Genomic DNA, 57,671 nt, shown 5'->3' on the forward strand with positions numbered 1-57,671 from the left:
CTCAATTATTGGAATTAACGTTGACATATTGTCATTCAGTTTTCAATGTTCATTATAAAATAATTTGGAGCGGGTGATCGGAATCGAACCGACAACATCAGCTTGGAAGGCTGAGGTTTTACCACTAAACTACACCCGCTTAGCTATATTAAAATTGATGAATGGTGCGGCCGAGAGGATTTGAACCTCCACGGGATTTCTCCCACTAGGCCCTCAACCTAGCGCGTCTGCCATTCCGCCACGACCGCGCATGGTATGCAGTACTCAATCAATTTGTTATTTAAGTGACTGTCATTAAGTATATTACATTAAGTTTACAAAGTCAATAAAAATACTTAACTTTTTAATGTAATTTTACATCGAATAACTTGTCTTATTATTTGTTACGTTTCGTTCAAGCAACATTAACTATAATACGCCGGATCAATTATTTCGTCAATGCTTTTTCATTAAAAATTTAAATAAAAAGTACTACACTAGCATATTTTTAGTGTAGTACTTTCCCAATTATTCTTTATGTTATATTTTTTAACTTTCCACCACATGTTCCACATCTATATTTACGTGTATTAACACGTTTAATACGTTTGAATTCTGCCCTACATTGTCCACATTGATATAAATAGTTAGCACGTTCTTCATAACTTTGAACTGCTTTACAAAATCGTGGTGCCCCTACTTCGTTACTTAATTCTTTAAATGCTTTGTCTTTATGCTGATATCCTTTACCTTCTATATGTAAATGATAATGACAAAGTTCATGTTTAATAATATCTATAAGCGCTTCAACACCAAAATTTTCATATTGTTTCGGATTAATTTCTATATCATGACTATTTAATAGATACCTTCCGCCAGTTGTTCTTAACCTTTTGTTAAATACTGCATTATGTTTAAAAGGCTTATTAAAATATTCCATTGATATATTAGAAACAAGTTCTTGAAGTGCCTTATTGTCCATTAGGGTCTATCATAGTTAATGATACTTTTTGTTTTTCTTGGTTTACATCTAATACCCAAACATCAACTATATCTCCTACACTTACAACATTCATAGGATGCTTAACATATCCTTTAGATAATTTAGAAATATGAACAAGACCATCTTGTTTGACACCTATATCTACAAATGCACCAAAGTCTACAACATTTCGTACTGTACCACTTAAAGCCATATTTGGTTTCAAGTCTTCCATAGAAAGAACATCTGATTTTAAAATTGGTGTTTCAAATTCATCTCTTGGGTCTCTTAAAGGTGCTATTAACGAAGCAATAATATCTTCTAGAGTTGGTATACCTATATTTAATGTTTCACTTGTATCTTGTATATCTAATTTATTCAGTTTTTCTTTTAATACATCAGAACCAATATCTTCTTTTTGTAAACCAACATATTGAATCAGCGCATAAGCCGCTTCATAACTTTCAGGGTGAATAGCTGTTTTATCAAGTGGTTCGCTTCCATCTAGTATTCTTAAAAATCCAATACTTTGTTCAAATGTTTTATTACCTAATCTAGGAACTTTAGCTATTTCTGAATGATGTGTAATAACACCTTTTTCTTCTCTAAATTTAATAATGTTATTTGCAACTGTATTGCTAAGACCAGAAACATAACTTAGTAACGATGGAGATGCTGTATTCACATCAACACCAACTTGGTTAACAGCAGTTTCCACGACGAATTTTAAAGTTTCACTTAGTGCTTTTTGATTTACATCATGTTGATATTGTCCTACACCGATTGATTTAGGATCTATTTTAACAAGTTCACTTAATGGATCTTGTACGCGTCTACCTATAGATACAGCACTTCTCTCTTCAACTTTAAAATCAGGAAATTCTTCTCTAGCAATATCTGAAGCTGAATAAACTGAAGCGCCAGCCTCGTTGACGATAACAAATTGGCAAGGTAAGTTATGCTTTTTAATCATTTCAGCTACAAATTGTTCTGATTCTCTACTTGCTGTTCCGTTACCAATCGCAACTAATTCAATGTTATGTTTCTTTATCATATCTACAAATATCTTTTCCGCTTGATCAGTTTTAGAAACTGGTGGATGAGGAAATATCACGTTTTTATCAACAAATGAGCCATATTCATTAATAACTGCTAACTTACAACCTGTTCTGTAAGCTGGATCTAGTCCTAGAATTTTTTTACCTTTTAATGGTGCTTGTAATAAGAGGTTTTTTAAATTCTCAGAGAAAATCTCAATTGCATGTTCTTCAGCTTTTTGTGTTAATTCACTTCTAATCTCTCTTTCAATAGAAGGTAAGATTAATCTTTTTAAACTATCTTGAATGGCTTCTTTAATAACTTCAATATGTTTATGTACTTTTTCAACAAATTGAGCCGTTAAATAACTTTCTAATGATGCTGTATCTATTTCAAATCCTACTTTTAAAATGCCTTCTGATTCTCCCCGGTTAATTGCTAGAACTCTGTGAGGTACTATTTTCTTAATTGGTTCTTCATATGTATAGTACATTTCAAAGATATTTTTCTCATCTTCAGCTTTCTTTTTCTTCTCAGTAACTAATTTACCTTGTCTTTCAACACTGTTTAAAATGTATTTACGGTATTTAGGTTCATCTGAAATCATTTCAGCTATAATATCACGCGCACCTTTGATGGCATCTTCATGAGATTCAACTTCTTCAGTAATATATTTTGAAGCTTCTTCTACTAAATCAATATTAGAAGTACCTTCTAGTATCCATTTAGCTAAAGGTTCTAACCCTTTTCGTTTTGCTTCTGTAGCTCTTGTTTTTTTCTTTTTCTTAAATGGTCGATATAAATCTTCTATTCTTTGTAATTTTGTTTGTTTTAAAATGTCATTTTTTAAGTCTTCTGTTAGTAAACCTTGTTCATCAATTAATCTGATGACTTCTTCTTTTCTATTATGCAAGTTAAGTGCATATGTATATTCATTTTCAATTTGTTTAATTTCAACTTCATCAAGTCCACCAGTTAATTCTTTTCTATATCTTGCTATAAAAGGCACGGTATTCTTATCTTCTAGTAATTCTAGTACAGTTTTAATTTGTTTTTCTGTAAAAGGATGATTTTTCTTTATGATTTCTATTAGTTCTTGATTCATAATTGCCTCCTAAAAATGGTTATATTCTATTTTAACATAAATAGAATATAACCATTTTTGATTTTAAAAAGAGACAGAAACATTTCAAATGTTTCTGTCTCTCCTAATATATGAATTATTTCATTGCAGCTTCTTTTAATTTTTTTATTGCTGTTCTTTGAAGTCTTGAAACATGCATTTGACTGAGACCTATTTTTTCTCCGGTCTCTTTTTGACTTAAGCCCGTAATAAAGGTGTATTGAATTATTTCTCTTTCTCTATCCGTTAAAATAGGCAGAATTTTTTCTAATATCATTCTTTTTTCAGTTAAATCATAACCTTCTTCTGATTCTCCCATAATATCTAGCAATGTAACGGTAGATCCGTCTTTATCCGCTTCGATAGAATGGTCAACACTTAAGGCATTATAACTTTGACCCATTTCCATTGCTTCTAGAACATCTTCTTCGGTTACTTCTAGTCTATTTGCAATTTCAATAATTTTAGGTGACCTTCCTAATTCATTAGTCAATTCTTCATTTGCCTTTTTTATTTTAGGGCCAATTTCTTTAATTCGTCTAGGTACATGTACACTCCAAGTTTTATCTCTTAAATATCTCTTTATCTCACCAATTACAGTTGGAACTAAAAATGCTTCAAACTTTCTTTCAAATGAAACATCAAATCTTTTTATAGCACCTAATAAACCAACCATACCAACTTGAACAAGATCTTCATGATGTGCTTGGCCTTTAGAATATTTATATGCTAAAGATTCTACTAATTTTTGATAATGTAATACTAGCTTTTCTTGAGCTTCGCTATTATCATTTTCTTGGTAATCTGCTATCCAAGCATTAATGTCTTCTGGAGAAACTTCATTATAAACTTTGGACTCTTCCGTCATGTGTTTGCACCTGCTCTTTAGATAAATACTTTGTCATACTTATTGTAACACCAGCATCTTTTTGGACACTTACTTCATCCATTAATGATTCAATAAGAAATAGTCCTAATCCACCTTGTCTCAAGAAATTGATATTATCACTTTCTTGGTATGGTCCAAGCACTTTTTTAGCTTCTTCATAATTAAAGCTTTTACCTGAATCTGATACAATGATTTCTATTTTATCTTCAAACACAAGATAACCTATTAATATTTCGCCTTCAACTTTATCACTATATGCGTGTTTTACTGCATTTGTTACCGCTTCTGACACTGCAATTTTTGAATCTTCAATATCTTCATATGAAGCACCAGCTCTATTAAACACGCCAGATAATGTCAATCTGACTAGACCAACATATTCTGGAGCTGCTGGGAATCTCATCTCTATATAATCATAGTTAGATGTCATCACGTTATACCTCCGTTCCTTTGTTGACATGCATTAATTCTTTAAGACCCGTAATATCAAATAATCTCTCAATTCTATCAGATACACCAAGCACATATAGTGATTTATCATGTTCATTGAGTGATTTTAATGTGCCAACAAATAAACCTAAGCCAGTAGAATCCATATAACTTACGTTCTCCAAATTAACATGTATATCATGCGTTCCTTTTTGTCTAATCGGTTGTAATACGTCTTGAAGTTGAGGCGCAGTGTACACATCCAATTCTCCGCCAACTTTAATTTCATAGTAATTTTCATGTTCTGTAGTTTCAATGTTAAGATTCATTCCTTGTTACACCCCTAAATGTATTAGACTTTCATCATTTATTTTTACCCGTTTTTAAAATATTTAATCTTATTTAACACATCTTAAATATTTTTACCTTACAACTATTTAACACGTTTAACAATTAATATCGTTAAATCATCTCTTTTATTTGGATTCTGTAGTTTGACAAGTTCTTCATATAAAATTTGAACGATGTCTTGCGGATGAAGTTGTTTGTACTCATCAATCATACTTAATAAATCTGTCGTTTTGATAAATTCATTTTGTTGATTACGTAATTCCGTGACACCATCAGTAAAGACGATAATCATATCTTGTAATTCTATTTTTATTTCACTTTGTTTATAACGTGTATGTTTATTAACGCCGAGCACAATACCTCGTTCAGACATTTCTTCAAATTCTCCAGTCTGACTTCTATATATGTATCCAGGCTCATGTCCTGCAGAACTATAATAAAGCATGTTATTAATTTCTTCATATAGTCCATAGAACATTGTCACAAACATATTTTGATTAACGTTCTTTTCCACAACTCGATTCAAACGTTTTAAACCGTCACTCGGCAATTGTGAATGGCCGTATGAATCCATGCCAAATTTAATCATACTCATCGCTAATGCTGCCGGTATCCCTTTACCGATAACATCTGCTACTGCAAAACTCATAGTTCCGTCATTATGATCAATTAAATTAAAATAATCTCCACTTACTTTTTGTGCTGGAACAGAAATTGCCCCAATTTGAATACTATCAAATTGAGGGATTTGAGGCTTTAGCATCGTTTGTTGCAAACTAGACGCAACTTCCATTTCTTTATCATGAATTTTAATCTTATTTAATAACTTCTTATAATCACGGTATGTAAAGCCATAACCTATCATGACTTCTAAAAGAACATCAAATGAACGAATGATTTGTTCTTTAGTCAAGTCTTGTTCCTGATCCATTATATTTACATGTAATTGTACTATCTCCTCTGGTGAAACATTATCTTCTATGGCTTCAGTTGAAAATGTTTGGCATGATGATAAAATTTCATCATCATTTGTTTGAACATAATCAAGTAATAATTGAAGATACTGTTGTTTCTTTTGTTCTGACACGAAGTCACCTCGTTTCAAATATACTAAAAAAGCTTTAGGTTAATCCTAAAGCGGAAGACGTTTTAAAGTAATATTGATTCTTTTAAAACTATTTCATTATGTATTACCTAATGTATCAAATTTTTGTTGCAAAGTTAGATTGAGGCTGATGGCAATAGCGATATCAACCTCTTTCATCTTTGCATCAGATAAATATGTTAATTTTTCTTTTAAGCGTTTTTTATCAATTGTTCTGATTTGTTCAAGCAAAATTACGGAATCTCTGTCTAATTTATATTTCGCTGCCTCAATTTCTACGTGAGTGGGAATTTTGGCTTTATTTATCTTACCAGTAATTGCTGCAACAATCACAGTCGGGCTATATCGATTACCTGTATCATTCTGGATAATGACGACTGGTCTTGTTCCCCCTTGTTCAGAACCTGTAACTGGTGAAAGATCTGCGAGATATACATCTCCTCTTCTCATTTATTCACCTTGCTGAGAGGCTAAATGCGATTCATTTGAATCACAAGCTTCGCATTCGCTATAGTATGCTTCAGATGCAAGGGAGAGATTTAAATCGGCCATTGAACGATAGCCTTCTTTCAGTGTTTGTTCTAAACTTTGTGTACGATTTTGCGTTAAAGATGTCATAACAAATACCTCCAGATAAAATAAATGTAAATTTTGTTGATTAAGTTATTAATATCATAACAAATGTAACTCTATTTGACTATGCTATTTTAATAATTCGTTCGTAATTTCAACATTTTCACCATCATGATATATACGTGGTAATCTTTTTTTCAAGTTACAAAGTACTTCATAATTAATGGTATCTTGCGCTTCAGCAATCTTTTCTGCTGATTGTTCTGAATCAACATCATTATCCATGAGAATGACTTTATCACCTGTTTGAACATCATCTGGCACTTTTATCATTGTTTGATCCATACATACTCTACCTATGACGGGACAATTCACACCATTTACATTCACGAGCGTATCTTGCATCTTTCTTAAATAACCATCTGCATAACCTATTGGCAATGTGGCTACTTTAATACGTTCACCAGCAGTAAATGTAGCACCATAACTCACTGTTTCGCCTGGTTCTAAATACTTTGTTTGAACGACTTCTGTTATTAATTGTGCAGAAGGTTTTAATTTTAAATTAGAAATTTCTTGAATATATTTTGATGGATAATATCCATATAATGAAATACCAAATCTAACAGCTGTGCAAATGGACGCATCATATCTTAAGGCTCCTGCTGAATTTTGAGCATGTATATATTCAGGTGTTTGAGACGACTCTACAAATTCTTCAAATAATTCATATTGCTTTTTAGAGAAATCATTTGGTTCATCTGCAGATGCAAAATGTGTGTACACACCTTCAAATATAAGGCGTTCATGTTGTTGTATTTTATGCACGACATGTTGGTAACTTTCAATATCTTTTAATCCAATTCTACCCATGCCTGTATCAATTTTCACGTGCATCCATAAAGGTTTGTCAGAATCATCATCTATTGATTCTATTGCATCATCTAACCATTGTTCAGATGGAACGGTTAATGCAACTCTATGTTGAACAGCTTTATTAATATCTTTAGTATTAATAACGCCGAGTACTAATATTTTTGCTTTAATACCATGCATTCTTAATTCAATTGCTTCATCTAATGTGGCAACTGCAAAGAAGTCTACACCTTCATTCATTAAGTATGTCGCAATCGGTACACTTCCTAATCCGTACCCATTTGCCTTAACGACTGCCATAATCTTCTTATTTGGGTGAAGTCTTCCTACTGCTTGATAATTTTCTAGTATTGCCTTTAAATCGACGTTGATATAAGTTGGCCTATAATATTTTTCGGACAACAGCAAGGCACCTCCTCTTATAATATTTGTATTTTATCATATAGAAATCAATCTTGCTTAATATTTTCTATAATCACAATGGCTTCTGCATAATGTTTCGTGTGTGTAATGGAAGGATGAACACGATAGCCTTCACAAATGATTTCTGGTTTACCATTTTCATCTGGTAAACAATTAATCGAGTGAAAACCGTACTTTTTACCGATCCCTGTACCCATAGCTTTACTAAATGCTTCCTTCACAGCAAATCTACCGGAAATGAATTCGATTTTTCTTGATTCTAATTTAATTTTGTTGAAAATATTTAATTCGTCTTTTGTTAAAATTTTATTGACCATTTCTGGTCGTTTCGTATACCAATCTTGTACACGTTCTATTTCGACTAAATCTATGCCGACACCTTGAATCATCGTTAACACCTTCATTTTCACTGATTAAAAATCAATTTTCAATTCTATTTTGTATCGCGTATTTAATACGGTTTGCCTTATCTTTATTTAAATATTGAATCATACGATTTCCTCCAGCCGTAGACAACGTAATATTAGCCAAGTTAAACTTTCTCATTATAAATCCTTCATATAAATCAACATTTTGAATTCTACCCATAGGTATCGTTGTTTCTCTAATCATAAAAATACCTGATTTAATGTTTATTTCATCGTCATTTATTTCATATCTGAAATTTCGATACATATAATAAGGCTGGATGATTAAACCATATATAGCTATTACTACGATAAGCGCTACTGGAATAAGAAGAAACCATTTTGAAGCTGTCGTCCACCATAGATTAAAAATAACTGCCATAACGATTAATATGATGATAAGTATTGAAATTGTAATGAGCGATCCAATACGTTCAACGACCATTCCTTTTTTATCCATTCTATATCTAGGAAGCATCTATGTGACCTCCTTTATCTTTATACCATTTATAAATATTTAACGTATCTTGTTTATTGATAAATCTTAATCCTTTAGACAACATACCATTTCCATATGCTATTTGAATTGAGAAATGTGCAATATCTTTACGTTTAATAATTGGATTTTCATGTAATTCAAAAGTTAAAATCTTATTTCTATTCGCCCAAATTGTTGTATATTCAAACGGTGTTGCATTCAATATGACAATTGAGTCGTCATAAATTCTATATCCAGATTTCAACGTAATAATACTTGCGTAAAATAGCATAACTAAGAATATCACTAATCCTATAATCCAAGTATAAGACCATAAATATATTTGGATAGGAACCACAATTAATAATAAAATAATTGTCGGAATCAACACTCTTCTACGAATACCTTGTTTAGGTAATCCTTTCTTTACTGAATGAAACTGAAACTGTGGAATAATGTCTTCAAGCAATTGATAAGCTTCTTTTTTCTTCATAAATGGCAAGATTGTCACAGTACCTACATCAGTATCTTCTCCATTTTCAAAATGTCCATCTGAAGTAATAATCGCTGATATTTTTGTGTATCCGATCACTTTTCTAAATATAGATTCTTCTTCTTTTAACGCTTGTATTCTTCTGATTGGAACGGTACGCTTTTGAACAGTTAACAGACCATATTTAACCGTTAAAAGTTCCCCATCAAATGTTAATTGATATTTATAATTTTTAATAAATACAATGAGTGATCCAATAATATAACTTAATATGATAAATACAAGCACAATTGAAATGATTACAAATGTTAAATTAACAACTTGATTAATTAGTGGGCTAATATAATCTTCGATATCGATTATTTGTGTTACAAATCCAAGTAATGAGCCAAGTGCCGCAAATACAATTAAAATACCACCACTTGTAAAACTCATTTTCAATAAATCTTTAGTTGATAATCTAAAGAACACGACTTCTTCTTTCTCATTAATAATATCTTGATGTTCAGAATCAGTCGACACAACTTGTTCCTCGTTTAAATCATCTTCGCTTTGCTCTTTATTTTTGATAGCAAATTTTCTTTCTTTTAAATATTTCGAAAGACTATCACTTTGTGACTTCGTAATTGTATCTAATTCAATGCCATCACTCGGTGTTTTAATACTTAAACTCACGCCACCTAACAATTGGTGTACTATATTTTGAGAAGTATCAACAGATTGAATCCTTTCAATATTTAACTCTTTACGATTTTTTGAAAAGACACCCCAAGTCATAATTAATTGGTCATTCTCAATCCAATAACGTGTATTGTAAATCTTAATTGCTTTAAAAATGCTACTTATAAGTGAAAAACCTAAAATAACAATAGGAAATGTAAGTTCCCAAATATTATCTAATCCACGTGTCATAACGATAAACGCAGCTATTATTAATGGAAATATATTCTCTTTTAAACTAGCTAAAAACCCACTAACATAAGATATTGGATGTAATCTTTGCGGATCAAACATCATCAGTCACCTCTTTAACCTTAGTCATGATATTTAATCTCGTTTGGTCAGCTATCTCTCGGTTGACCATTGGCAACACTTCTAAATTACCTGCTGTTACAACAACGACAAAATAAATATTAAACAATCTTGAAATTGGTCCGTGCTTTATCGTTACATATTGAATTCTGTCATAAGGCTGTACAAATCTCTTTTGATAATAAAGCCCACTTTGTACTTCAATATACCGTTCTCCAATTTCAAACGATGTTCTTCTAAGTCTTATGATCGGACTAATAAATCCTATCGCTATAATCAACAGCGCAATCGGTGTCACAATATAAATGAGAAATGTCCACCAATCATATTTATGCCATAAAAATACAAATACACTGTACAAAATTAAGATAACTATGACATTTACAATATGATTTACATACTCATATTTTATAGACTGTTTTGGCATTTTATGTTCGAGTATTGGTTTATACATATAATCTCCTCTATCATTCAATTTACGTGTATTATATCATAAAAAAAGTGTGCGTAACCTTAGAGATTACACACACTTTTTGTTTAGTTTCTATTTTGAATGCTCAGCAAATGTTCTACCTGAGAATTGTTTTTTTGAACGTTGTTTGTTTGGTTTATTGTTTTTACCTTTGTTACGGTCAAATTGATTGTTTTTATCATTTCCGCGACGTTTGTTGTTTTTACCATCAAATCTAGTTCTAGATTTACCACGTGAGTTACCACCACGGTTACCTTGTTTGCCTCTATGATTAGATTTTTTAGATAATGGTTTTTCAAATGTTAGTTGAACTTCTGCATCGTTGTTAGAAGTAATTAACTCTTGTAATAATGCAGCAACTAATTTTTGGTCACCATATTCTTTAATTAATGATTCAGCAATTTTTTCAATGCGACCTTCGATTGGACTTTCTACCCAACCTTTAACTTTAGCTTTAACATCTGATTCTTTAGCTTTCATAACTTCACCTGGTGTTGGTGGACGTAAAGCACTCATTTGACGTTTATTAGCTTTTTCTATTTGACGGATATAATCCATTTCAATTGGATTTACAAATGTAACGGCAACACCTTGTTTACCCGCTCTACCTGTACGACCAATACGGTGAGTATAACTTTCAGTATCTTGAGGGATATCAAAGTTATAAACGTGACTTACGCCAGAAATATCTAATCCACGAGCTGCAACATCTGTAGCTACTAAAATATCGATTTGATCATTTTTGAATTTTTTCAATACTTCTAATCGTTTAGCTTGAGTAATATCTCCGTGTAAACCTTCAGCACGGTATCCTTTAGTAATTAACGCACTTGTTAATTCGTCAACACGACGTTTCGTACGACCGAATACAATCGCTAATTCAGGATTTTGAACGTCTAATAAATTCGTAAATGTCTCGAATTTTTCTAATTCTTTAACGATTGTGTAGAATTCATCAATTTGTGGATCTGACAATTCGTTAGACATTGTTTTAACGATTTGTGGACTCTTCATGAATTTTTGAACTAATTCTTGAATAGCTTTAGGCATTGTTGCTGAGAATAGTAATGTTTGACGATTTTCGGATGGAAGTTTAGACATTATAAATCTCATATCATCTATAAAGCCCATGTTCATCATTTCATCTGCTTCATCTAAGATCAATGTAGAAATTGATTCTGTTTTTAATGTTCTTCTATTTAAGTGGTCAATCACACGTCCTGGTGTACCTACTACAATTTGCGGACCTTTTTTAAGTGATTTGATTTGTCTGTCTATTGGCATGCCACCGAATACAGTTACAACACTTACGTTTTGTCCTTTGCTGAAACTACGTAATTGTTCTGCCACTTGGTTTGCTAATTCACGTGTTGGTGCAAGAATCAATGCTTGTACACCTTGTTTATCTGCTACTTTATCAATTAATGGAATACCAAATGCACCAGTTTTTCCTGTTCCAGTTTGTGCTTGTCCCAGCACGTCCGTACCTTTTAATGTATGTGGAATACTTTCGATTTGTATTGGTGTTGGTTCAGTAAATCCCATTTTGTCCAAAGCATTTAAGGTAGCTTCAGAAATACCTAATTCTTTAAATTTTTGCAAAATAATTCTCCTTTTATATAGTTAATTCTTCTCGTCTTTTTTATTCAACTTCTATATACTACCACCCTTTTACCAATAGCGCAATGCGATTAAATCGTCGTTTACATTTAATTTTCATAAACAAAAACACAAAAAAACTGCACTAAAAAGGGATTTAGTACAGTTTTACTTCTTTATTTATTTTTAAATATAAATTTTTCAACTTCATAAAAAACTTTATAATTAACTTTTGATAAACAAATTTCATGTGGTCCTTTATCAATTTCAACTATACGTGCATGCTTAATTCTCTTCACTAACGTTCTAGATTTTTCAATTGGAACAAGACCATCTATTGTGCCATGTATAATTAATGTTTTAGCTGATATTTGTTCTGGAACATATAGCGCACTTTGCTGTAATTTTTTAAAAGCTACAAATGATTTATAGTTAATTTTGACTGTGCGTCTCACCATGAAATCAAGAATTTTCAAATCTGCATATCTCATATTATTGATAAATGTATATGGTGATTTCACCAAGTATTGTATATTGATATTTTCAAAAGCTGGGGCAATTAACACTAATTGATCAGGTTGTTTAATTTTAGCTAACAAACCTGCAATAATGCCACCCATTGAAAATCCTATAACAATGACTTTATCTGATTTCTTCCTTAATGTCTCATATGATTGTTTCGCTCTTTCAAACCACATATCTTCATTTGTATCTTTAATCAATAAATTCAAGCCATGTCCTGGGTATTCCGGTGCTTCAAGTATAAAATCATAGCGACTACTCAAATATTCAATTAATGGTAATAACTCATAACGACCACCTGTATAACCATGTAAAAACAAGATACCTACTTTCATGTAAGTGCGTTAATAATCGTTTCGAGTGACATACCTCTAGAACCTTTAAACAAAGTGATAGAGTCTTCATTTAATTGATTTTTTAAATAGTCTGTGATTTCTTCTTTATCCTCAAAGTGATAAGTTTCAGTTATATATGCTTTCGCAATATTTGATATATGAGCCGCTTCTTCACCATATGTAATTAACGTTTGTATAGCTTTATGTTCTAAATAATAGCCAACTTGCTCATGCATCTCTCGACTCATTTCGCCTAATTCTAATACATCCGCAAGAATAAGTGTCTTATCTGTTTGTTCCATATTATGCAGTGTATCTATTGCTGCTTTCATACTCGTTGGACTTGCATTATATGCATCATTAATGAGTAGACCATATTGTTCTGTTTCAATTCTTTGCATACGCATATCGGTTAATACAAGATCATCTAAGGAGCTTTGAATTATGTCTTCCGTTACACCTAAATGTTTAGCAACTTGTATTGCATATGTTGCATTTTTAACATTGTGTTCACCTAATATATTTAAATGATAAATGAAGTGACTATTATTCAAATGAAAGTTTATACCGTGACTTGATGATTGATTCGTTTTGATGATGACATCATTATCATTCGCTATCCCTACAGATAGTTTGTCATGTTGCAATTTAGATACGAAAGGTTTAAGTAATGGCTCATCTCCATCGTAAATAAATAGTCCATTCTCTTTAAGACCTTCTGTAATTTCAAATTTGGCTTTTGCAATACCTTCTCTAGAACCTAAATCTTGCATATGAGACTCACCAATATTCGTGATAATCGCAACATCAGGTTCTGCTAAATGAGTTAATTCACTAATTTCACCAAATCCACTCATACCCATTTCTAGAATGGATACTTCAGTATCTTCATTTAAGTCTAGTATCGTCAATGGGCAACCAATCTCATTATTATAATTTCCTTGTGTCTTCTTAACTTTAAATGATTTATTCAATACACATTCAACCATATCTTTAGTTGTTGTTTTCCCATTTGAACCGGTAATCGCAACAACTTTAGGGTTTACATATTTTAAATATGCTTTAGCTAAATTTTGTAATGCTGCTAATGTATTATCAACAAAAATAATGGGTCCTTCTGGCGGATTCGGAACATCTTTTTGCCAAAATGATGCACCTGCACCATCATCAAGTGTTTGACGTACAAATTTATGACCATCTACATTTTCACCTTTAAATGGTATAAACAAATTTGATTCAGCAATTTTTCTTGAGTCTATACATGTACCTTGAACAACGACATCAAGATATTCATCTTGAATGTCACAATCAATCCATTCTTTAATTTTACGTAAATTAATATTCATTCTGTTTACCCTCAGTCAATTTTATATTTGATATTCTTCTTGTTATCGTATCGTTCAATAGCAAGTTCAATTAACTTAGTTATAAGTTCTGTATAGCTTAAGTTCATGTTCTCCCATAATAATGGATACATGCTGTATTGAGTAAATCCTGGCATTGCATTTGTTTCGTTAATATAAATTGTATTGTCTTCTGTTAAGAAGAAGTCTGCTCTTACTAATCCAGAACAATCTGTTGCTTTAAAAGCTTCAATAGCCATATTTCTTAAAGTTGTTGCTGTTTCTTCATCTACATCAGCAGGTATTTGAAGTTTAACTTTGCCATCTTTATATTTAGATTTATAATCATAAAATTGTACATCTTTAACAACTTCACCTGGTAAAGTTGTTTCTGGATAATCATTACCTAATACAGCTACTTCAATTTCTCTTGCATCAACACCTTGTTCGATAACAAGTTTACGGTCAAATTGAAATGCTTCTTCAATACCAGAAATTAATTCTTCTTTATTCGTACATTTACTAATACCAACACTTGATCCTAAATTTGCTGGTTTAACGAAAACAGGATATTCAAGTTTATTTTGAATAAGCTCCACTATATTACGTTCATATTTCTCGTATTCACTTTTTAAGAAACTTACATATGGTAATTGAGGTAATCCTCTGTGAGCGAATAAATGTTTCATAACTAATTTATCCATTGAACTTGATGCTGCAAGCACACCATTACCAACATAAGGAATATCCAATACTTCAAATAAGCCTTGAATTGTACCGTCTTCTCCGTTAGGGCCGTGTAATAAAGGAAATACTGCACTATATGCGTTTCCATCATTACTCGCTTCTAATAATTTAGATATTGGTGTTAATGTTTCACTTGTTAATTTTAATTGTTCAACATCTTCGACTTTTCCATCAATAGATTGGTCGCTTTTAATCCAATCCCCATCATTTGTAATATAAATGATATCAATTATGTATTTAGATAGATCAACTGCATTGATCACATTTTGAGCCGTTAAAATTGATACATCGTGCTCTGCACTTTTCCCACCATATATAATGCAAATATTTTTTTTAGACATATATAAGCCTCCAAGTAGATTATTAGCCTATATTTTATCATGTTTTTAGCTATTGTTGCACGTATCAACATGACTATTTTAAAAATAACGCTTTTCTGAATAGCAAAATTGTATCACTTTATGTACAATCAAGTTATAATAAAAATTATGAAATTTAGTGTTAATTAAAGGAGTCTTTTAATGGAAACTTCTACTCGTACATTAAATAAATCGTTTCTAGAAAGAATAGATTGGCGATTAATCACGATTATTCTTATCCTATTTGGAACGAGTTGTTTAATAATCAATTCTGCAATGTCTGGCGGACAATATGAAACAAACTTTTTACTTAAACAAGTCTTGTACTATGTGCTTGGTTTTATTTTAGCCGTTGCCTTAATGTTCATATCTCCAAAGACACTAAGAAAATATGTTTGGATTATATACATAATTGGAAACTTATCATTAGTTGGACTATTAATTCTACCTGAATCTAGCTTTACACCTATTATTAATGGTGCTAAAAGTTGGTACAGACTGGGACCTATCAGTATCCAACCATCTGAGTTTATGAAAATCATTTTAATTATTGCGCTATCTAATGTTATCTATCAACATAATAGATTTACTTACAATAAATCATTATCAAGAGACTTTAATTTATTACTAAAAATTGGTTTAACTTCTTTAGTACCAATGTTATTAATACTTTTGCAAAATGATTTAGGAACAACACTTGTATTAATTGCGATTATACTTGGTATCGTTGTTGTTTCTGGCGTAACATGGAGAATACTCGCACCAGCATTCATCGCATTATTCGGACTTGGTTCAAGTATCATTTTATTAATGATTTTTAAACCAAGTGTTATTGAGAAAGTTTCGGGTATTAAGACGTATCAATTAGGACGTATTAATTCCTGGCTAGATCCTTATGCATACAGCTCAGGCGATGGATACCATTTAACAGAATCTTTAAAAGCAATTGGTTCTGGTCAAATATTTGGTAAAGGCTTAAATAACGGTGAAGTTTATATTCCTGAGAACCATACCGATTTTATATTTTCAATCATTGGTGAAGAATTTGGATTTATCGGAACGATGGCAGTACTAATTATTTTCTTAGCTTTATTCATACACTTAATTAGAATGGCTACTACGACACGTCATCCGTTTAATGTTGTATTTATAATCGGATATTTATCATTCGTACTATTCCACGTTGTACAAAATATCGGTATGACAATTCAACTGCTACCTATCACGGGTATCCCATTACCATTTATAAGTTATGGTGGGTCAGCTTTATGGTCATTAATGGCAGGTGTCGGTATATTACTATCCATCTATTACCACGAAAAAGATAAATTCACAGAATCTGGTCAAAAAGCCGACATATAAAAAAACCGCATCCTCAAATCGAGGATGCGGTTTTTTAGTTCACCTATTTATTTCAACTTGTTAGTTGCGACATTCGGCAAACTACGCATTATTTCTATTCGTGACTTAGTTTCTGTTATGTTTACGCCTAATGATGATAAAAGTTTGACCACATTCTTTACCTTTGACTTAGGTTGATTCATGGGTACCACCTCTTATTCAATTTAATTACCTTAAGTTCATTCTACTCTAAATTAAGTAGTTTGACTATAGTTCATTCGGCCTATATTGTTATTTTTTTGTTTAATTTGTTATTTTTTTATAATAATTATATGAATGATTTCTTAAACAACTTCATATCCAGCATCGAAAATAGCATTTTCGATATTATCGATACTAGCAGGATCTTCATAAACGACACGTACTTGATTATCATCAGGACTAGCTACAACTTCTTTAACACCGATTAATTGACCAACTGATTCCTCAACTGCTTGTTTGCAATGCCCACAAGACATACCTTCAACATTAATAATTTGTTCTTTCATTTATAACACTCCTATATATTTAAATGATATTTTAATTGATGCCTTTTCATAATCATTATATGCATATGTTTTAGAAGGGTCAAATACAACCTTTTCAATTTTAATTTAAATGTATTATACTAGTTTAAAGATAAAGAAACGGAGGCATTGGTATGAACTACTTCTCATATTTTTCATTTGATTTTTCCATCATAGTATCAGTGCTACTTATTACAGCATTTATTCTGAATGTTGTGTTTGGATTTATTATCATATTCTTAGAACCAAGAGAAGCTGGTGCGATTTGGGCTTGGTTGTTAGTGCTTTTATTTGTTCCAATATTAGGATTTATACTTTACCTACTATTTGGGAGACAAATTCAAAGAAAGAGTATTTTCAACTTAGATGAACAAGATAAAATAGGTCTTGAACACATCATTAATGAGCAAATCAAAGCAATTGATGAAAATAATTTCGAAATTGATAAGCCTGAGATATCTAATTATAAGCATCTTATTCATATGTTGCTTTACAATAACTCAGCCTTCTTAACAACTGACAACAAAGTTGAAATGTTTACAGATGGACATGATAAATTCGATGCACTTATTGAAGATATTAGAAAAGCTGAGTCATATATCCATATTCAATATTATATCTTTAAAAAGGATAACTTAGGTAAAAAGATCTTATTTGAACTTGAAAAGAAACTTCAAGAAGGTTTAGAAGTTAAAATGTTATATGATGACATGGGATCTCGTAAATTAAATTTATCTTCATTCAAGAAATTTAGAGCACAAGGTGGAGAAGTTGCAAGTTTCTTCCCTTCTAAACTCCCACTCATTAACTTTAGAATGAACAACCGTAACCATAGAAAGATTGTTGTTATTGATGGAAAAGTTGGTTACGTAGGTGGCTTTAATGTCGGAGATGAATATTTAGGTTTAGATAAAAAATTTGGTTATTGGCGAGATACGCACTTAAGATTAGAAGGTGACTCAGTCAATGCGTTACAGCTTAGGTTTATGTTGGACTGGAACTCTCAATCTACACGTGACAAGATGCGCTATGAATCTAAATACTTCCCTGATGTTGAATCTGGCGGAAAAGTTGGTATTCAAATTGCTTCAAGTGGTCCTGATGAAGATTGGGAACAAATCAAATATGGGTATTTAAAAATGATATCAGAAGCTAAAAAACATATTTACATACAAACACCTTATTTCATTCCAGATTTATCATTTTTAGACGCCATTAAGATAGCTGCCCTTTCCGGAGTAGATGTTAATGTGATGATTCCTAATAAGCCCGATCACCCATTTGTTTATTGGGCAACATTTGCCAATGTCGGCGAATTAATAAAAGCTGGCGTCAATGTTCATATTTATGAAAAAGGCTTTATACACACTAAGATGGTAGCCATAGACGATGAAGTTGTAAGTATTGGTACAGCAAACATGGATAATAGAAGCTTTGTATTAAATTTCGAAGTTAATGCCTTTATTTACGACGGTGAAATCGCTAAAAATTCACGCTTAGCTTATGAGAATGATATGACACATTCATCATTATTAACAGTTGAAAGATATGAAAACAGAAGCACGTGGATTAAATTAAAAGAAGGTATAGCACGATTGCTATCACCATTATTGTAAATACTTAGCGGGTAGAAGAGACGATTGTTCAAACTTTTCTACCTGTTTTTTTAAGGAGAAAGATATGAATAAAGAACAAATTATTAAAGAAGCAGAATCATATGTTAGCACATTACACAAAAACGATACGACCGGACATGACTTTGAGCATATTTTAAGAGTTAGACATCATGCTCTAGATATTGCTCAGTTTGAGGAAGTGGATTTGTTTGTAGTTGAATTAGCAAGTTTACTACACGATGCTGTCGATAAGAAATTATTTAAAGATGGCAACACAGCTTGGCAACAACTTTATCAATGGATGAAAGACATGGAGATAAGCGAATCTATTCAAACAGAGATTATCCATATTCTAAAGTATATTAGTTATAATGGTGGTAAAAATGAAGGTAAACTTACAAGCTTAGCAGGAAAGATCGTCCAAGATGCAGATCGAATTGATGCGATTGGCGCTATAGGAATAGCAAGAACATTTCAATATGCTGGTCATTTTAAAGAGCCTATGCATATCTCCACTCAACAACCACGCAATTTAAATGATTTACAAGAGGATCAATATCATAATGAACCGAATACGGCAATTAATCATTTTTACGAGAAATTATTATTATTAAAGGATTTAATGAATACTAAACGGGGCAAACAAATCGCTGAAGAACGCCACTTATTTATGGAGAACTTTTTAAAACAATTTTATAAAGAATGGGATATAACTAAAAAAACAAACTAATCACGATGATTAGTTTGTTTTTTTGATTTTATTTCTTTTTCTTCTTATTAGATACGAGTTTAGCTGGTTTCTTCTCTTTGTTAGCTTCTTGTTGATTTTTCTCATGTGCTTCAATGATTGGTTTCATTTCTTCTTCTACTTTGTTGTTATAGAAGACGTTACCTAACCATGTTTGAACAACTAAGAATGCACCACCGACTGCCCAGTATAAACCTAATGCAGATGCTGAAATGTATGACATCCAAATAATCATAATTGGAGAAATAAACATCATCATTCTCATCATATTTTTCTGTTCATCTGGAACATTTGCATACTTCATAGAAACAAATGCTTGTAATGCATAAATGATACCTGCAATGATTGTAATAATTAAATCAGGTTCAGTTAAATTAAACCATAAGAAATTCGGATATTCTGTAATTCCGCCTTCAGTAGGATATTTTAATACATAGAATAATCCCATGACGATTGGCATTTGTATAACGATTGGTAAACAACCCATGTTCATTGGATTAATACCATGTTTTTTGTATAATGCCATCATTTCTTGATTGGCTGCCATTTTTTCTTCTTGAGTACGAGCACGCTTAACTTTTTCTTGAATTGCTTCCATTTCAGGTTTAGCAAGTTTCATTTTTTCACGCATTAACTTTTGATTCTTATACGTCTTCATCATAAATGGGAATAACGCAAAACGAACAATTAATGTTATAACGATAATAGCTAGACCATAATCGTGATTCAAATTTGTACCAAGCCAATGAATAACACTATCCATCGGTTTTACGAATGTATTATAAAAGAATCCATCCCTATTCTCAGGTTTAGAATAATCACAACCAGCTAGCACAACCATTACACCAAATAATAATGGCCATAAAGCTTTTTTCTTCATTTTTCCACCTCTATTGATATACTCACATAAAACTCATTCTATCATAGAATAGCGACAACATAAATCAATATATTAATTTTATCAAATATTTTTATACTGTTTATGAAAGCCCTTCACAGTTTGTTCAATATTTTGACTTTTCGCTATAGCAGAAATAACACTTACGCCATTTGCGCCCGCTTTAATGAGCGGTTGCACATCAACTTCAGTTATACCACCGATTGCAACGATAGGAATATCTTGATTGATTTTTCTCACCTTCTCAATCATTTGATATCCACCTTCATCTCCTGCATCAGCTTTAGAATTTGTAGAATGTATAGGTCCCGTTCCAATATAATCGACTTCAGATATATCAGAGTGATCATATTCAATTTTATTTGCAACACTCAAGCCAATTATTTTATCTTTAAACTTATCTTTAAACTCAGATACATTTCGGTCATCTTGTCCAACATGAATACCATCTGCATTTAATTTAATTGCTAAATCTACATCATCATTGACGATAAATGGAACTTGATATTGTTTACACAACTCAAATAATGATTGCGCAAGTGCTTCTTTTTCTGATCCTTTTTTACTCTTCTCACCTTTTTCACGAAACTGAAACATCGTGATGCCTGCTTTTAAAGCTTCTTCAACAACACTTATTAGATTACCATCAGCAATATCTTGACTACCTGCTATAAAATATACTTTCAAAGTTTTTGGATCAAACATTTAGTTCACTACTTTCACGATTTTTTTCTCATTAACAAGTTCTTCAGTTATTACATTAAGTTGATCTATAAATGAAATTTGGAATGTACCAGGTAAATGTGCACCAGGTTGTTGATATGCCAACTCACTTGCTATATTGTATGTTGCTAATGCTTCTTCTAATACATCAATAGTAATTGTTTTTTCATGAGATAAGAATGCAGCTATTACGCCACCTAATAAACAACCTCCACCAGTTACTTTCGTTAACATCTCACTACCATTGTGCAATTCTATAATTTTGTTATTACAAGCAATGACATCAACTTTTCCAGTTATGATAATCGGTAACTTTAATTGCTGATGCGCTTTTTTCGCAATTTTAATTGCATCAAGCGTATCATCACTATCCGTACCTTTCATAATTGTGTCTTCTTCAATAAGTGCTAAAATTTCTGATGCATTACCTCTAATAATATCGACAACTTCATCATTTAATAACGTCGTACAAAAAGTCTTTCTTAATTGTGATGCACCAACTGCTACGGGATCAAGAACTACTGGAACACCATTTCCATGCATAATTTCAGCATATTTCTTCATATCATAAGCTTTATCAGTCGTAATCGTCCCTATATTAAGAAGAAATGCTCCTGCTGCTTTTGAAAATTCTTCTGCTTCTTCAGGTTCTTCACTCATTGCGGGGCTTGCGCCTAATGAAATTAAACCATTAGCTGTAAAGTTTTTAACGACATCATTTGTATAACATACGATTAATGGACTATTTTCTCTAATATTTGTTAATTTACTCATAATCTAATCCCTCTATCTTTTGGTATGCAAAGTGGTTCACTGGACCTCTACCTTTGCCTATTTCAGGTGTATATTGAATAGCTAACGTAATAAATCGTTTAGCTACTTCTACCGCTTCCTCAATTGAATGACCTTTAGCTAACTCTGCTGTTATCACTGCACTAAATGTACAACCTGTTCCATGTGTATGTTTCGTACTAAATCTTTCACTTTTCCAGCTTTTCACGCCATTCTCAGTAAATAAATAGTCGATTGCATCCCCGTCCAGATGTCCACCTTTTATAACAACACCTTTAGATCCAATTTCATTTAAGAAAAATGCACCAGCTTTATTAATTTCTTCTTCAGTTTGAATTTTAAATCCAGTAATATCTTCTGCTTCTGGAATATTAGGTGTAACAACTGTAGCTAATGGTAGTAATATTTCTTTAAGTTTCCCTTTCCCTTCATCATCCATTAGCGCATCACCACTTTTAGCAACCATTACTGGGTCAATAACATACGGCTTTCCAGATTGTTCAATAAATGGTTTAATCGTTTGCATCATTTCTTCTGATGCAATCATGCCTGTTTTTATAGCATGTGGCACTTCATCATCAAAGACACTTTTTAATTGGCTTTCAATAACTTCAACAGGTAAATGGTAAACATCTTGTACACCTAAACTATTTTGTGAAACGATACTTGTAGCAACAGCCATTCCATAAACGCCTGATGCATGAAATGATTTTAAGTCCGCCATAATACCCGCTCCACCACTTGGGTCCGTTCCAGCAATTGTTAATGCTATATTCGGTTTTTTCATTGTAATCCACCTCAAATTTATATTTATAATTCTATTATTCATAACTTCATAAAAAATGACCTCTTTCATAAGAAAGAGGTCAATTAATAGTTGTAAAAACGTTCATCGACCACTTTCCTACGTTGGCATTATCCAAATCAGGTGTTAAGGGACTGAATTTAATCATCTCAGCCAAATGGCGCCCCTAGCAGTCACTCATATATTCAGTTTACTTAAGATTATCAAATAGACGTATTGTGGTCAAATTAAAAAATCGCCTAGGATATTTCCTAGACGATTGGATTAATTAATTTATAACCACTTTAGATTAAAGTGTATGGCTTACCACCATCCGTTAGCTTGACGGAAAGCAATAGCAGCTGATTCTGAACCGTAACGGTTTTTAGCGTAGTTTAACATACCTTGAGTTTGTGTAGCTACTGATCCAGTACCCCAAGATTCTTTAGTTTGACCAAGACCTTGGTAACCATTTGGACTTACTGCATTTGGATTACCACTTGATTCTGGTAATACAATCGCATTCCACATAGCTTCTGAACCACCAGCAGCTAAGAATTGAGCTTTAGTAGATCCACCAGTGCTAGCTGTTGAAGTTTGAGTAGTTCTAACTTTTTGAGCTGGTGCTTGGTATGATTGTTGAGCTGGCGCTTTATATGTTTGTTGAGCTGGCGCTTTGTATGATTGAACAGGCGCTTGGTAGCTTTGTTGTTGAGCTGGAGCTGCAACTTGTTCTTGTGTTTGTTGAACTGGCGCTTGTTGTGCTACAGGCGCTTTAGCTGGCTCAACTGATTGAGCTGGAGCTTGTAATGATAAAGTTTGTCCAACAATGATTAGATCTGAAGATAAGTTGTTCCATGCTTTTAATTGAGATACAGTTACATCGTATTTAGATGCAATTTTACCTAAAGTATCTCCTGATACTACAGTGTATTCTGTAGTTGATTCTGAACTTTTCTCGTTAACCTTGATTACTTGGTTAGGGAAGATTAAGTTAGATTTTAAACCATTTTCTGCTTTGATAGCACTTACTGAAGTACCGTATTGTTGTGAAATACTACCTAAAGTATCACCAGATTTTACTGTATGTGTTGCTGCATCGGCTGTAGCTGTTACCCCTGTAGTAACTGCAACTGCCGCAGTTGAAACTGCTAATAATTTTTTCATGATTGAATGTTTCCTCCTGTAAGGTTTTCACTTTTTATATGATTTTTACTGTTTAAACTATACCACTTATTTTTATGTCATAGGTTACAGGTATATGAAAAAATTACAGCTAATATTACAGTTAGATTACGTTAATTTTCAGACAATATTCTGAATATTAATGAACAAAATACCTAAACAAAGCCATTTATAAAGATTGAACAAAATTAATTATCAGACAATTTGTCATATTCATGTAATTTTTTAAACAATTACTTGTAATTATGTATACTTGCTGCCCTACAGCAAGACAGCAAGTCTCGGAATTTAGAATCAAGAATATTTATTTTCGGAAGTATTTCTATAAACAGTTTTATTGAAGTTTAATGCTATGAGGTTGTTACTTTTGTTGCATTCGGATCAGGGGCTTGTTGTTTAGCTTCATCAATAACGTCAACGACATTATGATAATCTTTATATAACTTATCATCTAAATTGTTTGCACCATTCTCTTTTGCTAATGCTTCAGCTCGTAATTTTTCTTTTGCTACTTTAGATGAAAGGTCACTAGCATAACTTTCAGCACTTTCACTAATTAATTCACTCATTTCATCTTTCGTTTGAGGAATCGTTGATTTACTTGATGCAGGCATATTTAAGAATTTGATCGTTTCACAAATAATTTCTGTTATATAATGTTTCTTATCATCTTTAACATATGCTCTTGATTGAATTTGTCCAGTTAATGCAACAAGTTGTCCTTTCTTTGTATACTCATGAATATTATTTGCAAGTTTACCAAATGCTTTACATACAATAAAATCAACAGCAATCGTGCCATCTTTAGTCTTATATCCACGTTCAACAGCTAAACAAAATGTAGAAATGATGATTTCACCTTTCTTATAATATGCAGGGTCCTTAGTTAAACGTCCAACTAATACAGATTTATTTAACATATTCTCACCTCCTTATACTTATAATATAATGAGTCAATTTTTTCAGTCAAAGTCCGATAAATCATAAAATAAACACTTATTCTTCACTTTATTTTATGATTATTGTTATTTCATGCAAAAGTGCTTTATAATAGATAACAAAGTTAAACATTCGTAGATTTAACGATAAGGGGGATGTTTATGAAAACATTTAAAGCCGTACGCTTTCAAATTGTAGACGATGAACAAATTACAGAATATGAATTATTAGATGGTATCATTATTAATAAAGAAAATAGTGGTACAGGATGGCTACTAGAGATCTTAATTTCAGATATCCATTATGAACAAATGAAAGAATATCACGATAACCAAACCTTACTTGATACACGTGTTGTAATAACTAGACCTTCAAACGACCCAGCATTATTTGATGCAACCATAAAATACATAGAACAACTAGAAGATAAAATATCAGTCGTATTTGAATGTCATATCTATACATTACGACAAGTATATGCAGAACGATTACTAGAGCAACTCATAGATGAAGGCTTATCAGGAGATGAGCTTAAAACTTCATTTAATAGATTGATGCAATCTAAACCGAAATTAAAAGACGAAAAAAGCAATATATAAATAAAATTCTAGGACAGTTTGTGGTCCTAGATTTTTTATTACATGGATATTTAGGTGTTTTACTGCCATTATTCCGAATTCTGGTAGTTAGGTGGGCGCTCATTTACGGACATTTCTAGGAATTCTGTCCCTAACAGCACCTCTTACGGACATTTTCCGGAATTCTGTCCCTAACGACACTTCTTACGGACATTTCTCAGAATTCTGTCCCTAACAATACCTCTTACGGACATTTCTCAGAATTCTGTCCCTAACAATACCTCTTACGGACATTTTCCGGAATTCTGTCCCTAACAACGCCTCTTACGGACATTTCTAGGAATTCTGTCCCTAGCGACACTTCTTACGGACATTTCTCAGAATTCTGTCCCTAACAAAATCAAATTCCATATATAAGCAGAAAAAAGAGAAAACAGCTGCCTGTTTTCTCTTTTTTATTTATTGATCTACAATAGCAAAGCTAATTTCACAACTACATGCAACTTCTCCATCTACTGTTGCTTTTGCTGTTCCTTTTCCGATTGGACCTTTTATTTTGTTTATTTCTACTTCAAGTCTTAAAGTGTCACCTGGTGTAACTTGTTTTTTGAATCGACATTTATCAATTCCTGCAAACATTGCTAGTTTACCTTGGTTTTCTTCTAAGCGTAACATTGCAACTGCACCTGTTTGTGCTAATGCTTCTACGATTAATACGCCTGGCATTACGGCATAATCAGGAAAATGTCCTTGGAAAAATGGTTCGTTACCTGCTACTTGTTTAATACCTACACAACGTTTACCGTCTTCTAATTCTACTATTCTATCTAATAATAAAAATGGGTAACGGTGAGGTATAATTTTTTTAATTTCGTTAAAGTCATAAATAGTTTCCATTATGAGCTCCTTCCAGTTAAATCAAAGATGTGTTGCCAAGTTTCGGGATTAAACACCCCAAATGGATTATGAAGTATACCGTATCCAATCATAGTTCCAACAATAAATAATAAAATCATTAATACTAATAATATAAGTAATTTAATCCATAATGGAATGACACGATGCTCTACTTCCACTCCTTGAATTGTTTCTACTCTATTTCTTTGAAGTTTCTCTTTAACAGATTGATAAGTTGACTTTCTTTTTTTATCGTCAGATCTTGATGATTGTGTTTCAGCCATACTAAACCCTCGCTTTATCGTTTAACTTGCCATTATCATTGATGCGTTCAACGTCTGCACCTAATGCTTTAAGTTTACCATGAAAATCAACATAACCTCTATCTAAATGTTTAAGTTCTGTTACGTTTGTATATCCATCAGACACAAGTCCAGCAAGAATCAATGATGCACCTGCTCTTAAGTCTGTAGCTTTTACATCTGCACCTTGTAATTTACTGTTACCAGTAATCATTGCACTTCTACCGTTAATAAAAATATCTGCATTCATACGTTTGAATTCTTCTACATGCATAAATCTATTTTCAAATACTGTTTCAGTTACTTTACTCGTACCATTTGCTGTTAATAATAAAGCCATTATTTGAGATTGCATGTCTGTAGGGAATCCTGGATGTGGCATTGTTTTAACATCAATTGCTTTAATTTCACCAGGTACTTGAATATTTAATCCATCTTCGATATCAGTAATTTGAACACCAGCTTCTTCTAATTTAGACACTAAGCTTGTCATATGTTCTCTAATTGCACCAATAACATTGACATTTCCTCTAGTAATCGCTGCTGCAATCATAAATGTACCAGCTTCAATTCTATCTGGAATAATAGCATGTTCTGCACCGTGTAATTGATTAACACCAGTAATTCTAATTGTATCTGTGCCAGCACCGTGTACTTGTGCACCCATTTCATTTAGATAGTTAGCTAAATCTACAATTTCTGGTTCTCTTGCAACGTTTTGAATTTCAGTTTTTCCTTCTGCAAGTACTGCTGCCATCATAATATTTTGAGTAGCGCCTACACTTGGGAAATCTAAATAAATTTTAGCTCCTTTTAAGCCATTAGGTGTTGTTGCTTCAATAAATCCGTTATGTAGTTCAATTTCTGCACCTAAAGCTTCAAATCCTTTTAAATGTTGCTCAATCGGTCTTGAACCAATTGCGCAACCACCAGGTAAAGCGACTCTAGCATGACCTTCTCTAGCTAATAAAGGACCCATAACTAAGATACTTGCTCTCATCTTACTTACATATTCATATGGAGCTTCGATTTTTAGTGTATTTGATGCATCTATTTTTACAGTGTTATGATCTGCATCATATTCTATATATGCATTTAAATGCGTAAGTACTGTGTTAATTGTATCTACATCACTTAATTTAGGTACATTCGTCAATACACTTTGACCAACACTTGGTAAAAGTGTAGCTGTTAATATTGGTAATACTGCGTTTTTTGCCCCTTCGACTACAACTGTGCCATTAAGACTTGCTCCGCCTTTCACGACGATTTTATCCATATAATTATCCTCCAAAAAACTTCACTTTTATTTATTTTACAAATGTATATATTTATTTAATACACATTTTTCTTGATTCATAAACATCACCAAAATATTATACTACTTTTTTGTTCTTTTTTCATATATTTATGTAATTTTTTCTTATTATTAGAATAGCAATCTTAATTGTAGCGAATATTGGAGTATATCTAAAATAAAACGACTTACAGCCGTACCTAATAGTATAGATAAAATGATAAGAAATGTTTGTGCTTGCGCAATATGATTTTTCTTAAAAATTTGTTCTAATCGTACGCCTTGGAGTGCCCAGAATGCCAAGCATACACAAATGACATGTAGTAAAAGTCCGATAATACCTAATTGACCATAATATTCCATATTAACAACTCCTTCTAAAAATATAAGGGAGTGGGACAGAAATCTATTTAGATAAAAACATTTCGTCGTCCCGCCCCGGCAAGGATGACTAGAGTTGAAAAAGCTTGGTACAAGCGCATTTTCAATTCAGACATCTACTGCCAAGATATTAAAAGAGTCTGAGACATTACATTATGTCCCAGACTCTTTTATTTTATCTAAATTTAGCCACTTCAATTCGATTAATTGCACGATGAAGTGCACGTTCAGCACGTCTAAAGTCTACTTCATCACGATTCATTTTCAATCGTTCTTCAGCACGTTCTTTAGAATTAATCGCACGGTCTTTATCTATTTCATCGGCAGTTTCAGCCGCTTGAACTAGAACTGTAACTTTATTAGTTCTTACTTCAACAAATCCTTCGGAAACAGCTAAATACTCCGTACCACTTGCTTTGTTTACTTTAACGTATCCTGTTTTCAAAGCTGCAACAGTTGGAATATGTCCAGCCATTACACCCATTTCACCAGTTTCAGTATGTAAAACAACAAGTTCTACTTCTTTTGCTGAGTAAACAGATCCATTAGGAGTGACAACATCTAAGGTAAATGTATTCATTTTCCATTCCTCCTAATTATTATTAGACCTCTACACCCATGTTTTTAGCATTTTCAAGAACTGCTTCAATACCACCGACTAAACGGAAAGCATCTTCTGGGATATGGTCATATTGTCCTTCTAGAATAGCTTTGAAATCTTGTACAGTTTGACTAACTGGTACGTATGAACCTTTTTGACCAGTAAATTGTTCAGCTACATGGAAGTTTTGAGATAAGAAGAATTGAATACGACGAGCACGTTCAACTGTTTTCTTATCTTCATCAGATAATTCATCCATACCAAGTATGGCAATGATATCTTGTAACTCTCTATATTTTTGTAATGTTTGTTGTACACGACGCGCAACATCATAGTGTTCATCTCCAACAATTTCTGGAGTTAAGGCACGTGATGTTGAAGCTAATGGGTCAACGGCTGGATAAATACCCATTTCCGTTAATTTACGTTCCAAGTTAGTAGTAGCATCTAAGTGAGCGAAAGCTGTTGCTGGCGCTGGGTCAGTATAGTCATCGGCAGGTACGAATACTGCTTGGATAGATGTAACTGATCCTTTATTTGTAGATGTAATACGTTCTTGTAATTGTCCCATTTCAGTAGCAAGTGTTGGTTGGTAACCAACGGCAGATGGCATACGGCCTAATAATGCTGATACCTCTGAACCTGCTTGTGTAAAACGGAAGATGTTATCGATGAACAATAACACGTCTTGTCCTTGTTCATCACGGAAATATTCTGCCATTGTTAAACCAGAAAGTGCAACTCTAGCACGCGCACCAGGTGGCTCGTTCATTTGACCGAATACCATCGCTGTTTTCTTAATAACACCTGAATCGCTCATTTCATAGTATAAGTCATTTCCTTCACGTGTACGTTCACCTACACCTGCGAATACTGAAATACCACCATGTTCTTGTGCGATGTTATTGATTAATTCTTGAATAAGTACTGTTTTACCTACTCCGGCACCACCGAATAAACCGATTTTACCACCTTTAATGTAAGGTGCTAATAAGTCTACTACTTTAATACCAGTTTCAAGAATTTCTACTTTAGTAGATAAATCTTCGAATTTAGGTGCTAAACGGTGAATTGGATCACGACGAACGCTATCATCAATTTCTTCACCTAAATCAATTTTTTCGCCTAATACATTGAAAACACGACCTAATGTAGCATCACCAACAGGTACTGAAATAGGTCTTCCTGTATCAGTAACTTCTTGTCCACGTTTAACACCATCAGTTGATGCCATTGCTATAGAACGTACAACATCATCACCAAGGTGTAATGCAACTTCTAATGCTAAATCAAAGCTTGATCCATCTGGACGTTCAACTTTAAGTGTTAAAGCATTATTAAGTTCTGGCAATTCACCGTGTGGGAAGCGTACATCAATAACTGGCCCTGTAATTTGCGTTACTCGGCCTAATCCCATGTAAATTCCTCCTAATCATTATTCGAGTGCAGCTGCTCCGCCTACAATCTCAGTAATTTGTTGAGTAATTGCAGCTTGACGAGCTCTGTTATATTGTAATGATAAATCATCAATTAATTCTGAAGCGTTATCTGTCGCATTCTTCATAGCTGTCATTCTTGAAGCATGTTCACTAGCTTTTCCATCTAGTAATGCACCATATATTAAACTAATCGCATACTGCGGTAAGATAACTTTTAAAATCGTTTCTTTATCTGGTTCAAATTCATAACCAGCCATCATACTTGAACCTTTTCCAGTATCTTCATCAGATAATGGTAAGATTTTTTTAGATTTCACTTGCTGTTCAAGCACACTAACGAAATGACTGTAGTAAATTGTTAACTCATCATAAAATTCTTCATTAAACAAGTCTACAGCTTTTTCAGTTAAAGCTTGTACATTTTTAAATGTTGGTTGGTCAGGTAAACCTACATACTCTTCAATAATGTTATAACCTCTAGCTTTGAAGAAGTCTCGGCCTACACGTCCGACAACAATAATGCCGTATTCGTCACTATTGTTGTTATGTTTTTCTTTAATATCATTAACGACATTTTTCAAAATGTTAGCACTATATGGTCCTGCAAGTCCTTTATCACAAGTAATAACTAAGTAACCAGAACGTTTTACAGGTCTTGTTTTAAGCATTGGATGATTAACATCTGTACTCTTAGACGCAATAGCTGTAACAGCATCTTGAATCTTATCCATATAAGGTTGAAATGCTTTCGTATTCTCCTCTGCTTTACGCAATTTAGAGTTTGAAACCATATTCATCGCTTTTGTAATTTGACTAGTCTTTTGAGTAGAAGTAATTCTACCTTTGATTTCTCTTAGTGAAGCCACAATTTCACCACCTTTTATTTAAAGCTTAATATTACTCTACATGAGATTTATTAAATACTTTTTTGAATGCATCGATTGCTGAAACAAATTTATCATCAGATGGTAATTGTTTTGTTTCACGAATTTCTTTAAATAGATCGCTTGCATTTGCATCAATCCAATTTAAGAATTCATCTTCGAATCGCGTAATATCTTCAACTGGAATATCATCTAAATGACCTTTAGTTAAAGCATATAAAATAACAACTTGACGATCTACAGTCAATGGTTTGTTTTGATCTTGTTTAAGTACTTCTACTGTACGTTTACCACGTTCTAATTTAGCTTTCGTAGCTTGGTCTAAATCTGAACCAAATTGAGCGAATGATTCTAACTCACGGTATGATGCTAAATCTAGACGTAAAGTACCTGCTACTTTTTTCATCGCTTTAATTTGAGCTGAACCACCAACACGTGATACAGATAAACCAGCGTTGATTGCAGGTCTTACACCAGAGAAGAATAAATCTGATTGTAAGAATATTTGTCCGTCAGTAATTGAGATAACGTTTGTTGGAACGTATGCTGAGATATCCCCTGCTTGAGTTTCAACAAATGGTAATGCAGTAATAGAACCGCCACCTAAGTCATCATTTAATTTAGCAGCACGTTCTAATAAACGACTGTGTAAGTAGAATACGTCACCTGGGTAAGCTTCACGACCTGGCGGACGACGAAGTAATAATGATAACTCACGGTAAGCTGCTGCTTGTTTTGTTAAATCATCATAAACGATTAATACATGTTTACCATTAAACATGAATTCTTCTGCCATACTTACACCCGCATAAGGTGCAATGTATAATAATGGCGCTGGTTGAGCTGCTGATGCAGATACAACGATTGTATAATCTAAAGCACCATGTCTACGTAAAGTTTCTACCGCTGTACGAACAGTTGATTCTTTTTGACCAATCGCAACGTAGATACAAATCATATCTTCGTCTTTTTGGTTAAGAATTGTATCAATCGCAACTGTTGTTTTACCAGTTTGACGGTCACCGATGATTAACTCACGTTGTCCACGTCCAATAGGTACTAATGCATCAATCGCTTTAATACCAGTTTGTAATGGTTCATCAACTGATTTACGATCCATAACACCTGTTGCAGGTGATTCTACAGGACGAGTCTTAGATGTATTGATTGGACCTTGTCCATCCAATGGTTGACCTAATGGATTTACAACACGACCAATTAATTCTTCCCCTACAGGTACTTCCATAATGCGACCAGTTCTTTTAACTTCGTCGCCTTCTTTAATACCTTCTGCAGGTCCTAAAATTACGATACCTACATTATTTTCTTCTAAGTTTTGTGCTAACCCTAAAACGCCAGTATGGAACTCTAATAGTTCGCCAGCCATAACGTCATTTAAGCCATGAGCTAATGCAATACCATCGCCGACTTGGATAACTGTACCAACATCGGTAACTGACATTTCTGACTCATAGTTTTCAATTTGAGAGCGTAATAAAGCACTGATTTCTTCAGCTTTAATGGCCATCTATGTCACTCCTTAATATTATTTCATTTGTTGAAATGATTTTGCTAATTGATTTAAGTCATTCTGAATGGAACCATCGTATACTTTTGTACCTATGGAAACACGAATACCACCAATTAATGAATCATTAACTTGATTTTCTAAAATAAGTTTTTTCAAACCTGTTCTTTTGATAAATGCTTTACCAATTTCGTCTAATTCTTCATTAGATAATGGATACACAGATTCAACTTTCATTAAATCTTGGCTATGTACCTGATTGTATATTTTGCTAAAATCTTTATGAATTTCTGGAATTAGTGACAATTTACTGTTATTAGCAAGTAGGTATAATGTGTTTAACAAAGGTTTAGAAGCACCTTTAAATACATTGTCAACAAATTGTTGTCTGTCGTTTTTTGCTAATTTAGGATTGTTATCAATAGCTTTTAAATCACTAATTTGTTCTTTAACACTTTCTGCTACTTGAGTAAGTTCATCTAAGACGCTGTCTGTTAAATCTTGCGCTTCAGCTACATCATATAAGGCTTGGGCATATTTCTGACTAATATTCGCCATTATTTATCCCCTGCCTCTTTAATGTATTTTTCAACAAGGTCTTTTTGATCTTGTTCAGAGATTTCTTTATTGATTACTTTAGAAGCAATTAATACAGAAAGTTCTGATACTCTATTATTAATATCTGCAATAGCTCTTTGTTTCTCTTGTTGAATTTCTGCTTGAGCTGATTGTACTAAGCCATTTGCTTTAACATTTGCATCATTAATAATTTGCTCTTGTTGTACTTTAGCTTGATGTTTAGCATCATCAAGAATTGTTTGTACTTCTTCTTGAGTTTTTCTTAATAGATTTCTATTTTCTTCTTCTAATTTCTTAGCGTTTACTTTTGCTTCATGAGCATCATCTATATCTTTATTAATAGCGTTCTCACGCTCATCCATAATTGATTTTAATGGTCCCCAAGCAAACTTTTTTAATAAGGCAAGCAGGATAATAAATGTGATCAATGTAAATAAGACTGTTCCCCATTCGACACCGCCACCTGCTGCTCCTAAAACTAATACGTTTTGATCCACTGCCAACTACACTCCTTTCACTGCAATTAAAGATGAATAACATCTCATAAATGAATGGCGAAATCCTTTTTAGATAGACTCCGCCTGTTCTAAAAATATTTTAGCTTATCGATTCATTACCATGAATGCTACTACTACTGCAATGATAGGAAGGGCTTCAACTAAACCAACACCGATAAACATTATTGTCATTAATGGACCACGTGCTTCTGGTTGACGTGCAACACCTTCTACTGTTCTTGATACGATAAGACCGTTACCGATACCTGCTCCTAATGCTGCTAAACCAATCGCGATTGCTGCTGCTAATACACCTAAACTCATTATAATTTTCCTCCTAGAAATAAAAATATTAATTGTTTTTTTAAATTATATATTAATGATCGTCTGCCACTTTATGGGACATATAAACCATTGATAACATTACGAATATGTAAGCCTGAATTGAACCAATGAATATTGAGAATCCTTGCCATACTATCGCTGGTAAAACTGCTCCGAACGCGCCTAAAACGCCTCCAGCTGCTAATGTTGCTAATAATCCAAGTAATACTTCACCTGCGAATATATTACCGTATAAACGTAGACCAAGCGTTAATGTTGAAGCAAATTCTTCAACAATTTTGAATGGCACCATAAATGCTACTGGTTGTACAAATGATTTCAAGTACGCGCCAGTACCACGCATTTTAACACCATAGTAATGTGTTAAAAGAACCATCAATGTTGCTAACGTTAATGTAACTGTTGGATCTGCTGTAGGTGATTTCCACCATAATGTATGTCCTACAACAATTGAGAACGGTAAACCTAACATATTTGATACAAATATGAAGAATATAAGTGTAACCGCCAAGAAGTGAAATCTTCCTCCGTCTTTCCATGCCATATTGCTTTGGATAATACCTTTTACAAAGTCAAATACCCATTCAATAAAGTTCTGTTTACCAGTAGGTCTAATTTTTAGATTCCTAGTACAGACAACAGCTATTACAAAGACGATAACTGCAGAAACTAACAACATTAACATACTTGAAAGATTGAAAACTAAATCAAATCCTCCCAAATTGATGGACCACATAGGTGATTCGTGTTCCATATCTTCACCTCTTTTCACAATTTTAATTATTTAATCGAGACTTTTCAGTGATTTAAACATAATTAATACATATGCTATCATCAAACCAAATAAAATCCCGATAATATCAACGATTAGTGGATATTTAAGCCAAAAACAGCAAGCAACGATTGTCACAAGATATCTGACCCAGTTTCCTGTTGATAATTGTAATGATTCAGCATTTTTAGCTCGATTGAGGTAAACTTCCCATGAAAACAAGTTAACAGCTGATGCTATTGTTCCAATAATAAGTCCTAAAACGAACTCATGTTTCAAGAAGAAATACACTACAACTAGAATAATAATAAAGAAAATAAAATACTGTAAATAAGACTTGAAAAAGCCCTTTATATCAAACATTCAGCTGAAACTCCTTAGATAAGTGGCATATCTTTGAAAACCGTTTCATCACACAATTTTCATGATAATATAGTGGACTTATAGTGTCAATGCTATGACAAAAATAGAAAACAAATTTTTGTCATTTTTTTGTCACAGAATTGACACAAACCACCACTTTAATTATTTTGTTCTAAATGGTTCCGGTGCTTCTTTCAGAATATCAAAATAATATTTAATATTTTCACATATTCTCTTAGAAGCGAGACCATCCCCATAAGGGTTTTGAGCGATACTCATTTTTTCATATAATGATTGATCATTTAGTAACGCTCTAGTTTCGTTATAGATATTCTCTTCTTCTACACCTACAAGTTTCAATGTTCCAGCTTCAACGCCTTCAGGTCTCTCAGTCGTATCTCTTAAGACAAGTACTGGTTTACCTAATGAAGGTGCTTCCTCTTGAACACCACCTGAATCTGTTAAGATCAAGTGAGAATTAGCTGCAAAGTTATGGAAATCTATGACTTCTAAAGGTTCGATCAATTCTATACGGTCATGATCACTCAATATTTGGTTAGCAATTTCTCTAACCTTAGGATTTTTGTGCATTGGATATACGACAACAACATCTTCATGCTCCTCAACAATTTGTCTCACAGCTTTAAAAATGTTCTCCATCGGTTTACCAATGTTTTCACGTCTATGCGCAGTTAATAGCACGATGCGTTTACCTTCGTGACGTTTAATAATTTCACTTTCATAATCGTCAGTTACAGTAGTTGATAACGCATCTATAGCTGTATTACCTGTCACAACAATAGATTCGTCTTTTTTATTTTCCTGAAGTAAATTATGTTTAGACTGATCAGTTGGTGAGAAGTGTAAATCAGCAAGGACCCCCGTCATTTGTCGATTCATTTCTTCTGGGAATGGAGAATATTTATTCCAAGTTCTTAACCCTGCTTCTACATGGCCAATTGCAACTTCATTGTAGAATGCTGCTAAACTGCCTGCAAAAGTAGTAGTTGTATCTCCATGTACCAATATCATATCTGGCTTAGCTTCTTGAATAACACTTTCAAGTCCACCTAATACTCTTGATGTTACTTCTGAAAGTGTTTGCCCTTGTTTCATAATATTTAAATCATAATCCGGTGTAATATCAAATGTTTCTAGAACTGAGTCTAGCATTTCTCTATGTTGTGCTGTTACAACAACAATTGGTTGTAACTCCGGATCATTTTTTAATTCTAAAACTAAAGGTGCCATTTTAATAGCTTCAGGTCGCGTACCAAATATCGTCATAATTTTCTTCATTGTAATAAAATCCTCCTATTATCTATTTAGTGCCAAATAATCGATCACCTGCATCACCTAAACCAGGTGTAATGTATGCATGGTCATCTAATTTTTCGTCTAATGCAGCAATATAAATATCTACGTCTTCATGTGCTTCTTGTAATGCTTTAACCCCTTCAGGTGCAGCAATTAAGCCCATAAAACGTATTTTATTTGCTCCACGATTCTTTAATGATTGAATCGCTTCGATTGCTGATGCACCTGTAGCAAGCATAGGATCTACTACAATAATTTCTCTTTCTTCAATATCTTGTGGTAATTTCACAAAATATTCTACCGCTTCTAAAGTTTCTGGATCACGATATAACCCTACATGCCCTACTCTAGCAGCTGGAACGAGTTTCATAATACCATCTGTCATTCCAAGGCCAGCACGTAAAATAGGAATAAGTGCTAATTTCTTACCAGATAATCTTTGAGCGTTCATCTTAGTTACGGGTGTTTCGATTTCAACATCTTGTGTTTCAAAATCTCTCGTAACTTCATACGCCATAAGCATACCGACTTCATCGACAAGCTCTCTAAACTCTTTAGTGCCAGTTTTACGATCACGAATATAACTCAACTTATGCTGAATTAATGGATGATCAAAAACGTGTACTTTACCCATAAGTCTAGCCTCCAATAAATATTTATTTGTTGTAAAGTGGAAACTTAGAAGTTAGTGACAATACGCGTTCATGTGCCTCTTTTAATGTTTGTTCATCTTCTGGATTTTTAAGCACAAGTGCTATAATTCTACCTACTTCTTCAACTGCTTCCTCATCAAATCCGCGAGATGTTACTGCTGGTGTACCTAAACGAATACCACTTGTTACGAAAGGTTTTTCTTGATCAAATGGAATTGTGTTCTTGTTACATGTAATACCAACTTCATCTAAAGCATTCTCAGCTAATTTACCAGTAATGCCTAGAGAACCTTTAACATCTACACAGATAAGATGATTATCAGTACCGCCTGATACAATTCTTAAACCTTCGTCTTCTAGAGTTGCTGCTAATTTCTGAGCATTCTTAATTACTTGTTTTTGATATTCCTTAAATTCTGGTTGTAATGCTTCACCAAATGAAACTGCCTTACCAGCGATAACATGCATTAATGGACCACCTTGAATACCAGGGAAAATTGTTTTATCAATTTCTTTAGCATATTCTTCTTTACAGAAAATCATGCCGCCTCTTGGTCCTCTTAATGTTTTGTGTGTTGTCGTTGTTACAAAGTCAGCATAATCAACAGGGTTCTGATGTAAACCTGCTGCTACTAAACCAGCGATATGAGCCATATCAACCATTAATTTAGCGCCAACTTCATCTGCTATTTCTTTGAATTTCTTAAAATCAATTTGTCTTGGATAAGCTGAAGCACCTGCTACGATTAATTTAGGTTGCGCTTCTTTTGCAACTCTCAAGATTTCTTCATAGTCAATTTGTTCATTTTCTTCAGAAACACCATACTCTACAAAGTTATATAACTTACCACTGAAGTTAACTTTTGCTCCATGAGTTAAATGTCCACCATGACTTAAGTTCATTCCAAGTACAGTATCACCCGGTTCTAAAGCTACAAAATATACAGCCATATTTGCTTGTGATCCTGAATGAGGTTGTACATTTACGTGTTCTCCACCGAAAAGTTGTTTAGCTCTATCGCGTGCTAAATCTTCAACGATATCAACGTATTCACAGCCACCATAATAACGACGACCTGGGTAACCTTCTGCATATTTGTTAGTTAATACAGAACCTTGTGCTTCCATTACTGTTTCAGAAACAAAGTTCTCTGATGCTATAAGTTCGATATTATTATTTTGTCTATCAAACTCTTTTTCCATTGCTTTGAAAAGTTCTTCGTCTTGCTTTTTAATTAATGACATGTACAATCCCTCACTTTTAAGAATTTAATACTTTGCTCTTTCGCCACCTATTAATTTAGGACGACTCTTAGCTATTGTAACAATAGCTTCTCCAATGCGCTTAGTTTCAATTGATACAGGTACTGCGACGTGCTTTAAATGCATACCAATTAGTGTTTGACCAATATCAATACCTTTATCGCATTGAATGTGTTCAACAACTATTGGGTCTTTCATGTGTTGGTATGCATAAGTTGACAAACTACCTCCAGCATTGGCTTGTGGTACAACAGAAACTTCAGTCATTGTATAAGGATCAAATATTTCTCGCTCGATTGTTATTGCACGGTTAATATGTTCGCAACCTTGAAACGCAAAGTGAACACCTGTCTCTTTATGTATAAAATCAAGACTTTCATAAATAACCTTAGCGACATCAATCGAACCATCTGAACCTATCTTTGAACCTTTAACTTCTGATGTAGAACACCCAATGATGCATAGTTCTTGATTGTTAAAGAAATCAATAGACTTAAGTTCATTCAACAATTGTTTTAAATCTTCTTTCATGAACAACCGCCTTCAATCTTGTCTATACGTCTTTGGTGCCTACCGCCTTCGAATTCACTTGTCAACCAAGTCTTGACGATGAGAAGTGCTAAACCTTCACCTATAACACGTTGGCCCATTGCTAATACATTAGAATCGTTATGTTGTCTCGTCACTTCAGCAGTAAAAACATCATGCACAAGTGCACAACGAATCCCCTTTACTTTATTCGAAGCGATAGACATACCAATTCCAGTTCCACAAATCAAAATTCCTTTATCAAACGTTCCATCAGCAACACTTTCAGATACTGGTCTTGCATAATCTGGATAATCTACCGACTCACCTTTATGTGTACCAAAATCTTTATATTCAATGTTCATTTCATCAAGTAATTGTTTGATTGCTTCTTTGTATTCATAGCCACCATGGTCTGCTGCAATAGCTACTTTCATCTTCCCACCTCCCAATTTGTTTATACTATAATATTATAACTTATTTTCTATGTGTGTTATAGCAATTCTGCAAATTATTTGAATTCTTAATTACTTTGTAATAAATCTTCAATCAGTGCTCTCAATTCTTCGTAAGTATTTTGATAAATGATTTGTGACTGACCAAAGGGATCTGAGACATCTCCCTTTTCGCCTCTTACGTATTGCTTTATTGAATGAATGTTGTGATGTTTATATTGTGATTCTAGAATCATTTTATGAGTTTCAGTCATGGTTAAGATAATATCAGCATCTAAATCTTGCTCTGAAAATTGTTTGGCAGTATCAGGTATGGGCAAATCATTTTTAAAGATGATATCCATTGATTGCGGAGATATTGGTGTCCCATCAAAAGCTGAAATGCCTCTAGATTGAATATTATATTCAGGTTTAATATCTTTGGCTATCGCTTCAGCCAATGGACTTCTACAAGTGTTGCCTGTACATACAAAAACTATTTTCACAATTCATCTTCTCCTTTAATATTATGACCACTTGCTTTATCAATTCTATTCATTAGTGCGATCGTATCGTCATTTCTTTCGTAACCACTTATATAAATTTCATCAATATTTGTAAGTTGATCTGCTATTCGCAAAGCATCATACAAATCGTGATGCGCACCTTTAATATCTGAAACATCTCTACCAAGCGGTATAAAAGTCATTTGTTCTGAGATTAATGGCTCAATACTTTTAGGACCTATTACTGCTATCTTTTTAGAAATATCATCAGACAAACTCATTTGTTTTGTAATACCACCTTCTATTAATGTTACAGGTTGCGAAGGTGCATAATGTTTATATTTCATACCTGGCGCAATTGGTTTTTCCAGATCTAACTTTTCGTTAATAATACTGTTTGGCAGCACTTTATTAATCATCTCTATTGTTATTGAACCAGGTCGTGCAATTTTAAATGGATAACTAGTACAATCTATTACAGTACTTTCTATACCTTCATCAATATCTTCTGCTTGAATGATGCCATATATTCTTCCATCCAAATCATGTTTAACATGTTCAAATTTAGTTGGTGAAGGTCGTCCACTTATGTTTGCACTTGGTGCCGCAATAGGTAAATTTGTTAATTGTAGAACTGCTCTACCGACATGATGACTTGGCATGCGTACAGCAACAGATTGTAAACCACCCGTAACACGATCACTTAAAAATCCTGACTTGTAAGGAACAATAAAAGAAATGGGTCCTGGCCAAAAAGCATCCATTAAAATTTCAGTTTCTTTAGATATATTTTGGGTGAAGTCATTTAATTGAGATTTATCATGTATATGTACAATAAGTGGATTATCAGACGGTCTACCTTTTGCTACATATATTTCTTTAACTGCTTCTTCATCTTTTGCATTAGCACCTAATCCATATACCGTTTCAGTTGGTAAAGCAATCAATTTATTTTGATGATATCCTGCAATAATCTCATCGATTTGTGGATAACTTTGTAAGTTATGAACATACTTACGCACATCCCAAACATTTGTTTCCAATGCATTTCTTCCCTTCTTTAAAGCATTTATTGTATTAAAACAAAAGTTATCCACACAACGTGGATAACTCCCGTTAAATGTGCATAACTTCTATTGATTATTCCAATTAAATTGTATCATACGATTGTTTTGATTTATATCTTGAATGATTTTTACATCTTCAACATTCAAATGGATTTGAATAAAGTCTTTTAATATCTCACCTTGCAAATGACCAATTTCAAAAATGACGAGTCCATTATCTGACATAACGTGTTCTAAACTTAGAATAATATCTTTATATATCGCTAAGCCATCATCTTCAGCAAATAAAGCCAAATGTGGTTCATAATTTAAGACAGTATCAGACATTTCTTTTTGTTCTTCATATGAAATGTACGGTGGATTTGAAACGAGCACATCCACTTTAATATTTTCTTTAATCAGCGGTTCTAAAGATTTACCCTTTAGAAATTCTATCGGTGCTTCAAGTGTTGATGCATTTGTTTTGGCAATTGATAGTGCTTCTTCACTAATATCAGTCGCGATAACAGATAAATCAGGTCGCTCTTTTTTCAGCGTGATCGCAATAGCACCTGTACCTGTTCCTATGTCACATACGACTACTTGCTTGTTCTGAATCATTTGTAATGTTTGATAGACAAGTTCTTCTGTTTCTGGTCTAGGTATTAATACATGTTGGTTCACTTTGAACTTTCTACCATAAAATTCTGCGAAACCTGCAATATATTGTACGGGCTCACCTTCATACATACGTTCTCTACTATTTAAATAAGCATCCAAAATATTAGAAGGTACATCTTGATTTAAATTCATGGCAATTTGCGTTCTAGACATACCCGAAATATCCTCTAATAACCAATCAGCACGAGAGGTTTCAAACCCTCGTGCTGATAATCCATCATAAGTTTCATTTAGTAACTGTTGAAAATTATAATTGGCCATTATTCAATTCTTCCAATTTTTCCGTTTGTTCATGCAACGTTAATGCATCGATAATTTCGTCAACTTTACCTTCCATAATTTGATCTAACTTCTGTAAAGTTAATCCTATACGATGGTCAGTTACTCTGTTTTGAGGATAGTTATACGTTCTAATTCTTTCTGAACGATCTCCTGTACCAACAGCTGACTTTCTTTTTTCAGCATATTTAGCATTTTCTTCTTGAACCATCATATCGTAAACTCTGGCTTTCAATACTTTAAATGCTTTTTCACGGTTCTTAATTTGAGATTTTTCAGATGATGTCGCAACAATACCAGTTGGTAAATGTGTAATACGTACAGCTGAGTCTGTCGTATTGACGTGCTGACCACCAGAACCACTAGAACGGTATGTTTCGATTTTTAAATCTTCAGATCTAATATCAATTTCAACATCTTCAGCTTCTGGTAATACTGCAACTGTTGCTGTAGAAGTATGAATACGTCCACCTGATTCAGTTTCTGGTACACGTTGTACACGGTGTGCGCCATTTTCATATTTAAGTTTACTGAATGCACCGTTTCCTTGAATAGAAAAGCTGACTTCTTTATAGCCACCATGGTCACTAATATTCTCTTCAACAACGTCAATTTTGTAGCCATGTGCTTCAGCAAATCTTGAATACATTCTGAATAAGTCGCCTGCGAAAATAGCCGCTTCATCTCCACCTGCTGCGCCACGAATTTCCATAATAACGTTCTTATCATCGTTAGGGTCTTTAGGAATAAGTAGGAATTTTAATTCAGATTCTAATTCAGGTACACGTTTAGTAAGACTATTAATTTCTTCTTTCAACATATCTTGTTCTTCTTTATCTGTTGTTTCGTTTAACATTAATTTAGCATCTTCAATGTCACCTTTAACAGATTTATAAGTTCTATATACATCAACTGTCTTTTGTAAGTCAGATTGTTCTTTTGAATATTTTCTTAGCTTGTCTGTATCCGAAACGACATCCGGATCACTAAGTAATTCATTTAATTGTTCATATCTATTTTCAACAATTTCTAATTGATCAAACATTTATATCACTCCTTATTTCAGTTCTAATTATATGATGATCTCTACATCTTGGTTCATAACTTTCGTCAGCACCTACTAAAATAATCGGATCATCAATATGGGCAGGTTCACCATTAATAAGTCTTTGTGTTCGACTTGATGGAGATCCACATACTGCACATACCGCTTGTAATTTCGTAACAATTTCCGCAACTGCCATCATTTCAGGCATTGGTTCGAATGGCACACCTTTAAAGTCCATATCTAATCCAGCTACAACAACTCGATAGCCTTCTTCTGCTAACTTTTGTGCTACGCTTACGATTTCATTATCAAAAAATTGGACTTCATCTATTCCAATAATATCGATGCCTTGTAAATCATATTTTAATATTTGACTAGAATGTTCTATGCTGATTGCATCAAGTTGATTTCCATTATGAGATACTACAGCTTCTTCACTATATCGATTATCAATAGATGGCTTAAATACTTTTACATTTTGTTTCGCATATAAACCTCTTCTCAGACGTCTTATAAGCTCTTCTGACTTACCACTAAACATACTTCCGCAAATACATTCTATCCATCCGGAATGGTAATTTTCGTACATATTACTTATCCACCTTTTTCAACATAATCGCTTAATTATATCATATTATTTTTACTTATTTATTAATTTTTACAAAAAAAAGCACCCTTTATAAAAGGATGCTTGATTCGCTTCATAATTAGTTGTTTGATTTGAAACCAAATTTTTTGTTGAAGCGTTCCACACGACCATCCGCAGATGCGAATTTTTGACGTCCTGTATAGAATGGATGTGAATCTGAAGAGATATCTAAACGGATAACTGGGTATTCGTTTCCATCTTCCCATTCCATAGTTTCATTTGAAGTACGTGTTGAACCACTTAAGAATTTGAAGTCTGTAGTTGTATCTAAAAAGATAACTTTATTATACTCTGGATGAATTCCTTGTTTCATTTTTTTCAGCTCCTTTGCCCTGAACCATCTGGAACAGAGTTTATTTGTGACTTATTCACTCAATACTTACATATTATATATGTTGAAGAATTAAAATGCAACCTTAAATTTATATAATCGGTTTACCAGTCTTGGCACTATCGACCATAGATTTTCTTAAGACTTCAAAGAATTCTTCGTTAGAATTCGTGCGTTTTAACTTTCTAATAAATCTTTCAGAGAAATCATTTGAATCAGTAAATAAATTACGTAACTGCCAAATCATTTCAAGTTCTTCTTTATCTAATAGCAATTCTTCTTTACGTGTTGAACTTCTTCTAATATCAATTGCAGGGAACACTCTCTTCTCAGACAATTTACGATCTAAGTGAAGTTCCATATTACCTGTACCTTTAAATTCTTCATAAATCATATCGTCCATACGAGAACCTGTTTCAACTAATGCAGTCGCTAAAATTGTTAAACTGCCACCCGCTTCAATATTTCTAGCAGCTCCGAAGAAATGTTTAGGTCTATGAAGGGACGCTGGATCTAAACCACCTGATAATGTTCTACCACTTGGTGGCACGACTAAGTTATATGCTCTTGCTAATCTTGTTAATGAATCCATTAATATAATTACGTCTTCACCGATTTCAACAAGACGTTTAGCTCTTTCAAGTAATAATTCAGCTACTTTAACATGATGTTCTGGCGGCTCATCGAATGTTGAGTTAACGACTTCAGCTTGTTCAACAGAACGTTCAATATCCGTTACTTCTTCTGGACGTTCCCCAATTAATAATACAAATAATTTCGCTTTTGGTTGGTTAATTGCGATAGCATTAGCAATTTCTTTAAGTAATGATGTCTTACCAGCTTTAGGTGGCGCTACAATCATTCCACGTTGTCCTAGACCTATTGGCGTAATTAAATCCATAATTCTAGTTGAATAATTTTTACTTGTAGTTTCTAATTGGATACGTTGTTGTGGGTATAGAGGGGTTAACGCTTGAAAGTGTGGTCTTTTTTTTACTTCTTCTGCATTTTGATCATTTACAAAGTCAACTTGTAACAATCCGTAATACTTTTCGTTTTCTTTAGGTTTTCTAACTTTACCAGTTACTTTGTCACCTTTTTTAATCTCAAAGCGTCTAATTTGGCTAGCAGATATATAAATATCTTTTTCACCTTTAGAATAGTTAACGGTACGTAAAAAGCCATAACCATCAGGTTGAATATCATCTAAGATACCTTCCATATAATAGTTGCCGTCTTTTTCCATTTGAGCTTCCATAATTGCTAAGACAAGTTCTTTTTTATTTAATTTACTATAATTTGTTATTCTCAGTTCTTTTGCCTTTGATGTTAATTCTTTAGTTGTATAGTTCTTGTATAATTCGTGAAACGATTCATACTGAGGACTTGTTCTAACTCTTTCAGCCATTTTTATGACACCCATTTCTTAAAAATCTCATTCATTTTTATCAGATTTATAATCTGCCTTTAAACTATAGCATTTTTTTATGAAGATGACAAAATAAGTTATATATAAATTATGTTAAAATATTTCACTTTTTTAAACAATAATAACCATCATACAAAAAGACTGAAACACCTAAATGTTCCAGTCTCAAAAATATATTATATTTTGTAATTTTACTATTCTTTAAAATAACCTGGAATTGCTTTAATTTCTAAGAATTCTTCAATTCCATAGTCGCCCCATTCTCTACCAATACCTGATTGTTTATAACCACCGAATGGTAAATTAGGTTTTCTACCTGCATCATTAATTTCCACAGTACCTGCTTCTAATGCTTTAGCAACTTCTCTTACACGTTCTAAATCTTTACCATATACATATGCTGCTAAACCATAAATTGTATCATTAGCAATTTCAATTGCTTCATCTAAGTCTTTATAAGTAATAATTGTACCTACTGGACCGAAGATTTCTTCTTGAGCAATTGTCATATCATTTGTTACATCAGTAAATAATGTTGGTTTAACGAAGTAACCTTTTTCAAGGCCGTCTGGTTTACCAACACCACCATGTAATAATGTTGCACCTTCATCGATACCTTTTTGAATATAGCTTTGAACTGTATCAAATTGTTTTTTAGATACAACTGGACCAGCATCTTGGCCAGCTTCTCTAGGATTACCAACTTTAACATTTTCAATTGCTTTTTTAGCTGCTGCGATAAATTCATCTTTAATACTTTCTGGTACTAATGTACGCGTACCTGCTGTACAAACTTGACCAGTATTTTGTACGAATTTAGCAACTGCACCTTTAGCTGCTTCTTCGATATCTACGTCATCTAACACTACTAATGGTGATTTACCACCTAGTTCTAATGATACTTTTTTGAAGTCTTTAGCAGAGTTTTCCATAATTTTTCTACCAGTTGGGCCAGAACCCGTAAATGACATCATACGTACATCAGGATGTGAACTTAATGGATCACCAACACTTTGGCCATCACCATTGACTAAGTTGAACACACCTTTAGGCACGCCAGCTTTTTCAAATATTTCAGCTAAAATAATTGCTGCAAATGGTGTTTCTTCAGATGGTTTTAAGACTACAGGTGAACCTGCAGCAAATGCACCAGCTAATTTTAATGATGTTTGGTTAGTTGGGAAGTTCCATGGTGTTACTAATCCAGAAACACCGATAGCTTCTTTAATAACTAAATCTTCACCACGACGTTCTTCAAATTGAATTGAATCGATCGCTTTACTTGCTTCTCTAAAATGATTTAAGCCCATTTGATAATGAACAGATTCTGATTTTTCAATTGGTGAGCCAAGCTCATCCGTCATAACATCTATTAAATCTTCTTTTCTATTTTCGTATTCATCTGCAATTCTTTCTAGTAAAGCTTTTCTTTCTTCTAAAGAAGTATTTCTAAATTTCACGTACACTTTTTTAGCGGCAGCTACAGCGTCATCAACATCTTGTTTGTTACCTGCAGCAATTTTACCCATTACTTCTTCTGTAGCAGGGTTTATAACATCTAATGTTTTTCCACTATGACTTTCAACCCATTCGCCATTTATATATTGCTTGATATCTTGTCTCATGAATTATCTACTCCTTTATATTTGTTACATTGTTTATTATAGTATGGATGATAGTCATAATTAAAATAATCTGTTTGGGAATTGAATAATTTAAATTTCAAACAAATAAAACACCCGCCAACGAAATGAGTTTCATCGCATTGACGGGTACTTTATAATATTCAATTCGTTTAGGAATGATTTTCTTGCAATTCCACATTTTTTTGTGCCCACTCTTCTAATGGTACAAGCGCTTGTGCTAATTCGTATCCTTTAGTTGTTAAATGATATTCAACTGATAGAGGCGTTGTTGTAACAACTTTCTTCTCAACTAATCCCCAATCACTTAATTCAGTTAATTTAAGAGATAATGCTCTAGGTGTAATACGTCTTAAGTCTCTTTTCATATCAGAAAAATGAGCCGAACGTTCATCACAACGTGACAAATAATTAAGTATTAAACCATTCCAACTGCGTCCTATTACTTTAAAAGTTTCTTCCAAATAAGGACATACTTCCATGTTACTCACCTCTTTAACTTCTATATTGCCATTATACTACACTTTATATACAAAGTATATATTTTATACTTGTTATACGGTTTCAGTCCAAATATCAGCACCGAGTGCTTTTAATTTTTCAACAATACCGCTATATCCTCTATGGATATGCTTCACATTATATACAGTTGTAACACCTTCAGAGATTAAACCAGCAATTAATAAAGATGCACCTGCTCTTAAATCACTTGCTGCTACACTTGCGCCTGTCAATTTAGATGGGTAATAAATAGCTGTGCCGTTTTCTAAATTCACATTAGCACCCATTCTAATCAATTCATCAACATGTTTAAATCTTGCAGGATAAATTGTTTCTGTTATTTTACTTTGACCATTTGCTTTTAATAATAAAGGTGTGAACGGTTGTTGTAAATCTGTCGCAAATCCAGGATAAACAGCAGTTTGTATATCAACTGGTTTATATTCATCTTTACCTTTAATTAAGACCGAATCTTCACCTAAATCGATTTCAGTACCCATCTCTCTTAATTTAGCGATTAATGGTTCTAAATGTAAAGGAATGATATTTTCGATGTACACTTCTTCACCCATGGCTGCTGCTGCACACATGTATGTACCTGCTTCTATTCTATCAGGAATAATTGTATGTTTCGTACCATGCAAGGATTCTACACCTTCAATTTTCAATGTATCTGTACCTGCACCTCTAATTTTAGCGCCCATATTATTTAATAATGTCGCAACATCAACAATTTCCGGTTCTTTCGCTGCATTTTCAATTACTGTTTTACCTTTTGCTAAAGAAGCTGCTAACATAATATTGATCGTTGCACCAACGCTAACAACATCCATAAATATTTTAGCACCAACTAATTCTTCTGCTATTAAATACATCGCACCTTGTTCGTTTGTTACTTTTGCACCTAGTGCTTCAAAACCTTTAATATGTTGGTCAATTGGTCTAGGGCCTAAAGGACAACCACCAGGTAAACCAATTACACATTTTTTAAAACGTCCAAGCATAGCACCCATCATATAATAAGATGCTCTTAAAGATTGTACTTTATTGTTAGGTAAAGGGAGATTCACTGCATCGCTTGAATCAACGACAAGCTGATCACCATTTAATTCTGTTTTTATATTTAAATCACCAAGTAGGCTCATTAAAGTTTTGACATCTGAAATATCTGGTAGTCCATCTAATGTCACAACATCATTCGCCATTAAACTTGCTGGAATAAGTGCAACTGCACTATTTTTAGCACCACTTATTTGCACTTTACCATTTAATTTTTTGCCACCATTTATTTTTATAACTTCTTGAGACATATGTTTACTCCTTTACTTCATCGTCTTAGAGAATGCATACTCTCTCAACATGAATAGATAATTATTTCCATTATATACTATTCAATAAGATAAACGCAAAAACATAAAAAGTAAATAGAAATGACATAATTTACTACGAAAGAAGTATCAAATTTTAAATTTTTGACATTAAAATAAATTGAGTAAACGTATTGAATAAATATTCAATTTTTCTTTAAAAACAGAAAAAACTACTACAAGCACGATGCTTGTAGTAGTTTGAATTTAATTAAAATTAAGCTTGGTTAGAAGTACCAAATTCTTGGATTTTACCTTTAACTGTTGCTTTAATTGCTTCACGAGCAGGTCCTAAGTATTTACGTGGATCGTAAACTTCACTGTCGTTATTTAACACTTCACGAACTGCTTTAGCAGATGCGATTTGGTTTTCAGTGTTAACGTTGATTTTAGCTGTACCGAAAGTGATAGCTTTTTTGATATCGTGAGTTGGGATACCAGTACCACCGTGTAATACTAATGGTAAACCAGTTGAAGCACCGATTTCTTCCATTTCTTTGAAACCTAAGTTTGGTTCACCTTTGTAAGGTCCGTGTACTGAACCTAATGCAGGAGCTAAAGTATCAATACCAGTTCTTTCAACTAATTCTTGACATTCTTTAGGATCAGCATAGATAACGCCTTCTGCAACTACGTCATCTTCTTGTCCACCAACAGTTCCTAATTCAGCTTCAACAGAAACACCGTTAGCATGAGCATATTCAACTACTTTAGAAGTAATTTCGATGTTTTCTTCGAATGGGTGGTGAGATGCATCGATCATTACTGAAGTGAATCCAGCATCGATAGCTTCTTTACATTTTTCGAAACTTGAACCGTGGTCAAGGTGAATAGCAACTGGAATTGTAATGTTGTAATCTTCAATTAAACCTTCAACGATTTTAACGACAGTTTTGAAACCACCGATATAACGTCCAGCTCCTTCAGATACACCAAGGATAACAGGAGCATTTTCTTCTTGTGAAGCTTGAAGAATAGCTTGTGTAAATTCTAAGTTATTGATGTTGTATTGACCAACAGCATAACCATTTTCTTTTGCTTTAATTAACATTTCTTTCATTGAAACTAAAGGCATTGAGTTTCCTCCTAATGTGCAAGGCACGAATTATTTACAAAATTATTATATCAAACTTTGTGAACATATGCACCTTTTGAAAGCCCTATCCTAAATGTTTTCTTACAATTTTCATAACTTCTTCAATTGTAAACGGCTTCATTAGCACGCCTGTAATATTCCCTTTTTTTAAAACTTTTAACTCGGTAGATGATTGAAATGCTGAAATGATATAAACTGGTATATTTTTATCAGATTTTCTAATTTCAGCAAACACTTCTTCTCCAGAAATTCCAGGCATTCTTTTATCTATAAAAATCAGTTTATAAGTATTTTTATGAAATAATTCAATGCCCTCCGCTCCATTTTTAGCAGTATCTACATTAAAATGATTTAATTCCATAATTTCTTTTAATAATTGTCTAATATTCTTTTCATCATCTATAATAAGTACATCCATTGAAGATACCCCACTTTTTCTATAAAATAAATTTAATGACGTTAATAAGGAGAATACAAATTGCTTAAAATATTTAATACACAATTAAACGGCATATTTAGTAAAATAGATGCCCAAATTGAAGAAATTGAAATTGCATCCCAACTGCTTATGCAAGCGGCAAACGGTGAAGGCAAAATACGCATTAAAACTTTCGACGAAATCAATCATTTTCAAGCATTTATGACTGACAGTAACGAAAGCTTACCACATTCAGAAACACTCAATACTTTAGATGAAATCAAAAAGATCGACTCTACTGACCGTGTATTATTAGCCGGAACTTCCTTTACTGAAGAACTCAACGAATGGATTACAAAATTAAACGAATACGATATAGATTTTGTCGTAATAGCTAATAAAGATAAAGACAATAAAACACATGAAGCACTTATGCATTATATTGACTTATCAACACCAAGAGCAATCGTTCCAACCGCTGATTACAGTAAAATTATTACCCCACATCTTATGGCTTTAAATTATATATATTATATCATGTTTGCTGAAATGCACGAGATTACACAAGATTTAAATGAAGAAATCTAGTAATAGTAGATAATGGGGTTGAGTTTTATGAGTTGGTGGATAATGGAGGTTTTAGTTACAATTCATATGAGTTTTGTAATTAAAGACTTTCTTAGTTACATTTCCTCGGACTTTTGTTACTATGGGCCTCCTTAGTTACATTTCCGCCGACTTTTGTTACTATAGGCTGCCTTAGTTACAATTCATATGAGTTTTGTAATTAAAGACTTCCTTAGTTACATTTCCTCGGACTTTTGTTACTATGGGCCTCCTTAGTTACATTTCCGCTGACTTTTGTTACTAACAGCCTCCTTAATTACAATTCCGCTGACTTTTGTTACTATGGGCCTCCTTAGTTACATTTCCTCGGACTTTTGTAATTACCGCACCCGTTATGAACAAGTTTGGCCAGAAGTGTTCACAACACACCCGTTACGAACAAGTTTACCCAAAAGTGTTCACAACGCAGCATACTATAATCTTCAATTATATAATCCCACAAAAAAGTGCCCTCTATCTTAAATACTTGAAAAAGTATTAGGATAAAGGGCGCTTTATATATATTATTTATTTTGAATACTTGCTTCTACAAATCCTCTGAATAATTTTTGTGGACGTGTTGGTCTAGATAAGAATTCTGGATGGAATTGACATGCTACAAACCATGGGTGATTTTCTAATTCTACGATTTCTACTAATCTACCATCTGGGCTTGTTCCTGAGAATTTCATACCTTTTTCTTCTAATCTTTCGCGATATTCATTATTAAATTCATAACGGTGACGGTGTCTTTCGTCTACTTCTAATTCACCATAGACTTTATGTGCAATTGTACCTTCTTCAATTTTACATGGGTAAACGCCTAATCTTAATGTTCCGCCTAAATCTTCGATGTCTTTTTGTTCTGGTAATAAATCGATAATTGGGTATGGTGTGTTTGGATCTAATTCAGCTGAATGTGCATCGTTTAATCCAACTACGTTTCTAGCAAATTCTACTGTTGCTAATTGCATACCTAAACAAATACCTAAGTATGGTACGTTATTTTCACGTGCATATTGAATTGCTAATATCTTACCTTCTACACCTCTATCTCCAAATCCACCAGGTACTAAAATACCATCTACATCTGCAAGTTCTTTTTGATAGTTTGTTTCGTTTAATTTTTCAGAGTCAATCCATTTAATTTCAACGTCTGATTTAAAATCATAACCAGCATGTTTTAATGCTTCAGCAACTGATAAGTATGCATCTTGTAAGCTAACATATTTACCTACTAAACCAATTTTCACTGATCCTTCTAAATTACGAACAGTGTCTAATAATTGGTTCCACTCTGTTAATTCCGCTTCTGGTGCAGCTTCTAAGTCTAATCTTTCAATGACGATATCATCCATATGTTGTTCTTTTAATGCTAATGGAATTTGATATAACGTATCAGCATCTCTACATTCAATGACTGCACGTTTGTTAATGTCACAGAATAATGCAATTTTATCTCTTAAATCTTGAGTCATTTCATACTCAGTACGTACCACAATTAAATCTGGTTGAATACCTAAACCTCTTAACTCTTTTACACTATGTTGTGTTGGTTTTGTCTTCATTTCACCAGCAGCTTTAATATATGGAAGTAACGTACAATGGATGTACATAACATTTTCACGACCAAGATCACTCTTGATTTGTCTAATTGCTTCTATAAATGGTAAAGATTCAATATCACCTGTTGTACCACCAATTTCAGTAATCACAACATCAGCATTTGTACTTTCGCCAGCCATTAATAATCTTGATTTAATTTCATTTGTAATATGCGGGATAACTTGGACTGTACCACCTAAGAAATCGCCACGTCTTTCTTTTTTAAGTACGTGAGAATAAACTTTACCTGCTGTTACATTTGAATATTTATTAAGATTAATATCAATAAATCTTTCATAATGTCCTAAATCTAAGTCTGTTTCTGCTCCATCTTCAGTTACAAAAACTTCACCATGTTGATATGGACTCATTGTACCTGGATCAACATTTAAGTATGGGTCAAACTTTTGAATCGTTACATTTAATCCTCTATTTTTAAGTAATCTCCCTAGTGATGCTGCTGTAATACCTTTACCAAGAGACGATACTACGCCACCTGTTACGAATATGAACTTTGTCATGTTTGTACCTCCATTTATTTTTTAAAAAATAAAAAACGCTCCCACTTACATTGTTAAAAATGTAAGGAGGGAGCGCTATATTTATACGATTGTCCTATTTAAAGGAGCCCAAATAAAATATTACCATCTTTTAAAGAAAAGTCAATTAAAATTCGTCTTCTTCGTCTTCCTCATCTTCGTCTTCTTCATCTACAACAAGACCAGCTTCATCTAATTCATCTTCTACTTCTTCATCTTCAGGGTCTTCAGGATCATTTAAACCTTCTTCATCATCTTGATCAATTGTAATATCAAGTTCTTTAGTTTTGTCTTCTTCCCCTAATAATGAAATTTCTGAATCAGCTTCATCGTCTTCATCTAGAACATTGAATTTTTGAATTGTTGGTGCGATTTTTTCTTCGATATCGTCAACTGAATACCAGTCACGAAGTCCCCAAATATTCTCACCCACACTTAAGAAGCGTCCATCAGTATTTAAGTCCGTATAAAATTGTAAAATACGATTCTCAATTTCTGAATCAGTGTAATTACCTAAGCTTTTGAATTCGTCTATCATATCATATAAGTTTGTTTCTTTACCGTTCTCTGTTAATAAAATATAAGCCATTTCGATAAATGAATGCTCATCTACCATTTCTTTTGTGAAATCTTTTAATTTCATGCTTTACTCTTCCTTTCAACAATCGAACTATTGTCGCACATTAATATTTATAATCATAACAGTTTACGATTATAATTGACAAGATGATTTTTAGCAAATGTTAGTTAATACTTAATATATTTCATGAGTTTAATATAGTCCTCTGATTTTTGTATTTCTACAAATCGTGCTTTCTCACATAACGGTTTCAATTTATTGTTCGAACCGAATAAAGTGATGTGTATTTCTTTCTTATCTTCAAACCTTCTTCTAACAAAAGTACTTAACTGTCTTAAAGCACTCTCTGCGATACCTTCTTTTCTTTCGTCTTCTTCAACTTCTATACTACGAATATCAAAATAGTGATCTTTATCTTCTAATACGATGATACCTACTTTTTGATTATCTTTCATTAAATGTATATCGACAAATTCATTATCTAAATCATCTTCATTTAATACAAGTTTCAATGAAGATACATATTTTGAATCTAAATCTAAATAATATAATCGTTCTTTACCTAATGGTCCTTCTTCTTTTGTAGCTGTATGCATAAAGCCAGCTCTTTCATATAAATTCCATGCTGCCTCATTTTCAGCATCTACTACTAAATATAAATGATCAAAATCAGGGAACACATGTTGAACATACTCAGGTAAATTCATCATTATAGTCGTGCCATACCCATTTCCTTGATACTTTTCATTGATTGATAATGAACGTATATAAACAACATTATGCGGTGTATCATACCCTTCGTGTTGATAATACTTATGCAATACAAAGAAACCAACTATGTCGTCTTGTTCATTTACAACGACATTAGGTCTTCTATCAGGATCTTCGATAGCACCATCCAACACTTCTTTAGGTAATGAAGAATAAATTTGTTGTCGTTCATTTAATTCAAAATCATATAGTGCCGTTCTCATATGTTCTTCAAATGGTTTAATGACGATTTCACCGAATGATTTAGCTTTCATGATTGATATCCCTCCGTTTGTTTATATATATCATAACGAATTTTACATTCAATGCGCAATTAAGAACCTTAGGAAACGTAATTATAATCCACATGTTAGTTTGATTTGGATGAGGGTAATAGAAATAAGACTGCATAATTTAAAGGGGGATATTAATGAAACAGTCAAAAGAAAATACAGACAGGCATAATAATAAGACAACATTAGTATTTTGGGTATCAATGTCTATTATATTATTAGTGACTTTAATTGCTGGAATTTTTCCAAATGGTTTTGGTAAATACGCTAATATATTATATACATTTATATCTAACAGTACAGGATGGTTATTCTTAATCATCGTATTCGTTTTAGATATTTTTTTAATTGGGTTAGCCATAACAAGGTTTGGTCGATTTAAACTCGGTAGAGACGACGAAGAACCAGAATTCTCATTTATATCATGGGTCGGCATGTTATTCTCTGCTGGTCTCGGTGTCGGGATTGTATTCTGGGGTGTAGCTGAACCAATGACACATTACTTAAAATCACCACTTCCAAATGAAGTAGATGGCTCTACATTAGAATCAGCTCGACTTGCAATGGGTTATACATTTTTCCATTGGGGCATTTCACAATGGTCTATCTTTGCAATGGCAGGGCTTATAGTAGCTTACTTCCAATTTAGAAAAAGAAGAGACGGTTTAATATCTACAGCAATGGAACCTGTATTTGGTGAAACTTATAAAAAACCATTCAGAAATATTATCGATATCCTAGCGATAGTCGCAACAGTCATGGGTATTGCGACTTCAATTGGTCTCGGTATAATGCAAATTGGCGGCGGACTTCATCATGTTTTTGATATTCCTAATAATAATTGGACTAAAATTATCATCACCGTCATTATGACCGTACTATTTCTTGGATCAGCAGCATCAGGTCTTAATAAAGGTGTTAAATGGCTAAGTAATGCTAACATATTTATTTGTTTTGCTTTACTTATATTTATACTTATTTTAGGACCGACACAATTTATATTTGAAACATTTACAGTTGCTATAGGTGACTATATTACAAACTTTGTACAATATAGTTTAAGATTAAATCCTTATGAAGGCGACAATTCTTGGATTCAACAATGGACTGTGTTCTATTGGGCATGGGTCATTGCTTGGTCTCCATTTATCGGAGGATTTGTAGCCAGAGTATCAAGAGGCAGAACGATTAGAGAATTTGTAATTGGTGTGTTAATTATTCCACCACTTATTTCATTTAGTTGGATTGCCACTTTCGGTGGAACGGCCATGTATTTAGTTATTAATAAAGGTGCTTCTATTGCGGAAGATGTCAAAGGAGATTATACAGTTGCACTATTCTCTCTATTATCTAACTTCCCATTTTACGAAGCAACAAGTATTCTAGCAATAATATTAATCTTCTTGTTCCTTGTTACAAGTGCGGATTCAACTACTTTTATCTTATCAAGTATGTCTGATAAAGGTTCAATCGTACCGCCATTCAAGTATAAATTAGTTTGGGGAATATTAATTGGTGCAATTTCAGTTGCCATGACATTAGCAGGTGGTTTAGAAAGTTTACAAACCGCTTCTGTCGTTGCCGGTCTACCATTCGCTTTTATACTATTCTTAATGATGTTCTCAATCATGAAAGCATTACGTAGAGAACCATCTAAACATTTCAAAATGACTTATATAGATGATGACACAGATTTCTCTAAGTCATTAGAAGAACGTGAAGAAGAAGAAAAATAATTAAAATAGGCACCATTCATTGTTTAAATTAATGAATGGTGCCTTTTTGATTGTCGTAACTTCATAATTTAAAACGAATGGATCGAAAAATATACCCAATAGACGATTATCCATACGATCAACCATAGTAATATTTTTATATATCGATTAACGTTTTTAAACATAATATGACTGAGTACATATGCTAGATAGCTCGTTAATATAAATCTCAAGAGTCTTGCAATGAAACTTACGAGTATAAATACAATAAATGATATACCTTCGTGATAGCTCATCATTGCATAAAGTTTATATGGAACACCAAATAAAGGTGCTTCTATTAATCCGAGCACACCTTTATATTCTAATGAATGTATCACATGTTCTATCATATAAGGATGAATACCAGGAATCTTAATCATGATTATTTCAACAAAGTGCAAATGTTGAATTGAAATAATGTAAACGATGATACCACCTAGAACTGCACCTATAATTGCAATCAGATTTGCACATAATAATTTAAATTTACTTTTTTGCATGATTGCATAATAAGTTAAAGCAACATCAGGGATAATAAAGAAAACAATTGCTTCAAGAAAAGCCAATATAAATATGATTACCATTCTTTAAAATCACCTTCATTTCTGAGTTCATTCATTCGTTCATTAAGCTCATCCATAAATGCTTTTCTATTCTCATTAAATAAAAATGGACGCCCTACAAAAATATCAACAAAGAATGGTACAAATAGTTTTGAGCCTTTTGGTAATGATTTTCCTAA

65 protein-coding genes, 2 tRNA genes, 1 pseudogene and 1 riboswitch (1 of these 69 running past the window's edge) are annotated in these 57,671 nt (G+C 33.0%); of the genes and pseudogenes, 6 read left to right on the forward strand and 62 right to left on the reverse strand.

What is annotated here, in order from left to right; genetic code table 11:
- Positions 1 to 65 precede the first annotated feature (65 nt).
- The 19 genes from CD035_RS07195 to CD035_RS07285 form a co-directional block, all read right to left on the reverse strand.
- Positions 66 to 139: transfer RNA gene (locus CD035_RS07195), tRNA-Gly, on the reverse strand.
- A 23-nt stretch (positions 140 to 162) separates the two neighbouring features.
- Positions 163 to 248, reverse strand: a tRNA-Leu gene (locus CD035_RS07200).
- Positions 249 to 514: 266 nt separating this feature from the next.
- Positions 515 to 961 carry a SprT family protein gene (locus CD035_RS07205; RefSeq protein ID WP_048540864.1) on the reverse strand — a complete coding sequence of 149 codons (447 nt, stop codon included), beginning with the start codon at positions 959 to 961 and terminating at the stop codon, positions 515 to 517.
- A complete protein-coding gene (locus CD035_RS07210; RefSeq protein ID WP_048540865.1) occupies positions 951 to 3,104 on the reverse strand; it encodes a Tex family protein in 2,154 nt (717 codons plus the stop codon). Before CD035_RS07210 ends, CD035_RS07205 begins: the two co-directional genes overlap by 11 nt.
- Positions 3,105 to 3,219: 115 nt before the next feature.
- A complete protein-coding gene (gene sigB / locus CD035_RS07215; RefSeq protein ID WP_037589755.1) occupies positions 3,220 to 3,990 on the reverse strand; it encodes an RNA polymerase sigma factor SigB in 771 nt (256 codons plus the stop codon).
- A complete protein-coding gene (gene rsbW, locus CD035_RS07220) occupies positions 3,965 to 4,441 on the reverse strand; it encodes an anti-sigma B factor RsbW (protein ID WP_025904514.1) in 477 nt (158 codons plus the stop codon). Before rsbW ends, sigB begins: the two co-directional genes overlap by 26 nt.
- Positions 4,442 to 4,445: 4 nt before the next feature.
- Complete coding sequence (locus CD035_RS07225; RefSeq protein ID WP_025904513.1) at positions 4,446 to 4,769, reverse strand: anti-sigma factor antagonist; 324 nt, start codon at positions 4,767 to 4,769, stop codon at positions 4,446 to 4,448.
- A gap of 104 nt (positions 4,770 to 4,873) precedes the next feature.
- Positions 4,874 to 5,878: a PP2C family protein-serine/threonine phosphatase gene (locus CD035_RS07230; protein ID WP_048540866.1), complete on the reverse strand. Its 1,005-nt coding sequence runs from the start codon at positions 5,876 to 5,878 to the stop codon at positions 4,874 to 4,876.
- A gap of 96 nt (positions 5,879 to 5,974) precedes the next feature.
- Entirely contained in the window at positions 5,975 to 6,346 is a 372-nt protein-coding gene (locus CD035_RS07235) for a type II toxin-antitoxin system PemK/MazF family toxin (protein WP_048540867.1), read from the reverse strand.
- Positions 6,347 to 6,514, reverse strand: coding sequence for a type II toxin-antitoxin system antitoxin MazE (mazE, locus tag CD035_RS07240; RefSeq protein ID WP_048540868.1), 168 nt, complete (start codon positions 6,512 to 6,514; stop codon positions 6,347 to 6,349). It lies immediately after the preceding gene.
- An 84-nt stretch (positions 6,515 to 6,598) separates the two neighbouring features.
- Entirely contained in the window at positions 6,599 to 7,747 is a 1,149-nt protein-coding gene (gene alr, locus CD035_RS07245; protein ID WP_048540869.1) for an alanine racemase, read from the reverse strand.
- Between the two features lie 47 nt (positions 7,748 to 7,794).
- Positions 7,795 to 8,157 carry a holo-ACP synthase gene (gene acpS / locus CD035_RS07250; protein WP_048540871.1) on the reverse strand — a complete coding sequence of 121 codons (363 nt, stop codon included), beginning with the start codon at positions 8,155 to 8,157 and terminating at the stop codon, positions 7,795 to 7,797.
- 31 nt (positions 8,158 to 8,188) lie between these two features.
- Complete coding sequence (locus CD035_RS07255; RefSeq protein WP_048540873.1) at positions 8,189 to 8,653, reverse strand: PH domain-containing protein; 465 nt, start codon at positions 8,651 to 8,653, stop codon at positions 8,189 to 8,191.
- Positions 8,643 to 10,163, reverse strand: coding sequence for a PH domain-containing protein (locus CD035_RS07260; protein WP_048540875.1), 1,521 nt, complete (start codon positions 10,161 to 10,163; stop codon positions 8,643 to 8,645). Before CD035_RS07260 ends, CD035_RS07255 begins: the two co-directional genes overlap by 11 nt.
- Positions 10,153 to 10,632, reverse strand: a complete 480-nt coding sequence (locus CD035_RS07265; protein ID WP_048540877.1) for a PH domain-containing protein — start codon at positions 10,630 to 10,632, stop codon at positions 10,153 to 10,155. Before CD035_RS07265 ends, CD035_RS07260 begins: the two co-directional genes overlap by 11 nt.
- 90 nt (positions 10,633 to 10,722) lie before the next feature.
- Positions 10,723 to 12,252, reverse strand: a complete 1,530-nt coding sequence (locus CD035_RS07270) for a DEAD/DEAH box helicase (protein WP_048540879.1) — start codon at positions 12,250 to 12,252, stop codon at positions 10,723 to 10,725.
- A 173-nt stretch (positions 12,253 to 12,425) separates the two neighbouring features.
- Positions 12,426 to 13,091 (reverse strand): alpha/beta hydrolase, encoded by a 666-nt coding sequence (locus CD035_RS07275; RefSeq protein WP_229412532.1) that lies wholly within the window; start codon positions 13,089 to 13,091, stop codon positions 12,426 to 12,428.
- An 11-nt stretch (positions 13,092 to 13,102) separates the two neighbouring features.
- Positions 13,103 to 14,452 carry a UDP-N-acetylmuramoyl-tripeptide--D-alanyl-D-alanine ligase gene (locus CD035_RS07280; RefSeq protein ID WP_048540882.1) on the reverse strand — a complete coding sequence of 450 codons (1,350 nt, stop codon included), beginning with the start codon at positions 14,450 to 14,452 and terminating at the stop codon, positions 13,103 to 13,105.
- 11 nt (positions 14,453 to 14,463) lie between these two features.
- Positions 14,464 to 15,537: a D-alanine--D-alanine ligase gene (locus tag CD035_RS07285; protein WP_048540884.1), complete on the reverse strand. Its 1,074-nt coding sequence runs from the start codon at positions 15,535 to 15,537 to the stop codon at positions 14,464 to 14,466.
- A gap of 180 nt (positions 15,538 to 15,717) precedes the next feature.
- Here CD035_RS07285 and CD035_RS07290 point away from each other — a divergent pair, with 180 nt between their 5' ends.
- Positions 15,718 to 16,917: an FtsW/RodA/SpoVE family cell cycle protein gene (locus CD035_RS07290; RefSeq protein WP_048540886.1), complete on the forward strand. Its 1,200-nt coding sequence runs from the start codon at positions 15,718 to 15,720 to the stop codon at positions 16,915 to 16,917.
- A gap of 47 nt (positions 16,918 to 16,964) precedes the next feature.
- Here the strand turns inward: CD035_RS07290 and CD035_RS14135 are convergent, their stop codons facing one another.
- Together CD035_RS14135 and CD035_RS07295 are read right to left on the reverse strand one after the other, a co-directional pair.
- On the reverse strand, positions 16,965 to 17,099 hold the full coding sequence (locus CD035_RS14135; protein ID WP_224658879.1) for an Lmo0850 family protein: 135 nt from the start codon (positions 17,097 to 17,099) through the stop codon (positions 16,965 to 16,967).
- Positions 17,100 to 17,240: 141 nt separating this feature from the next.
- Positions 17,241 to 17,444: a copper ion binding protein gene (locus CD035_RS07295; protein ID WP_025904499.1), complete on the reverse strand. Its 204-nt coding sequence runs from the start codon at positions 17,442 to 17,444 to the stop codon at positions 17,241 to 17,243.
- Between the two features lie 152 nt (positions 17,445 to 17,596).
- On the opposite strand from CD035_RS07295, the gene cls reads away from it, so the two are divergent.
- Together cls and CD035_RS07305 are read left to right on the forward strand one after the other, a co-directional pair.
- A complete protein-coding gene (cls, locus tag CD035_RS07300) occupies positions 17,597 to 19,078 on the forward strand; it encodes a cardiolipin synthase (RefSeq protein ID WP_048540888.1) in 1,482 nt (493 codons plus the stop codon).
- A 64-nt stretch (positions 19,079 to 19,142) separates the two neighbouring features.
- Entirely contained in the window at positions 19,143 to 19,808 is a 666-nt protein-coding gene (locus tag CD035_RS07305) for an HD domain-containing protein (RefSeq protein WP_048540891.1), read from the forward strand.
- 28 nt (positions 19,809 to 19,836) lie between these two features.
- On the opposite strand, the gene yidC is transcribed toward CD035_RS07305, so the two are convergent.
- The 6 genes and pseudogenes from yidC to CD035_RS07335 all read right to left on the reverse strand — a co-directional run bounded on the left by yidC (position 19,837) and on the right by CD035_RS07335 (position 25,128).
- Entirely contained in the window at positions 19,837 to 20,706 is an 870-nt protein-coding gene (gene yidC / locus CD035_RS07310; RefSeq protein ID WP_048540893.1) for a membrane protein insertase YidC, read from the reverse strand.
- A gap of 81 nt (positions 20,707 to 20,787) precedes the next feature.
- Positions 20,788 to 21,429 carry a thiamine phosphate synthase gene (gene thiE / locus CD035_RS07315; protein WP_048540896.1) on the reverse strand — a complete coding sequence of 214 codons (642 nt, stop codon included), beginning with the start codon at positions 21,427 to 21,429 and terminating at the stop codon, positions 20,788 to 20,790.
- Positions 21,430 to 22,221 carry a hydroxyethylthiazole kinase gene (thiM, locus tag CD035_RS07320; protein ID WP_048540898.1) on the reverse strand — a complete coding sequence of 264 codons (792 nt, stop codon included), beginning with the start codon at positions 22,219 to 22,221 and terminating at the stop codon, positions 21,430 to 21,432.
- Positions 22,214 to 23,026, reverse strand: coding sequence for a bifunctional hydroxymethylpyrimidine kinase/phosphomethylpyrimidine kinase (thiD, locus tag CD035_RS07325; RefSeq protein WP_048540900.1), 813 nt, complete (start codon positions 23,024 to 23,026; stop codon positions 22,214 to 22,216). The genes thiM and thiD overlap by 8 nt, the downstream gene beginning before the upstream one ends.
- Before the next feature lie 97 nt (positions 23,027 to 23,123).
- Positions 23,124 to 23,222, reverse strand: a riboswitch (TPP riboswitch).
- Between the two features lie 125 nt (positions 23,223 to 23,347).
- A pseudogene (locus CD035_RS14235) lies at positions 23,348 to 23,620 on the reverse strand (aggregation-promoting factor C-terminal-like domain-containing protein); the annotation flags it as partial.
- A 938-nt stretch (positions 23,621 to 24,558) separates the two neighbouring features.
- Positions 24,559 to 25,128, reverse strand: coding sequence for a single-stranded DNA-binding protein (locus CD035_RS07335; RefSeq protein ID WP_048540904.1), 570 nt, complete (start codon positions 25,126 to 25,128; stop codon positions 24,559 to 24,561).
- A gap of 180 nt (positions 25,129 to 25,308) precedes the next feature.
- Here CD035_RS07335 and CD035_RS07340 point away from each other — a divergent pair, with 180 nt between their 5' ends.
- Positions 25,309 to 25,746: a YwpF-like family protein gene (locus CD035_RS07340; protein ID WP_025904490.1), complete on the forward strand. Its 438-nt coding sequence runs from the start codon at positions 25,309 to 25,311 to the stop codon at positions 25,744 to 25,746.
- A gap of 438 nt (positions 25,747 to 26,184) precedes the next feature.
- On the opposite strand, the gene fabZ is transcribed toward CD035_RS07340, so the two are convergent.
- From fabZ to CD035_RS07490, 30 genes are all read right to left on the reverse strand, one after another.
- A complete protein-coding gene (fabZ, locus tag CD035_RS07345; protein ID WP_025904489.1) occupies positions 26,185 to 26,622 on the reverse strand; it encodes a 3-hydroxyacyl-ACP dehydratase FabZ in 438 nt (145 codons plus the stop codon).
- Positions 26,622 to 26,906 carry a DNA-directed RNA polymerase subunit beta gene (locus tag CD035_RS07350; RefSeq protein WP_053076874.1) on the reverse strand — a complete coding sequence of 95 codons (285 nt, stop codon included), beginning with the start codon at positions 26,904 to 26,906 and terminating at the stop codon, positions 26,622 to 26,624. Before CD035_RS07350 ends, fabZ begins: the two co-directional genes overlap by 1 nt.
- A 1-nt stretch (position 26,907) precedes the next feature.
- Positions 26,908 to 28,203 (reverse strand): UDP-N-acetylglucosamine 1-carboxyvinyltransferase, encoded by a 1,296-nt coding sequence (gene murA, locus CD035_RS07355; RefSeq protein WP_048540907.1) that lies wholly within the window; start codon positions 28,201 to 28,203, stop codon positions 26,908 to 26,910.
- Positions 28,204 to 28,353: 150 nt separating this feature from the next.
- Positions 28,354 to 28,584 (reverse strand): DUF1146 family protein, encoded by a 231-nt coding sequence (locus CD035_RS07360; protein WP_048540909.1) that lies wholly within the window; start codon positions 28,582 to 28,584, stop codon positions 28,354 to 28,356.
- A 193-nt stretch (positions 28,585 to 28,777) separates the two neighbouring features.
- Positions 28,778 to 29,182 carry a F0F1 ATP synthase subunit epsilon gene (locus tag CD035_RS07365; protein WP_025904485.1) on the reverse strand — a complete coding sequence of 135 codons (405 nt, stop codon included), beginning with the start codon at positions 29,180 to 29,182 and terminating at the stop codon, positions 28,778 to 28,780.
- Positions 29,183 to 29,204: 22 nt separating this feature from the next.
- The gene (atpD, locus tag CD035_RS07370; RefSeq protein WP_048540911.1) at positions 29,205 to 30,620 is read right to left on the reverse strand and encodes a F0F1 ATP synthase subunit beta; all 1,416 of its coding nucleotides are present in this window, start codon (positions 30,618 to 30,620) and stop codon (positions 29,205 to 29,207) included.
- A gap of 18 nt (positions 30,621 to 30,638) precedes the next feature.
- Entirely contained in the window at positions 30,639 to 31,508 is an 870-nt protein-coding gene (gene atpG / locus CD035_RS07375; protein ID WP_048540913.1) for an ATP synthase F1 subunit gamma, read from the reverse strand.
- Positions 31,509 to 31,539: 31 nt separating this feature from the next.
- Positions 31,540 to 33,054 (reverse strand): F0F1 ATP synthase subunit alpha, encoded by a 1,515-nt coding sequence (atpA, locus tag CD035_RS07380; protein WP_025904482.1) that lies wholly within the window; start codon positions 33,052 to 33,054, stop codon positions 31,540 to 31,542.
- Between the two features lie 18 nt (positions 33,055 to 33,072).
- The gene (locus CD035_RS07385) at positions 33,073 to 33,612 is read right to left on the reverse strand and encodes a F0F1 ATP synthase subunit delta (protein WP_025904481.1); all 540 of its coding nucleotides are present in this window, start codon (positions 33,610 to 33,612) and stop codon (positions 33,073 to 33,075) included.
- The gene (locus CD035_RS07390) at positions 33,612 to 34,136 is read right to left on the reverse strand and encodes a F0F1 ATP synthase subunit B (protein ID WP_048540915.1); all 525 of its coding nucleotides are present in this window, start codon (positions 34,134 to 34,136) and stop codon (positions 33,612 to 33,614) included. The genes CD035_RS07385 and CD035_RS07390 overlap by 1 nt, the downstream gene beginning before the upstream one ends.
- A gap of 99 nt (positions 34,137 to 34,235) precedes the next feature.
- A complete protein-coding gene (gene atpE, locus CD035_RS07395) occupies positions 34,236 to 34,454 on the reverse strand; it encodes a F0F1 ATP synthase subunit C (RefSeq protein WP_016998905.1) in 219 nt (72 codons plus the stop codon).
- A gap of 52 nt (positions 34,455 to 34,506) precedes the next feature.
- On the reverse strand, positions 34,507 to 35,229 hold the full coding sequence (gene atpB, locus CD035_RS07400) for a F0F1 ATP synthase subunit A (RefSeq protein ID WP_025904479.1): 723 nt from the start codon (positions 35,227 to 35,229) through the stop codon (positions 34,507 to 34,509).
- A 30-nt stretch (positions 35,230 to 35,259) separates the two neighbouring features.
- Entirely contained in the window at positions 35,260 to 35,610 is a 351-nt protein-coding gene (locus tag CD035_RS07405) for an ATP synthase subunit I (protein ID WP_025904478.1), read from the reverse strand.
- A 162-nt stretch (positions 35,611 to 35,772) separates the two neighbouring features.
- On the reverse strand, positions 35,773 to 36,909 hold the full coding sequence (gene wecB / locus CD035_RS07410; RefSeq protein WP_048540917.1) for a non-hydrolyzing UDP-N-acetylglucosamine 2-epimerase: 1,137 nt from the start codon (positions 36,907 to 36,909) through the stop codon (positions 35,773 to 35,775).
- A gap of 22 nt (positions 36,910 to 36,931) precedes the next feature.
- Positions 36,932 to 37,561 carry a uracil phosphoribosyltransferase gene (gene upp / locus CD035_RS07415; protein ID WP_025904476.1) on the reverse strand — a complete coding sequence of 210 codons (630 nt, stop codon included), beginning with the start codon at positions 37,559 to 37,561 and terminating at the stop codon, positions 36,932 to 36,934.
- Between the two features lie 22 nt (positions 37,562 to 37,583).
- The gene (locus CD035_RS07420; RefSeq protein ID WP_025904475.1) at positions 37,584 to 38,825 is read right to left on the reverse strand and encodes a serine hydroxymethyltransferase; all 1,242 of its coding nucleotides are present in this window, start codon (positions 38,823 to 38,825) and stop codon (positions 37,584 to 37,586) included.
- A 24-nt stretch (positions 38,826 to 38,849) separates the two neighbouring features.
- Positions 38,850 to 39,374 carry a TIGR01440 family protein gene (locus tag CD035_RS07425; protein ID WP_048540920.1) on the reverse strand — a complete coding sequence of 175 codons (525 nt, stop codon included), beginning with the start codon at positions 39,372 to 39,374 and terminating at the stop codon, positions 38,850 to 38,852.
- Positions 39,371 to 39,808 (reverse strand): ribose 5-phosphate isomerase B, encoded by a 438-nt coding sequence (rpiB, locus tag CD035_RS07430; RefSeq protein ID WP_025904473.1) that lies wholly within the window; start codon positions 39,806 to 39,808, stop codon positions 39,371 to 39,373. Before rpiB ends, CD035_RS07425 begins: the two co-directional genes overlap by 4 nt.
- 86 nt (positions 39,809 to 39,894) lie before the next feature.
- Positions 39,895 to 40,311, reverse strand: coding sequence for a low molecular weight protein arginine phosphatase (locus CD035_RS07435; protein WP_048540922.1), 417 nt, complete (start codon positions 40,309 to 40,311; stop codon positions 39,895 to 39,897).
- Positions 40,308 to 41,354, reverse strand: coding sequence for an L-threonylcarbamoyladenylate synthase (locus tag CD035_RS07440; protein WP_048540924.1), 1,047 nt, complete (start codon positions 41,352 to 41,354; stop codon positions 40,308 to 40,310). Before CD035_RS07440 ends, CD035_RS07435 begins: the two co-directional genes overlap by 4 nt.
- 90 nt (positions 41,355 to 41,444) lie before the next feature.
- Complete coding sequence (gene prmC, locus CD035_RS07445; protein WP_048540925.1) at positions 41,445 to 42,299, reverse strand: peptide chain release factor N(5)-glutamine methyltransferase; 855 nt, start codon at positions 42,297 to 42,299, stop codon at positions 41,445 to 41,447.
- Positions 42,286 to 43,362, reverse strand: a complete 1,077-nt coding sequence (gene prfA, locus CD035_RS07450) for a peptide chain release factor 1 (RefSeq protein ID WP_048540928.1) — start codon at positions 43,360 to 43,362, stop codon at positions 42,286 to 42,288. Before prfA ends, prmC begins: the two co-directional genes overlap by 14 nt.
- Positions 43,355 to 43,954 (reverse strand): thymidine kinase, encoded by a 600-nt coding sequence (locus CD035_RS07455; RefSeq protein WP_025904468.1) that lies wholly within the window; start codon positions 43,952 to 43,954, stop codon positions 43,355 to 43,357. Before CD035_RS07455 ends, prfA begins: the two co-directional genes overlap by 8 nt.
- Before the next feature lie 118 nt (positions 43,955 to 44,072).
- On the reverse strand, positions 44,073 to 44,327 hold the full coding sequence (locus CD035_RS07460) for a type B 50S ribosomal protein L31 (protein ID WP_025904467.1): 255 nt from the start codon (positions 44,325 to 44,327) through the stop codon (positions 44,073 to 44,075).
- A 109-nt stretch (positions 44,328 to 44,436) separates the two neighbouring features.
- A complete protein-coding gene (rho, locus tag CD035_RS07465; RefSeq protein ID WP_048540930.1) occupies positions 44,437 to 45,753 on the reverse strand; it encodes a transcription termination factor Rho in 1,317 nt (438 codons plus the stop codon).
- A 215-nt stretch (positions 45,754 to 45,968) separates the two neighbouring features.
- Positions 45,969 to 47,399, reverse strand: coding sequence for an aldehyde dehydrogenase family protein (locus CD035_RS07470; protein ID WP_048540933.1), 1,431 nt, complete (start codon positions 47,397 to 47,399; stop codon positions 45,969 to 45,971).
- Between the two features lie 170 nt (positions 47,400 to 47,569).
- Complete coding sequence (locus tag CD035_RS07475; protein ID WP_025904464.1) at positions 47,570 to 47,899, reverse strand: winged helix-turn-helix transcriptional regulator; 330 nt, start codon at positions 47,897 to 47,899, stop codon at positions 47,570 to 47,572.
- Positions 47,900 to 47,971: 72 nt separating this feature from the next.
- Positions 47,972 to 49,228: a UDP-N-acetylglucosamine 1-carboxyvinyltransferase gene (locus CD035_RS07480; protein WP_048540934.1), complete on the reverse strand. Its 1,257-nt coding sequence runs from the start codon at positions 49,226 to 49,228 to the stop codon at positions 47,972 to 47,974.
- A 274-nt stretch (positions 49,229 to 49,502) separates the two neighbouring features.
- Entirely contained in the window at positions 49,503 to 50,360 is an 858-nt protein-coding gene (gene fdaB, locus CD035_RS07485) for a class IIb fructose-bisphosphate aldolase FdaB (RefSeq protein ID WP_025904462.1), read from the reverse strand.
- 85 nt (positions 50,361 to 50,445) lie between these two features.
- Positions 50,446 to 50,799, reverse strand: coding sequence for a response regulator (locus CD035_RS07490; protein WP_048540937.1), 354 nt, complete (start codon positions 50,797 to 50,799; stop codon positions 50,446 to 50,448).
- A gap of 60 nt (positions 50,800 to 50,859) precedes the next feature.
- Between CD035_RS07490 and CD035_RS07495 the strand changes: the two genes are divergently transcribed.
- Positions 50,860 to 51,387 (forward strand): DUF2529 family protein, encoded by a 528-nt coding sequence (locus CD035_RS07495; RefSeq protein WP_048540939.1) that lies wholly within the window; start codon positions 50,860 to 50,862, stop codon positions 51,385 to 51,387.
- A gap of 542 nt (positions 51,388 to 51,929) precedes the next feature.
- Here CD035_RS07495 and CD035_RS07500 read toward each other — a convergent pair.
- The 3 genes from CD035_RS07500 to CD035_RS07510 form a co-directional block, all read right to left on the reverse strand.
- Complete coding sequence (locus CD035_RS07500; protein ID WP_025904459.1) at positions 51,930 to 53,531, reverse strand: CTP synthase; 1,602 nt, start codon at positions 53,529 to 53,531, stop codon at positions 51,930 to 51,932.
- Positions 53,532 to 53,676: 145 nt separating this feature from the next.
- Positions 53,677 to 54,192 carry a DNA-directed RNA polymerase subunit delta gene (rpoE, locus tag CD035_RS07505; RefSeq protein ID WP_048540943.1) on the reverse strand — a complete coding sequence of 172 codons (516 nt, stop codon included), beginning with the start codon at positions 54,190 to 54,192 and terminating at the stop codon, positions 53,677 to 53,679.
- A 104-nt stretch (positions 54,193 to 54,296) separates the two neighbouring features.
- Complete coding sequence (locus tag CD035_RS07510) at positions 54,297 to 55,157, reverse strand: GNAT family N-acetyltransferase (RefSeq protein WP_167388713.1); 861 nt, start codon at positions 55,155 to 55,157, stop codon at positions 54,297 to 54,299.
- A 152-nt stretch (positions 55,158 to 55,309) separates the two neighbouring features.
- On the opposite strand from CD035_RS07510, the gene CD035_RS07515 reads away from it, so the two are divergent.
- Positions 55,310 to 56,908, forward strand: coding sequence for a BCCT family transporter (locus CD035_RS07515; protein WP_048540946.1), 1,599 nt, complete (start codon positions 55,310 to 55,312; stop codon positions 56,906 to 56,908).
- 68 nt (positions 56,909 to 56,976) lie between these two features.
- Here the strand turns inward: CD035_RS07515 and CD035_RS07520 are convergent, their stop codons facing one another.
- Positions 56,977 to 57,513 (reverse strand): YqaA family protein, encoded by a 537-nt coding sequence (locus CD035_RS07520; protein WP_048540948.1) that lies wholly within the window; start codon positions 57,511 to 57,513, stop codon positions 56,977 to 56,979.
- Positions 57,507 to 57,671, reverse strand: partial view of a lysophospholipid acyltransferase family protein gene (locus CD035_RS07525; protein ID WP_048540950.1) — the end only. The gene runs 465 nt beyond the window's last position; 165 of the gene's 630 nt are visible here — the last part of the coding sequence; its start codon lies off the right edge, out of view; its stop codon occupies positions 57,507 to 57,509. Before CD035_RS07525 ends, CD035_RS07520 begins: the two co-directional genes overlap by 7 nt.

This window comes from Mammaliicoccus sciuri (assembly GCF_002901825.1).
Taxonomy (GTDB): domain Bacteria; phylum Bacillota; class Bacilli; order Staphylococcales; family Staphylococcaceae; genus Mammaliicoccus; species Mammaliicoccus sciuri.

Bases quoted from the DNA above. Each gene is read 5' to 3' on its own strand.
- thiM (WP_048540898.1), bottom strand. From the start codon at position 22,221: ATGAGTAAATTAACAAATATTAGAGAAAATAGTCCATTAATCGTATGT.
- rho (WP_048540930.1), bottom strand. From the start codon at position 45,753: ATGGCTGAAAGAGTTAGAACAAGTCCTCAGTATGAATCGTTTCACGAA.
- mazE (WP_048540868.1), bottom strand. From the start codon at position 6,514: ATGACATCTTTAACGCAAAATCGTACACAAAGTTTAGAACAAACACTG.
- prmC (WP_048540925.1), bottom strand. From the start codon at position 42,299: ATGGCCAATTATAATTTTCAACAGTTACTAAATGAAACTTATGATGGA.
- murA (WP_048540907.1), bottom strand. From the start codon at position 28,203: ATGGATAAAATCGTCGTGAAAGGCGGAGCAAGTCTTAATGGCACAGTT.
- acpS (WP_048540871.1), bottom strand. From the start codon at position 8,157: ATGATTCAAGGTGTCGGCATAGATTTAGTCGAAATAGAACGTGTACAA.
- CD035_RS07280 (WP_048540882.1), bottom strand. From the start codon at position 14,452: ATGAATATTAATTTACGTAAAATTAAAGAATGGATTGATTGTGACATT.
- CD035_RS07405 (WP_025904478.1), bottom strand. From the start codon at position 35,610: ATGTTTGATATAAAGGGCTTTTTCAAGTCTTATTTACAGTATTTTATT.
- CD035_RS07260 (WP_048540875.1), bottom strand. From the start codon at position 10,163: ATGATGTTTGATCCGCAAAGATTACATCCAATATCTTATGTTAGTGGG.
- CD035_RS14135 (WP_224658879.1), bottom strand. From the start codon at position 17,099: ATGAATCAACCTAAGTCAAAGGTAAAGAATGTGGTCAAACTTTTATCA.
- thiE (WP_048540896.1), bottom strand. From the start codon at position 21,429: ATGTTTGATCCAAAAACTTTGAAAGTATATTTTATAGCAGGTAGTCAA.
- rsbW (WP_025904514.1), bottom strand. From the start codon at position 4,441: ATGACATCTAACTATGATTATATAGAGATGAGATTCCCAGCAGCTCCA.
- CD035_RS07480 (WP_048540934.1), bottom strand. From the start codon at position 49,228: ATGTCTCAAGAAGTTATAAAAATAAATGGTGGCAAAAAATTAAATGGT.
- CD035_RS07515 (WP_048540946.1), top strand. From the start codon at position 55,310: ATGAAACAGTCAAAAGAAAATACAGACAGGCATAATAATAAGACAACA.
- atpB (WP_025904479.1), bottom strand. From the start codon at position 35,229: ATGGAACACGAATCACCTATGTGGTCCATCAATTTGGGAGGATTTGAT.
- upp (WP_025904476.1), bottom strand. From the start codon at position 37,561: ATGGGTAAAGTACACGTTTTTGATCATCCATTAATTCAGCATAAGTTG.
- CD035_RS07360 (WP_048540909.1), bottom strand. From the start codon at position 28,584: ATGGAATATTATGGTCAATTAGGTATTATCGGACTTTTACTACATGTC.
- cls (WP_048540888.1), top strand. From the start codon at position 17,597: ATGAACTACTTCTCATATTTTTCATTTGATTTTTCCATCATAGTATCA.
- CD035_RS07460 (WP_025904467.1), bottom strand. From the start codon at position 44,327: ATGAAACAAGGAATTCATCCAGAGTATAATAAAGTTATCTTTTTAGAT.
- CD035_RS07205 (WP_048540864.1), bottom strand. From the start codon at position 961: ATGGACAATAAGGCACTTCAAGAACTTGTTTCTAATATATCAATGGAA.
- prfA (WP_048540928.1), bottom strand. From the start codon at position 43,362: ATGTTTGATCAATTAGAAATTGTTGAAAATAGATATGAACAATTAAAT.
- rpoE (WP_048540943.1), bottom strand. From the start codon at position 54,192: ATGAAATTAAAAGATTTCACAAAAGAAATGGTAGATGAGCATTCATTT.
- CD035_RS07290 (WP_048540886.1), top strand. From the start codon at position 15,718: ATGGAAACTTCTACTCGTACATTAAATAAATCGTTTCTAGAAAGAATA.
- fdaB (WP_025904462.1), bottom strand. From the start codon at position 50,360: ATGCCTTTAGTTTCAATGAAAGAAATGTTAATTAAAGCAAAAGAAAAT.
- CD035_RS07285 (WP_048540884.1), bottom strand. From the start codon at position 15,537: ATGTCTAAAAAAAATATTTGCATTATATATGGTGGGAAAAGTGCAGAG.
- CD035_RS07475 (WP_025904464.1), bottom strand. From the start codon at position 47,899: ATGGAAGTATGTCCTTATTTGGAAGAAACTTTTAAAGTAATAGGACGC.
- CD035_RS07265 (WP_048540877.1), bottom strand. From the start codon at position 10,632: ATGTATAAACCAATACTCGAACATAAAATGCCAAAACAGTCTATAAAA.
- sigB (WP_037589755.1), bottom strand. From the start codon at position 3,990: ATGACGGAAGAGTCCAAAGTTTATAATGAAGTTTCTCCAGAAGACATT.
- rpiB (WP_025904473.1), bottom strand. From the start codon at position 39,808: ATGAAAGTAGCTATTGCAGCAGACCATGGTGGCTATGAATACAAAGAA.
- CD035_RS07340 (WP_025904490.1), top strand. From the start codon at position 25,309: ATGAAAACATTTAAAGCCGTACGCTTTCAAATTGTAGACGATGAACAA.
- CD035_RS07490 (WP_048540937.1), bottom strand. From the start codon at position 50,799: ATGGATGTACTTATTATAGATGATGAAAAGAATATTAGACAATTATTA.
- wecB (WP_048540917.1), bottom strand. From the start codon at position 36,909: ATGAAGAAAATTATGACGATATTTGGTACGCGACCTGAAGCTATTAAA.
- atpE (WP_016998905.1), bottom strand. From the start codon at position 34,454: ATGAGTTTAGGTGTATTAGCAGCAGCAATCGCGATTGGTTTAGCAGCA.
- CD035_RS07500 (WP_025904459.1), bottom strand. From the start codon at position 53,531: ATGACAAAGTTCATATTCGTAACAGGTGGCGTAGTATCGTCTCTTGGT.
- CD035_RS07520 (WP_048540948.1), bottom strand. From the start codon at position 57,513: ATGGTAATCATATTTATATTGGCTTTTCTTGAAGCAATTGTTTTCTTT.
- fabZ (WP_025904489.1), bottom strand. From the start codon at position 26,622: ATGGAAACTATTTATGACTTTAACGAAATTAAAAAAATTATACCTCAC.
- CD035_RS07235 (WP_048540867.1), bottom strand. From the start codon at position 6,346: ATGAGAAGAGGAGATGTATATCTCGCAGATCTTTCACCAGTTACAGGT.
- CD035_RS07425 (WP_048540920.1), bottom strand. From the start codon at position 39,374: ATGAAAGAAGATTTAAAACAATTGTTGAATGAACTTAAGTCTATTGAT.
- CD035_RS07210 (WP_048540865.1), bottom strand. From the start codon at position 3,104: ATGAATCAAGAACTAATAGAAATCATAAAGAAAAATCATCCTTTTACA.
- atpD (WP_048540911.1), bottom strand. From the start codon at position 30,620: ATGGGATTAGGCCGAGTAACGCAAATTACAGGGCCAGTTATTGATGTA.
- thiD (WP_048540900.1), bottom strand. From the start codon at position 23,026: ATGAAAAAACCGAATATAGCATTAACAATTGCTGGAACGGACCCAAGT.
- CD035_RS07470 (WP_048540933.1), bottom strand. From the start codon at position 47,399: ATGAGACAAGATATCAAGCAATATATAAATGGCGAATGGGTTGAAAGT.
- yidC (WP_048540893.1), bottom strand. From the start codon at position 20,706: ATGAAGAAAAAAGCTTTATGGCCATTATTATTTGGTGTAATGGTTGTG.
- CD035_RS07350 (WP_053076874.1), bottom strand. From the start codon at position 26,906: ATGGCTGAAACACAATCATCAAGATCTGACGATAAAAAAAGAAAGTCA.
- CD035_RS07420 (WP_025904475.1), bottom strand. From the start codon at position 38,825: ATGTCATTAATTAAAAAGCAAGACGAAGAACTTTTCAAAGCAATGGAA.
- CD035_RS07225 (WP_025904513.1), bottom strand. From the start codon at position 4,769: ATGAATCTTAACATTGAAACTACAGAACATGAAAATTACTATGAAATT.
- atpA (WP_025904482.1), bottom strand. From the start codon at position 33,054: ATGGCCATTAAAGCTGAAGAAATCAGTGCTTTATTACGCTCTCAAATT.
- CD035_RS07305 (WP_048540891.1), top strand. From the start codon at position 19,143: ATGAATAAAGAACAAATTATTAAAGAAGCAGAATCATATGTTAGCACA.
- CD035_RS07335 (WP_048540904.1), bottom strand. From the start codon at position 25,128: ATGTTAAATAAATCTGTATTAGTTGGACGTTTAACTAAGGACCCTGCA.
- CD035_RS07255 (WP_048540873.1), bottom strand. From the start codon at position 8,653: ATGCTTCCTAGATATAGAATGGATAAAAAAGGAATGGTCGTTGAACGT.
- CD035_RS07295 (WP_025904499.1), bottom strand. From the start codon at position 17,444: ATGAAAGAACAAATTATTAATGTTGAAGGTATGTCTTGTGGGCATTGC.
- CD035_RS07385 (WP_025904481.1), bottom strand. From the start codon at position 33,612: ATGGCGAATATTAGTCAGAAATATGCCCAAGCCTTATATGATGTAGCT.
- CD035_RS07455 (WP_025904468.1), bottom strand. From the start codon at position 43,954: ATGTACGAAAATTACCATTCCGGATGGATAGAATGTATTTGCGGAAGT.
- CD035_RS07365 (WP_025904485.1), bottom strand. From the start codon at position 29,182: ATGAATACATTTACCTTAGATGTTGTCACTCCTAATGGATCTGTTTAC.